Genomic DNA, 57,118 nt, shown 5'->3' on the forward strand with positions numbered 1-57,118 from the left:
AGGGACGGTGGACGGTGGACGAGGCGGTCCGGCTGGCCGTGCCGCTGAACGTCATCACCGCCTCGCTGTTCGCCCGGTTCGCCTCTCGTCAGGAGGACTCGCCCGCGATGAAGGCGGTGGCCGCGCTGCGTCAGCAGTTCGGCGGGCACGCCGTCCACAAGCGCTGAGCGGTTTCCACAACCTGTGTACGTCCGCCGGCTGGAACTGGTCGACTTCCGCTCGTACGAGCGGATCGGCGTGGACCTGGAGCCGGGGGCGAACGTCCTGATCGGCGCCAACGGCGTCGGTAAGACGAACCTGATCGAGGCGCTCGGCTACGTGGCGACCCTGGACAGCCACCGGGTCGCCACGGACGCGCCGCTGGTACGGATGGGCGCCGGTTCGGCGGTGATCCGGTGCGCGATCGTGCACGACGAGCGGGAGCTGCTGGTCGAGCTGGAGATCGTTCCGGGTAAGGCGAACCGGGCACGGCTGGGCCGTTCCCCGGCTCGTCGGGCGCGGGACGTCCTCGGCGCGCTGCGGCTGGTGCTCTTTGCTCCGGAGGACCTCGAACTCGTCCGGGGTGATCCGGCCGAGCGCCGCCGTTACCTGGACGACCTGCTGGTCAGCCGGCAGCCACGGTTCGCCGGGGTGCGGGCCGACTACGAGCGGGTGGTCAAGCAGCGCAACGCCCTGCTGCGCACCGCGTACCTGGCCCGCAAGACGGGCGGGTCGCGGGGCGGCGACCTGTCCACCCTCGCCGTCTGGGACACGCACCTGGCCCGCCACGGGTCGGAACTGCTCGCCGGCCGGTTGGAGCTGGTCGCGGCGCTGACCCCACACGTGGCGAAGGCGTACGACGCGGTCGCCGCGGGGCGCGGGGCCGCCGGCATCGCGTACCGGCCGTCGGTGGAGCTGGCCGAGCCGACCCTGGACCGGGCAGCGCTCGCCGAGGCGCTGACGGCCGCGCTGGCCGAGTCGCGGTCGGCGGAGATCGAGCGGGGGACCACGCTGGTCGGTCCGCATCGGGACGAGCTGGCGCTCACCCTCGGTCCGCTGCCCGCGAAGGGGTACGCGAGCCACGGCGAGTCATGGTCGTTCGCGCTGGCGCTGCGCCTGGCCGGGTACGACCTGCTGCGCGCCGACGGGATCGAGCCGGTGCTGGTGCTCGACGACGTCTTCGCCGAGCTGGACGCCGGGCGTCGGGAGCGGCTGGCCGAGCTGGTCGGCGGGGCTAGCCAGCTGCTGGTGACCTGTGCGGTCGACGACGACGTGCCCGCCGCGCTGCGGGGCGCTCGATACGCGGTGGGCGACGGGACGGTGAGCCGTGTCGGATGATCCGGAGGGCACCGGGGACGGTGGCACGGGCACGAATGGACCGAGTCGCGCCGTGCCGGCCGGGCGCCGCGGTGCGCGTACCCCTGGCGACGGCGGAACCGACCAGCGTGACCGGGCCGCCGCCCGGGGCGCGACCGGCTCGGACGCCGCGGCCGGCGACGGCGGGCTCCGGGCGGACGGCCCCGACCCGATCGGTGCCGTCGGTGGCACCGACCCGGACGGACCGTCGGGGCCGCAGTTGGCGCGTGCGGTGCTCGATGCGGCGAAGGCGCGACGGGATGCGAAGCCCACGACCCGCCGGCGGGGCTCGACCGGCGGTGGTGGTGGCGCCGGCGAGCGGCGGATGCGCGGCTACTCGGGTCCCGGGCCGGATCCGCGTGACCCGCAGCCGCTCGGTGCCGTGCTGGACCGGCTGGTGAAGGCCCGGGGCTGGCAGCAGCCGGCGGCGGAGGCGACGGTGTTCGGCGCGTGGGAGCGGGTGGTCGGGCCGGAGGTGGCGCAGCACAGCCGCCCGGTGAAGCTGGAGAACGGGGAACTGACCGTCGAGGCGCGCAGTACCGCCTGGGCGACCCAGCTGCGTCTGCTCGCCGGTTCACTGTTGAAGCAGATCGCTCGCGAGGTCGGCCACAACGTGGTGCGCAAGCTGCACATCCACGGTCCGGCCGCGCCGTCGTGGTCCCGTGGGCCGCGCCGGGTCCGTGGTCGCGGCCCGCGGGACACGTACGGCTGATCGCGGTTTCGCGGCGGCTCAGTTGCCGTTGCGGGCCTCGCGGGCGGCGCGCTTGCGTTCCCGCTGCTCCCGGCTGTAGCGCTTGCGGTTCTCCAGGTCCTGCTTCCACATTTCCCGGGCCACCGCCGAGCCGCCCTGGACGGCACCCTGGACCTCGGCCGGACCGGCCAGGTGCTTGTACGCCCACCTCATGAGCCGGCCGCCCTCACCCGGCTTCTGGACCGGCTTCTCCTCGCCCATCGCCACCCCACCTCCCTGATGGTTGGACTACCAACAATTGGTGTACCAATAGTTGGGGCACCAATTGCCGGTACGATAGCACCGGTCTACGAGGGGGGCGAGTAGTGCGCGACGAGATGGCCGACCGGGATCCGCTGGCCCTGGAGGAACAGGTCTGCTTCGCGCTCTCGGTCGCCGCGCGCAGCGTCGTCGCGGTCTACCGCCCGCTGCTTGAGCCGATGGGACTGACTCATCCCCAGTACCTGGTGATGCTGGCGCTCTGGCAGTACGCCCCGCTCTCCGTGCGCGAGCTCAGCCGGCTGCTGCAACTGGACCCGGGCACCCTTTCCCCGCTGCTGAAGCGGCTGGAGGCGACCGGCTACGTCCATCGCGAGCGGGCCGCCGCCGACGAGCGCAGCCTCGCCGTCACGCTGACCGCCGCCGGAGAGGCACTGCGGGCGCAGGCGGAGCAGATCCCGGCGGCGATCGTGGAGCGGCTCGGACTGCCGGTGGCGGAGCTGCGCCAGCTGCACGCCGCGCTCACCACCGTCATCGCCGCCGCGAACCGCGCCGAGGCCGTGCCGCTCTCCTGACGGAAAAGCGTTGCTCCGCCGGGCGCGGCCGGGGGTGGGCCCGGCAGCGGTCCGCCCGTCAGGAGTGCGTCGCCCGGCGCGGGGCGGCCGACTCGGCGTAGACGGCGAAGCCGCGGTCGGCACAGCGCCGGTAGAAGGCGGCCAGGACCCCCAGTTCGGCGCAGGTGAAGTTCCACTGCGGCGGCTCACCGCTCTCGTCGCGCAGGCCGTCGAGCCGCCCGTCCAACCAGCGCAGCTGCTGCTCGGCCAGGCGTCCGTCACCGAGCAGTTCGCGCAGTACCGCGCTCACCGACTCGAACGTCACCGTCTCGCCGTGCTGTCGGTGCCCGGCGACGAACCGCTCGATGCCGTCGGCGATCCAACCGCAGCCGTCCGGGTCGATCACCGGATCCTCGTCCTCCGCCGCGGCGTCTGTGGCGTAGAGCACACCCTCCAGACCGAGCAGCAGGTCGACCAGTTCCGTGTACGCGGTCGCCCGGACCGTGCCGGTCTTCGCGATCAATTCGGCCAGCGCGGCTGTCGGCGCGGAGATCCTCGGCAGATCGACGATCTCGCCGAAGTCGACGAACTCGGCCGGTGCGACCGGGTCGTAGAAGCGGCCGGTACGCGGCCAGTGGACCGCGACGTTGTCCAGCCCCATCTGGGGTCACCTCTTAACAGCACGTGTGGGGTTGATCGGGTCGATCGTCCGGTTCCAGCCGAGAAAGATCAAGTCCGGTTCGGGACCGCCGCCAACGTACGGCACCACCGGCGGCTCCGCGACCCCTCGACCCACCCGACCCCGGGTGCACTCGCGAGCGGCACGGCCCGTCGATCTTGGCCTGGCGCGTGGGGGGAGTCGTGGACGCGGCGATTCGGCCCGCTACGGAGTTCTCAGCCCTTCTGCGAGGGTGCCGAGTGGCGGTTCTACCCCCAACGCACAGTAAGATTGGCGTAGAGACGAAGACCCGGTGCGGAGCGAGGAGACACGGGCCCCGAAAGGGCCCGCGATCATTGTCCACGGCGGGTCGAGCCGATCGCGATCCGCGGGCAACCGCGGCGACCGGCGCGTACCGACCCGTGACCGGACTCCTCCGGTGCCGGTCCGCGCCGACGTCGCGTCCTGTCCGCCGAACCCGCGCCCGAAGCGCCCATCCCGGTGCTCACGGCGCGAGAAAGTGGCCGAGGGTGGCAGCGCAGGACAACCAGCAGTACGGCGCAGAATCGATCACCGTTCTCGAAGGACTTGAGGCGGTCCGCAAGCGGCCCGGCATGTACATCGGGTCGACCGGCGAGCGGGGTCTGCACCACCTCGTCTGGGAGGTCGTGGACAACGCGGTCGACGAGGCCCTGGCCGGCTACTGCGACACCATCGACGTGGTGCTGCTCGCCGACGGTGGCGTCCGGGTGACCGACAACGGCCGCGGCTTCCCCGTCGACCTGCACCCCAAACTGAAGAAGCCGGGTGTCGAGGTGGCGCTGACGGTGCTGCACGCCGGTGGCAAGTTCGACGGCAAGGCGTACGCCGTCTCCGGTGGTCTGCACGGCGTCGGCGTCTCGGTGGTGAATGCCCTCTCCACCAGGATGGCCGTCGAGATCCAGAAGGACGGCTTCTTCTGGCGGCAGCAGTACACCAACTCGAAGCCCAGCCCGTTGGAGAAGGGCGAGCCGACCGAGAACACCGGCTCGGCGGTGTCGTTCTGGCCGGACCCGGCGGTCTTCGAGACGGTGGAGTTCGACTTCCAGACCATCTACCGGCGCCTGCAGGAGATGGCCTTCCTCACCCGGGGCCTCACCATCCACCTGCTCGACGAGCGGGTACCGGAGGACGAGGACGGCAAGACCCGCGAGGTCACCTTCCACTACGAGGGTGGCATCGCCGACTTCGTCCGGCACCTCAACGCCTCGAAGAACCCGATCCACAAGACGGTGGTCGAGTTCGGCGCCGAGGAGGCCGGCATGTCGGTCGAGATCGCCATGCAGTGGAACGAGTCGTACGGCGAGTCGGTCTACACCTTCGCCAACAACATCAACACCCACGAGGGCGGCACCCACGAGGAGGGCTTCCGAGCCGCGCTGACCAGCGTCGTCAACCGCTACGGCACGGAGCGGAAGCTGCTCAAGGGCGACGAGCGGCTCTCCGGCGAGGACATCCGCGAGGGGCTGGCCGCGATCATCTCGGTCAAGCTCACCGACCCGCAGTTCGAGGGACAGACCAAGACCAAGCTGGGCAACACCCCGGTCAAGGGCTTCGTGCAGCGGGTCTGCAACGAGTCGCTCGTCGACTGGTTCGACCGCAACCCGGCCGAGGCGAAGATCATCATCCAGAAGGCCTCCCAGGCGGCCCGGGCCCGCATCGCCGCCCAGCAGGCGCGCAAGCTGGCGCGGCGCAAGTCGCTGCTGGAGTCCGGCTCGATGCCCGGCAAGCTGGCCGACTGCCAGTCCACCGACCCGCGCGAGTCCGAGGTCTTCATCGTCGAGGGTGACTCGGCGGGCGGCTCGGCGAAGCAGGGCCGCGACCCGCGGACCCAGGCGATCCTGCCGATCCGCGGCAAGATCCTCAACGTGGAGAAGGCCCGCATCGACCGGGTGCTGAAGAACAACGAGGTCCAGGCGCTCATCACCGCGCTGGGCACCGGCATCCACGACGACTTCGACATCGAGAAGCTGCGCTACCACAAGATCGTTCTGATGGCCGACGCGGACGTCGACGGCCAGCACATCCAGACGCTCCTGCTCACCCTGCTCTTCCGCTTCATGCGGCCGCTGGTCGAGCTGGGTCACGTCTACCTGGCGGCCCCGCCGCTCTACAAGATCAAGTGGAACAGGAAGGGCGACGACGCGCAGTACGCGTACTCCGACCGGGAGCGCGACGGCCTGATCGCGCTGCGCCAGCAGCAGAAGCCCAACGCGAAGCCGGACGACATCCAGCGGTTCAAGGGTCTCGGCGAGATGAACTACCCCGAGCTGTGGGAGACGACGATGAACCCGGCGACCCGCACCCTGCGTCAGGTCACGCTCGACGACGCGGCAACCGCCGACGAGTTGTTCAGCGTTCTGATGGGTGAGGACGTCGAGGCGCGTCGGTCGTTCATCCAGCGCAATGCCAAGGACGTCCGGTTCCTGGACATCTGACGGTCATCGGCGGGCCGGCCGGTCATCCACCGGCCGGCCCTCCGATCCACAGAGTTATCCACAGCCGGGCCGGTATCCACAGCGGTTATCCACAGCACGAAAACGACTCTCAGTCTGATAAGGGTAAACAGTGACCGATTCCCCCGAGTCCACACCGAACGAGCCCGAGGCCGCCGAGGCCGCCGGCGCAGTGGTCGCGCACGACCGGATCGAACCGGTCGGGCTCGAGGTGGAGATGCAGCGCTCCTACCTCGACTACGCCATGAGCGTCATCGTCGGGCGTGCGCTGCCGGATGTCCGGGACGGGCTCAAGCCGGTCCACCGCAAGATCCTCTACGCGATGTTCGACTCCGGATACCGGCCGGACCGCGGCTACGTGAAGTGCTCCCGCGTCGTCGGCGACGTGATGGGTCAGTTCCACCCGCACGGCGACTCGGCGATCTACGACGCGCTGGTCCGGATGGCCCAGCCGTGGTCGCTGCGCTACCCGCTCGTCGACGGCAACGGCAACTTCGGCTCGCCGGGTAACGACCCGGCCGCGGCCATGCGATACACCGAGTGCAAGCTCGATCCGCTGGCCATGGAGATGCTGCGCGACATCGACGAGGACACCGTCGACCTCCAGGACAACTACGACGGCCGGGCCAAGGAGCCCACCATCCTGCCGTCCCGGATCCCGAACCTGCTGATCAACGGCTCCGAAGGCATCGCGGTCGGCATGGCCACCAAGATCCCGCCGCACAACCTGCGTGAAATCGGCGCGGCGGTGCAGTGGTGCCTGGAGAACCCGGACGCGGACGAGGCGACGACCCTCGAGGCGTTGCTGGAGATCGTCAAGGGTCCCGACTTCCCGACCCACGGCCTGATCGTCGGTCAGGCGGGCATCCAGGACGCGTACCGGACCGGCCGCGGTTCGATCCGGATGCGGGCCGTGGTGGAGGTCGAGGAGGACAAGCGCGGCCGGCCCGCGCTGGTCGTCAGCGAGCTGCCCTACCAGGTCAACCCGGACAACCTCGCCGAGCGGATCGCCGAGCTGATCAAGGAAGGCAAGCTCGGCGGCATCGCCGACATCCGGGACGAGTCCTCCGGGCGTACCGGCATGCGGATCGTGCTCGTGCTCAAGCGCGACGCGGTGGCCAAGGTCGTGCTCAACAACCTCTACAAGCACACCCAGCTCCAGGAGACCTTCGGCGCCAACATGCTGGCGCTGGTCGACGGGGTGCCGCGCACGCTCAACCTCGCCCAGTTCATCCGGTACTACGTCGAGCACCAGATCGAGGTCATCCGCCGGCGCACGGCGTTCCGGCTCCGCAAGGCGGAGGAGCGGGCGCACATCCTGCGCGGTCTGTCCAAGGCGCTCGACGCCCTCGACGAGGTGATCGCTCTGATCCGGCGTTCGCCCACGGTCGAGGACGCCCGGCAGGGCCTGGTCCGGCTGCTGGAGATCGACGAGATCCAGGCGACCGCGATCCTGGACATGCAGCTGCGCCGCCTGGCCGCCCTGGAGCGGCAGCGGATCCTCGACGACCTGGCCAAGCTCGAACTCGAGATCGCCGACCTCAAGGACATCCTGGCCAAGCCCGAGCGGCAGCGGAGGATCGTCTCCGAGGAACTGGGCGAGATCGTCGCCAAGTGGGGTGACGACCGGCGGACGAAGATCATCCCGTTCGAGGGCGAGGTCTCGATGGAGGACCTCATCGCCCGCGAGGACGTGGTGGTCACGATCACCCGCACCGGGTACGCCAAGCGCACCCGGGTCGACCAATACCGCTCCCAGCGTCGTGGAGGCAAGGGCGTCAGCGGCGCAAGCCTCCGCCAGGACGACATCGTCAGCCACTTCTTCGTCTGCTCGACGCACGACTGGATCCTGTTCTTCACCAACAAGGGCAGGGTGTACCGGGCGAAGGCGTACGAGCTTCCGGAAGCCAGTAGGGTGGCCAAGGGTCAGCACGTGGCCAATCTGCTCGCCTTCCAACCGGACGAGCAGATCGCACAGATCATCGAGATTCCGAACTACCAGGTGGCTCCCTACCTGGTACTGGCCACGAAGAACGGCCTGGTGAAGAAGACGCGGCTCGAGGAGTTCGACTCCAACCGTTCCGGCGGCATCATCGCGATCAACCTGCGCGATGAGGACGAGCTGGTCGGTGCTGCGCTGGCGGGGCCGGAGGACGACCTGCTGCTGGTCTCCAAGAACGCGCAGGCGATCCGGTTCAACGCCACCGACGAGGCGCTGCGGCCGATGGGCCGGGCCACCTCGGGCGTGATCGGGATGCGCTTCGCCGAGGACGACGTGCTGCTGGCCATGGAGGTCGTCCGGCCGGGCCTGGACGTGCTCGTGGCGACGAACGGTGGATACGCGAAACGTACCCCCATCGAGGAATACCCGGTCCAGGGCCGGGGAGGTAAAGGCGTGCTGACTGCGAAGATCACAGAGCGCCGGGGTGGTCTGGTCGGCGCGGTGGTGATCGACCCGGACGACGAGCTGTTCGCGATCACCAGCAACGGTGGTGTCATCCGGACTCCGGTGAAGCCTGTACGCCGTACGCGTGACCGGAACACAATGGGGGTCAAGCTGATGGACCTTCCGGACGGCGTGACTATCGTGGCGATTGCTCGCAATGCCGACGAGCCTGACGAACAGGACTAGTTGAATGACGGAGACACAGGCGAAGTCGGGGAACGCGGGGTCCTCGGCCAACCCGGTCGACGAGGAGGCCGCAGGAGGCGGCGCATCGGCGACCGGCCGAGCGGCCGTGGGCCGCGCGACGGTCCCCGCCGACGCGCCTGCCCCGAAATTCACCCGGGCCCCCGGGATGACACCCCCTCCGGACAAGCCGACCGAAGACGACGGAGCCAGCGAGAAGACACAGGCGGTGCCGGCCGACGCCGCGGCGAAGGCAGCCGGCGCCGCCCGGTCTTCGAGCAGCACCCAGCAGATCCCGGTCCGCGCAGGCGTGTCGGCCACCGGCACGCAGCCTCGGGTCAGCGGTGCGGCGACGCCGGACGCCTCCCGGTCGGGGGCCGGCCGGGCACCCAACGGCGGTGGCCTCCCGGCAGGGCTCGGCAACCCGTCCGCTGTCGGGGCCGCTCGGGTCGGTGACGCCGTGCGCGCCGCGCGTTCGTCCGTGAGCTCGGCCGCGTCGCGCGGGCCGCGCCGAGCCCGGCTGAACCTGAAGCGGATCGACCCCTGGTCCGTGATGAAGTTCGCATTCGCCGTGTCGGTGGTGCTCTTCATCGTGGTCGTGGTGGCCACCTCGGTGCTGTACCTCGCGCTGGACGCCATGGGTGTCTTCCAGAGCGTCAACGACAGCCTGACCGACCTGGTGAACGCCGGCGGCCAGAGCGCCGACGGCTTCCAGATCACCGCCAAGGGCGTGATCCTCAGCTCGGCGCTGATCGGCCTGGTCAACGTCGTGCTCTTCACGGCGCTGGCCACCCTCGGAGCGTTCGTCTACAACGTCTGCGCCGACCTGGTCGGCGGGGTCGAGCTGACGCTCGCCGAGCGGGACTGAGAACCACCGGACGCCGGGGCGCCGCAGAAAGCGGTCGTCCCGGCGTTCCGTACTCCGGTAGGTTCGACGGCGACGAGCGGCGCGCAGAGCCACCCCCCGATTTGGGGCGGCGCGCGCTGATGGGTTAACCTTGCTCGTCGCTACGCGGGGCTATAGCTCAGTCGGTTAGAGCGCAGAGCTGATAACTCTGAGGTCGCTGGTTCGATTCCAGCTAGCCCCACCGCACGTCCTCCGACGGCAGCCGAGCGCAAGGGGTCGCCCCAATGGTCAAGAAGCTTCTGATTCTGGTCGGCGTTGTCGGCGTGGCCGCCGTTGTGGCCCGCAAGATCAAGGCGTCCAACGACGAGCGGGCCCTCTGGCACGAGGCGACCACGGCGCCCGACCTGCGCTGAGAACGCCGTCAGCCACAACTGACCAGCGGATCCGTCCGCTCTCGGGGCCCTAGCTCAACTGGCAGAGCACTGCCTTTGCAAGGCAGGGGTTAGGGGTTCAAGTCCCCTGGGCTCCACCAGCACTTTCCTTGGTTGATCTCGGTTCCGAGTACAGCCATCCGTACAGCGAAGCGGTCACGCCGTCCCCTCCTCGCCCAGCACCCGATCGATGGCCGAGGCAGCCTGACGAGCCCGCGCCGGCGGACATGGCCGTAGGTGTCGGCCGTCATCCGGATCGTGGAGTGTCCAAGCGGCTCCATGACGGTCCGCAGCGGCCAGGACTCGGTCGGCCAGGGTGGCCGCCAGGTCAGGACGATCTCGAAGAACGCAGGCGAGCTGCCAGCGCTTGCCATTCCTCCGGTGGTAGCGACGGAACGGTGCGTTACTCGCGAGCCTCGGCGGCAGTTCGGGCTCTACCCAGTCTGAGTTCAGCTCAGCCAGGAGGTCATCAAGCTGCCGCTCGAACTCGCCAGCCAGGTCGCCGTCTACCCATGCGTCCATGCAGACATCATCTCCGCCTACCCACTCCGTCATCGACTGGCCGAACAGATCTTGTAAAGGATGTGGTGGGACGCGAGTGTCAAGCATGTCCCGTGACCGGACAGGCCGCGTTGTGGCGTGTGATCCGACAGCTGATGAGCGACGTAGCTCCGTCAGGTGACCTGCGACAGATCCAGCAAGCTAGGGGCGACAGAATGTTCGTCGTGGCGGGGACTAGGGGCCGGGTGTTCAGCTCCAGGTGGGCTCGTTCCGTAGCTGCCCGTGGAGCTGACCGGCGGCAGTGAGCACCGCGACGAAGCCAAACACCTCAATTCGATCGACGTCGAAACTTCCCGTGATGATCGGCGGCGGCGCGTAAGCGTAGATCTGGCCGGCGTCCAGTTGAAGCCCACGCCGGTGGTATGCGCCCATGGCGAGGGGGCCTAGAAGATACCTGTCCTGGCCACCCTCAGTGCCCAGCTCGGCAGTCAGATCGGCATGGGAGTTCCACCCCCGTACGAGCTGCCCTTCGAAGGTGTCGAGGAACCACCACGCCCCGTCGGCAGACTCAAGGAACACATCGCCGAACAGCGAGGTAAACCGCGGAGCCTTGCCGTCGAGATCCAGCCAGGCCCATGACTCCAGCGCCGCAGCGTATTCCCGCTCACTGAACTGCTTGGTGAGTTCCACCGCGCCATTGGATCACGTACCTGCTCAGGTGTTGTCCCCACCGGTGGCGGCAGCCGACGCATCTGGCCAGCTCGGCGCGGCAACCGCTTCTGGCCGCGTTCAGCGCGCCGAGGTGTCGCAGATCAGTTGGCGGACGCGTGTCGCGCATCAGCCGACGGAAGACAGGTGGCACCGTGATGTGGTTGCCGAATTGCCCTCTATCAGATCAAGGCGGCCCGCAAGCGGGCCGCGCCGGCCCGGCCCCGGCCTGCTGGCGACCTCCGGCCGGCATCGGCCGGGCCGGCCGGCCACGCTGGCGGAGCACCAAGGGCATAGAGGCTGAGGCGGGACGATCGCCGTCGGGGTTGCTCACCGTCCACGGCGGGGCGATCGCTGCCGCGCAGCAGAGCTGCTTGCCCCCGAGCCGCGTTGGCGCTGTCCGCGGTTCGATGACGACGAGGACCAGGGCGTGACCCATCCCCCGGGTGCCCGATCCTCTACGCCACCTGACCGGCGTCAAGGGCGCTGCGCGTCGGCACGCCGATGGCCTGCGGCCACCCTTGACCCCGGCCGGGCGTCGCAGTCCTTGGCACCTATCCGGGGGATGGGGGCAGCGTGGCGGTCGGGCTCGGATAATGCTTTGCCGAGCTCGGGCGGGTTGCGTACGTTCGCCGGATGGTGGAGATCGAGACTGAGCGGCTTATCCTGCGGGACTGGCGGGACTCCGACCTGTCGCCGTGGGCGGCCATGAACGCCGACCCGGAGGTCCGAGAGCATCTCGGGCCGCTACTCACTCCGGAGCAGGCCGCAGGCTCGATGCGCAGCTTCCAGGAAGATTTAGACCGGAATGGGTTCGGCTTCTGGGCTGTGGAGGTCCGCGACACAGGGCAATTCGTCGGGTTCGCTGGCTTGGACGTGGTGGACGAGGGCATGCCGTTTACCGGCGTGGAGGCTGGCTGGCGACTGTCCCGGTCGGCTTGGGGGCACGGGTACGCCACGGAGGCGGCGCTGGCAGTGTTGCGATACGGCTTTGACAAGGTCGGGTTGACCGAAATTTTGGCGGTGACCACAAAGGCGAACCTGCGTTCGCAGGCGGTGATGCGCCGGATTGGCATGACCACGGACCCGGGTGAGGACTTTGACGACCCCGACGTGGACGAGGGTCCCTTGCGCCGTTGCGTGCTGTACCGCAAGCGTGCGGATGTGGTCTCCCAGACGTAGGCGAGGTCCCTCCTGACAGCAGCCATGTGCCATCAGCGTGCCAACGCCTTCTGGCTGGCTGTACAGCCATTCGTACAGCCAGGCCAGCCAACAGGAGCGGGTAACGACCGGCGGCAACCGACAGGACGAGCAGGTCAGCGGCAGTAGCCGACGCTGGCCGACAAGAGCCCTGATCTTTGCAAGGCAGGGGTTAGGGGTTCAAGTCCCCTGGGCTCCACCAGCACTTTCGATCTGCCAGGGCCGGTCACCCTTCCGGCCGATGATGCGGGTCGGACTGCGCCGACGCCACCTCACGGATTCTCCGCAACGCCTCCGGCCGGTCGATCCCGGTCGCCTGAAGGACGTCGCTGGCGGCGGTACGGACCTGCCCCACGATCACCGTGCCGGAGAGCTGGGTTCCGGCAATCTCGGCCTGCGTCGCCTCGGCCACCGCCCGCAGTGCGTGCCGTCGGGTGGCCTCGGGGCCCCAGCCGGAGAGCACCTCGTTCTGCATGGCGTGCACGGCCGCCCCGAGTTCATCGACGGCGTTCGGCAGGCCCTCCGGGATCGGCTCCTCGTCCTCGATCAGCACGACCACCCGCCGGGCCAGGACTCTCGTGTTCCAGACGGTCTGATCCACCTCCGGGGCACCCAGTTGGTAGTGCCGGACGGCACGCCGCCAGGGCCACCGGGTCGGCGCGAAGTTGACCGTCTCCTTCGCGCTTCCGAAGGCGTCCCAGAACCGTCCCAGCTCGGCGCCGATGCCCTGCGACCGGGACAACGCCCGGTTGGCCAGTTCGTGATCGCGGCTGCGCAGCGCGGACGCCGTCTGCTTGAGCTGCTCGGCGAGCTCCCGCAGGGTCGGCGCGGCCACCCGTCGCATGATCCGGAGCGGGTTGATCGGCAACAGCAGCAAGCTCACCGCCAGCCCGACCCCGCCACCGATGACCGCGTCGATGAAGCGGGGGAACTCGAGGGTGTGCCGCGACGACGAGAGGGCACCCAGGAGCACCGCCGTACCGCTGGCGTTGCCGACCACGCCACCGCGCGGACTGAGCGCAAGCGCCACCAGGATGGCCGCCGCCACGATCACGCCGGTCTGCCACACACCCACGCCGGTGACCTCGATCAGCAGGTCCGAGACGAAGATGCCCAGCGTCACCCCGGCGAGCAGTTCGATGGTGTTGGCCAGACGCTGCCCGAGGGAAGACGTGATCACGGCTACCGCAGCGGCCGGGGCGAAGATCGGACTCGGCATGTCGGTGAGCCAGCGCGCGGCCGCCCACGCCAGCGCGGCCGCCAGACCGGCTTGGATGGCGAGCAGGAACTTCATCTGAAGCTGCTGGATCCTGGTTCGGCCCGCGCTGCGGCCACGCTCGTTCACGCGCTCCAGGGCCTCGTCGAACCGCTCTTCGTCGAGGCCCGCGCGCTGCCTCGAACCGCGTCGGCCACCCCTTCCCTGCCGCCCTTCGCTCACCGGCGGCGGCTACCCCGAAACACCGCCAGCAATCGCGGTGAGCGAACTGGTACAGCGTTGCTCGTGACAGTGCGGGTCGTGTAGGCGGCGGCGCTACGGACCCGGCCGGCGGGCCGGCGCTCAGGTGGGCGGACTGAGCGGGACCGTCTCACCGCGCTCGATGGTGCGTACCTGCCGGACGATGCCGCGCCGCCGGGCCTCCGCGACGAAGTGCGACAGCGGCGAACGGAAGACCGGGTAGTCGTCGTAGTGGATCGGCACGGTCAGCTTCGGCCTGATCAACTCGACCAGGTCGGCGCCCTGGCGGGCGTCCATGGTGAGCAGGATGCCGGCGACCTTCGTGCCGCCGAGGTGGATGAGCATCGCGTCGATGTCCGGATACCGCTCCGGGATCCGGGCGAGCTGCGGACGGTTGAGGGTGTCTCCGGTGACGTAGAGGCGGAACGCCCGGGTGCCGCCGCGTACCAGGTCGATCATGGTGCCCATCACGTCGGGGAGCAGCCGGTCGAGCAGGCCGGGCCCGTGCTGGCCGGGTAGCGAGGTCAGCCGCAGGAACTCGCCGTCGCCGTGCAGCTCGCGGGACTGCCAGGTGGGCAGCCCCTCGGCCGCGCGGAAGCCCCGGCGGCGAAGTTTCCGTTCCGCCGCAGGCGTGGTCAGGATCGGCAGCTCCCGGTCGAGCTCCCGCCGGGCCACCCGGTCGAAGTGGTCCCCGTGCAGGTGGGAGAGGAGCACCGCGTCCAGCGACGGCAACTGGGCGATCCGCAGTGCCGGGTCGGTGCGCCGGCGCGACCACAGACCCTTGCCCAGGTACGCCCGCTGCCCTCGGTGCAGGAAGTTCGGATCGGTGAGCAGGGTGAACCCACCGATCCGGAGCACTGTGGTGGCCGTACCGATGAATGTGACCTCCGGCTGCTCAGCCAACGCGCCCACCTCCACGATTTCGGTACCCGGGAAGGGCCGAGGAATGCGGGCTGCTCACCCCTTCGGTGCGTCTGCGGGACGACCCGCCTGCGAACCAGCGCCGGACTGCTCCGGCTCGGGGCGCTCGGCATCGTCGGGGCCCTTGACCTGGGGCAGGCGCTCCACCAGCCGGCTCAGCGCGCCGTTGGCGAAGGTGGCGCCGAACGCCGAACCCGCCGCGATGCTCCAGGCGACCGGTCCGAGGGGCGTGCAGCCGAAGAACTGGCTGAGTCCGGGCGTCTGCACCACGGCGACGAGGGTGCCGAGGGACACCGCCGTGGAGGCGAGTACCGCCGGACTCGTACCGCCGGCCAGCACGGTCTGCCCGAGCTGCGTACCGACCAGGGAGACCAGAGCGACGGTGCCGGACCGCGCGGGTCCTCCTGGGGTGTAGCGGGCCAGCGTCCACCCGGCCGTGGCACCGAGGGTGGTCGCGGCGGCGCGCAGGCCGATCTCCCGGTTCAACGTCTCGCCCAGGGAGGTGTCCGGGCCCTCCCGCAGCAGGCTGTCGGTGCGGTCCGCGGCGGGTGGGCGGACGGCGATGGCCAGTGCGGGCGCCAGATCGGTGAGTAGGTTGACCAGCAGCAGCTGCCGTCCGTTGATCGCGGACTGGCCGGTCGCCGCCGCGCTCAGCACGCTGAACGCGATCTCACCGAGGTTGCCGCCCACCAGGATGCTCAGCGCGTGCCGGACCGAGGACCACATGGCACGTCCCTCGACCAGCGTGGCGATGATGGTCTCCAGCCGGTCGTCGGTGACCACCAGGTCCGCCGCCGCGCGGGCGGCCGGAGTGCCCCGCTGGCCCAGCGCGATGCCTACGTCCGCCAGCCGGATCGCAGGCGCGTCGTTGGCACCGTCCCCGGTCATCGCCACGGTACGGCCGCACTTCTGCAACGCCTGGATGATCCGTACCTTGTGGGCGGGCGTGCAGCGGGCCACGACGTCGGTGTGTGCCAGCCGGTCGGCGAGGCCCTCGTCGTCCAGCTGGTCCAGCTCGGTGGCCGTCACCACGCGCTGCTCGTCGTGCTCGGTGATGGTGGCCGCGATCGCCTCTGCCGTCGCCGGGTGGTCGCCAGTGATCATGATGGTGTGCACGCCGGCCTGCCGGATCCGGCGTACGGCGGGCGCGGCGCTCTTGCGCACCCCGTCGGCGAGGGCCAGGAAGCCGACGAAGCTGAGGTCGCGTACCTGCTCGTCGGTGACCGTCCGGTCGGTCACCGGGCACTCGGCGACCGCCAGGATCCGGTGCCCGGCACCGGCCCGGTCGGCGAGCAGCCGGTGCAGCTCGGCCCGCCCGGCGTCGTCCAACGGCTCCTCCCGCCCGTCGATCCGGCGGGACGCGCAGCGGGGCAGCACCGACTCCGGGGCGCCCTTGACGCTGAGCAGCAGCCCGTGGTCACTGTCGCCGATGGTCGCGTGGTAACCCCGGGACGGTTCGAACGGCAGGCCACCGACCGCACGCCAGCCGTTCGCCCCGGTCTGCTCGACGACGCCTCCGGCCTCGGCGCCGTGCCGGACCGCGCGGTCGGTCTGGTGGGTCAGCTCCTCCGGGTCGTCCGCACCGGGGGTGGCGCGCAATGCCGCGCCCAGCGTGAGTCGCAGCCGGTCGTCGAGCCGGTCGAGCGGCGCGTACCGGCCGGCGTTGCCGTCACCGATGCCGGCCAGCATCAGCTGGCCCTCGGTGAGGGTGCCGGTCTTGTCGAAGCAGAGCACGTCGACCCGGCCGAGCGCCTCGATGGTGCGGGGATTGCGGACCAGCGCGCCGTGCTCGGCCAACCGGCGGGCCGCCGCCAGCTGAGCGGCACTGACGAGGAACGGCAGTCCTTCCGGCACGGACGCCACGGCCAGGTTCGCGGCGGTCGCCGCGGTCTGCGCCAGCGGTACGCCCCGGAGCAGGCCGGCGCCGGCCACCGCGACCGCCGAGCCGGCCGCGAGCGGGATCGCCGCCCGGGTCAGCCGGCCGAGCCGGGCCTCCACCCCGCCGGACGGGGGCGCCTGCCGGGCCAACGCCAGGCTGCGGCCGGCCTCGGTGTCGGCACCGGTGGCGACCACCACGGCGGTGCCGTGCCCGGCGGCGATCGTCGTGCCCTCGTACACCATGGAATGCCGGTCGGCGACGGCGGCAGCCACGACCGGTTGCGGGCTCTTGGCGACCGGTAGCGACTCCCCGGTCAGGGAGGACTCGTCCGTCTCCAGGCCCACCGCCTCGATCACCCGGCAGTCGGCGGGCACCGCGTCCCCGGGTTCCAGCCGGATCACGTCGCCGGGCACGAGCGCGTCGGCCGCCACCACGTGGTCCGTGCCGTCGCGCCGCACCCGGCCCGTGACGGCCGAGCGGGACAGCAACTCCGCGAGAGACCGTTCGGTGTTGCGCTGGTGCACCGCGCCGATCAACGCCGACCCGCCGACCACCCCGCCCACCAGCGCGGCGTCCACCAGCGAACCGAACGACGCGGAAAGCACCGCACCGGCGGCCAGCACCGGGGTGAGCGGGTTGGACAGTTCGTCGACGAAGGCTCGGAGCAGCCCGCCCGTCCCCGGCGCGTCGCCGCCACCCCCGCCGCCGCGCCGCTGCTCCGCCTCCGCGGTGGTCAACCCGTCGGGGGTGGTCCCGAGCCGGTCGAGGACCGTACCCACCGGCATGAGGTGCCAGGCGGGAGCCGTCGGCGTCGGCGAGTCGTCCGGCAGGCGCAGCCGGCCGGCCCGCCACATGCCGTTGCCGAAGGCCAACGCCGCAGCTCCGTTCACCGCGAGCAGGCTCCGGCTGGGCAGTTGCTGGGGTGGGGCGGTGAACGCGTTCAAGGCGGCGAGGCCGGTACCGGCCATGGCCAGCCGGATGTTCTGCCGGGTCATCCGGCGTGCCATCCCGGCCGCCTCGATGAGCAGCGCCGCCACCCGCAGATCGGTGCCGACCAGCAGGTGAGCGCCCCACGGCGGCAGGTCGTCCGGGCCGTACATGCCGAGCCCGCAGTCGGCGGCGCCGAGCGCCGTCCGGTCCCCGGAGACCAGCATCACCGTGGCACCGTCGCGCTGGAGCGAGCGAATCGACTCGGCCAGCCGGTCGCCCCCGGGCAGGACGGCGTCGGCGAAGCTGTACCGGTGCTCGTCGTCGCCCGCCACCACGAGCCGCAACCCCGCGTGGCGGGCAGCGGTGGGCAGCCCGTCGACGTCCGGCGCGGGTTCGGTGTCCACCCGGAGCACGGCGGCGAGGGTGCCCCCCGAGGCGAGGCCGAGCAGCCGGCCGCCTGCGGAGCGGAGCCGGGCGCTCTCCTCGGTGTCACCCGGGTCCTCGGCGTCGAGCCGGTCCAGCGGACCGAACTGCCAGCCGTCGGCCTCGTGCCGCCGCCCCGGATCAGCCGGGTCGAAGAGCGCGAACGCCCGCTCGGCCACCTGTTCGGTGTCCGCGCCGGGCAGCGGGGCCAGGTCGGCCAGGACGCCGCGGTCGGAGCCGAGCACCGTCGAGTCCAGCACGAGAGTGTCGATCCGGTCGAGTTCCCGCAGCACACTCCGGTCCATCGCGATCACACCCCGACGGGCCAGGATCCGGCCCAGCTGGGCGCCGTACCCCTCACGACCGCTCCCGGGCGCCTTCGGCAGCGCGGAGAGCCCGAGCGCCGTAGCCCGCTTCCGGCCGACGACCGGGGCAGCGGCCAAGGCTGCCGTCGCGCCAGCCGTCAGCATCCGGATGGCGTACCGCTCCAGCGGGCTGTCCGGCTTCGGCCGAGGTCGTTCGGCGACCGGCCACCGGGCGACGGCTCGTTCCGGATCGCCGGTCAGTCGAGGTTCGGCCTTCTCCCAGACGCTCAGTTGGGCGCGGTCCTCACCCCACTGCGCGATCCGCTGAGCGCCGTCGAGCACTATTCCGGCCCAGCCGCCGGTGAGGCCCTGCACCACCGCCTCGGCGAGCGGGAAGATCAGGTCCGCCCGGGGATCGGCGCGCAGGCCACGGCCGGCCAGAGCGTGCAGTCGCGGATGCAGGTCCACCGCGCCGAGTAGACCGGCCACCTCGCCCGGCACCGGCGTGAACGGCAGGATACGGGTGGCCGCGGAGATGGTCAGGCCCAGCGCGTCGGAGGCGAGCGCGCCGAGCGTACGCGGAGTGCGTGGTCCCTCCTCGGGCGGATGCGGCGGCGGCACTTCCGCGTCCGGCTCGTACGGACAGGCGCGTTCCGCTCGGGCGATCGTGGCGATCAGGTCGCGCAGCTTCGGTTCGGGCGACTCGACGGCCACCACCACCCGCCCGGACGGCGCGTTCACCCTGGCCCAGGCCACTCCGGGCATCCGTTCCAGCGCCGACTCGACCTGTCGGGCGAGGGCATCACCGCCGTCCTGGCAGACGCCGTGCACCTCGATGTGGTGTCGGCCCGGCCGGGACCACACCCGCCTGCTGCTCAGGCCGACCATCCGGGCCAACCGCGAGGCCGCGGAACCTACGGTCCGCGACGCCTCGCCGACGAGCTTCGGCACAGCGGCCGGCGCTAAGAGGCGTGCGGCGGCGTGGCCTGGCGGCTTCATCGAGGCGTACGGCCGGACTGGTGCCGGCGTGACTCCCCTGCGCAGCTGTCCCTGCCGTACGACATCTCGCCTCCCACGCGTCGCTTCCGGCGGCCTGGCTTCCCGGCGTGCCGTCCGTTATGCCCCCTGAGCGGGGGTATTTTCCGCTGGCGACGGTGCATGGAAGGCATCGCCGGTGGAAAACAGACGGCGGCAGGAGTCAACGGGGAGGCCGGAATGAGCACACTGACCCGACATCTGAACGGGGCCTGCGAGACGGTGCAGAGCTACAAGCGGCGGGTGCAGGTGCCGCTGCTGGGTGAGGTGGCGGTCCCGCCCGCCGACAAGATCGCCTACTACGGGGGGCTCGGTGTGCTGGCCGTGCTCCAGATCATCGAGTGGCCGGTGGCCCTGGTGATCACAGCCGGCCACCTCCTGGCCGACCAGCATCTATCGGGACTGGTGAAGGGAATCGGCGAAGCCTTGGAGACCGCCTGACCCGCGACCGGTCACCCGTGGGTTGACCTCAATCCGGGTTGAGGTCGCAGGCTGAGCGCATGTCGATCGAAGCGCTCGGGCTCGACCCTGCGGGGCGGAAGTGACCGCCACCCTCGCGCCGGCACCGGGACTGTTCGCCCCCCGGCTGCGCGCGATGACGGTGGGCAGCGTCGCGCTCATCTCGCTGCTCGCGTTCGAGGCGTTGGCGGTCGGCACGGCGATGCCGACGGTCGCCCGCAACCTGGACGGGCTCGCCCTGTACGGGTTGGCCTTCGGCGGCCCGTTCGCCACGGGCGTGCTCGCCATGGTGCTCTCCGGCATCTGGTGCGACACGCGCGGACCGGGCTCACCGATGTGGCACGGGCTGCTCTGGTTCGGGGCGGGGCTGGTGGTCGCCGGCACCGCGTCGACGATGGAAGTGCTGGTCGTCGGTCGGGTGGTGCAGGGGTTCGGCTCCGGGTTGCTCTCGGTGGCGCTGTACGTGATCGTGGGCCAGGCGTACCCGGATGAGCTGCACCGGCGGATCTTCGCGGCGTTCGCCGCCGCGTGGGTCGTGCCGTCGCTGGTCGGGCCGGCGGTGGCGGGGCTGGTCGTGGAGCATCTGCACTGGCGCTTCGTCTTCCTTGCGGTGCCGGCGGTGGCCGTGCCGGCGGCGTTGCTCATGCGCCCCGGTCTGCGGTCGGTCGCGGCGACGGCGGTGACCCGCCCTTCGGTGGGCGCGGTGGCCCGGATCGGCTGGGCGTGTGGGGCGGGGGTGAGCGCCGCACTGTTGCACATCGGGGGCCAGCAGCACGGCGCGTCCGCTCTGGCGCTCTCGGCGGTCGCGACCGGTGGCCTGCTGTTCTGCGCGCCGCGCCTACTGCCGCCGGGGTCGCTGCGGGCCGCCCGGGGACTGCCCGCCGTGATCGGGCTGCGCGGGCTCGCCTCGGCGGCGTTCGTCGGCGCCGAGGTGGTCATCCCGCTGATGCTCTCCCGGGAACGTGGCCTTTCGCCGACGGCGGCGGGGCTGGTGCTGACGACTGGTGCGTTGTTCTGGTCCGCGGGCTCCTGGATACAGGGGCGCATGCGGGTACCGGCCTCCCGGGCCAGCCTTCCCCGGGCCGGGCTGGCCTGCGTGACCGCCGGCATCGGCACGGTGGCGCTCACGCTCCTGCCCGGCACGCCGGTCGCCGTGGCCGTCCTCGGCTGGGCCGTCGCCGGGCTGGGCATGGGACTGCTCTACCCGTCGCTGTCCGCTCTCACCCTGGAGCTCTCCGCGCCCGGAGAGCAGGGCCGCAGCAGCTCGTCGCTGCAACTGTGCGACTCGCTCGGCGCGGCGACCGTGCTGGCGCTGACCGGTGCCGTGCTCGCCAGTGGCTCGGCCCCCGCTTCGGGCAGCTTCCTGGTCGCCCTCGCGATCTCGACCGCCCTGGCCCTGAGCGGCACCCTCCTCGCCACCCGGGTGACCCCCACCCCCAGCTCGCCCCGTTGACCAGAGAGTTGTCGCCGACCTGCCGGACCGCGCACCGCGACAACCTCATGATCGAGGCTCGGGGTGCAGCGATCCGGGCCCGATGCGTGGTCGGGGCCGCCAGGATGGGTGGAGGATGAATTTCCTGACCGTCCTGCCGCTGGCCGTGGTGATGGTCGCCGGGACGCAGTTCGTCGCGGCGGTGCTGCTTCCCTCGGCCGATCGCCCGCGCGCCGCGCTACTCGGATACCTGGCTGGTGTGGGCGCTGTGGTCACCGCCGGGGTGACGGTGAGTTGGCTGGTCACCAGGGCGGTGCGCGGATTCGCCGATCGGGCGGAGACCGACGTCGGCCACCTGGAGCGCACCGCCCATCGGATCGACTGGGCGGTGCTGGTGCTGCTGGCCGTGCTCGCGGTGGTCGTCTACCTGCGCCGCCACCGGACCGGCACGCCACGCTGGTTGACCATCCTCCAAGAGGCCGGGCCGGGCAGGGCCGCCCGGCTCGGCGCGGTCTTCGTCGCCACCTCGCCGTCGGACGACCTGACCATGGCGGCCGTCGGCGCGAGCGTCGCCCGGCACGACCTGTCGTGGTGGCACCTGCTCCCGTTCGTCGCGCTGACGGTCGGGCAGCTGGCCCTGCCGCTGCTGGCCCTGCTGCTGGCCGGTCGGCGGGCCGCCACGGCGTTGCCCCGCATCCGCGTCTGGTCCGACCGGAACTCCTGGGTGATCAGCGAGATCGTGATCGTGTTCTACGTGCTGGTGACGGTGCTCGACCTGTTGAGCTGAGACTGCCCGGTGAGAACGGGACGAGGAACGAGGAGGACCAGGTGAGGGTGCTGGTCACCGGGGCGGCAGGCCGCCTCGGATCGATGGTGCTGCCGCGGCTGCTCGACGACGGCTTCACCGTACGGGCGACGAACCGGAGACCCCGCATCGATTCCAGGCTGGAGTGGGCGGTGGCCGACCTGGCGACCGGGGCCGGGCTGACGGAGGCGGTGTCCGGGGTGGACGCCGTGCTGCACCTGGCCACCATGCCCAACCCGGCACGGCGCACCTACCAGGTCGACGTGCTCGGCACCCGCGAGTTGGTGGTCGCTGCCGGACGGGCCGGGGTCCGCCACCTGGTGTACGTCTCCATCGTCGGCGTGGACCGGGTGCCCATCCCGTACTACCGGCACAAGCTCGCCGCCGAGCAGGTGGTCGCGGCGGGCCCGGTGCCCTGGTCGTTGCTGCGGGCCACGCAGTTCCCCGGGTTCCTCGACGAACTGCTCCAGGCCGCCAGCCGGTTCGGCCCGACGATCGGTGATCCGGCCGTCCTCGCCCAACCGGTGGACCCGGGCGAGGTCGCCGCCCGGCTCGCGGCCCGGCTCACCGCAGGGCCGCTCGGAGGCATCGAGGAGTACGGCGGGCCCGAGGTGCTCCGCTTCGACGAAGCGGTACACGCCTGGCGGGCTGCCCGGCGCTCGCGCCGGCCGCTGCTGCCGGTACGCGTACCGGGGCGGACCGGTCGAGCGATACGTGACGGCGGGCTCGTCACCGCGGCCCTGCCCCGGGGCACCCGGACGTGGAGCGATTACCTCGCGGACACGTACGGGGGAACGGGGCGGAGATGAGAAGGTGTCTGGTTCACGTTCGACCTAGCGTGACCACATGTTCGCTGTCTTGGTCGCTGTCATCCTTTACTGCTTCGGTTTCGTCTTCCTCTACGGTGTGATCCGGCTCGCCGTACGCCAGGCGTTGGAAGACCTCGAGGTCCGCCGTGCCCAGGCGCTGCGGGCGGAGGAGCTCGCGGCCCACCGGGACCGCACGTTCCTCAAGGAGAACGCCTTCCTCGCCGGCGGCTGAGTGGCACCGCGGCGGGCAGTAGCCGGCGACCGGCTGGCCGCCTCGGTCCGGTGGTGGAAGGATCACACCCGTGATGGGGACGCTGAAGACCGAACCGGCCCGGACCCGCCCCGACCTGCTTGCCCCGCCGGTCGCCGCGGCGCTCGCGGAGTGGCCTGCCGACGCGCCGGTGGACGTTGACGAGGTGCTGGTCGCGCCGATCGACGCCGAACTCGCCGACACCGCCGCGTTCTGTGCGGCGTACGACGTGGGGCTGGACGTCTCGGCCAACTGCGTGGTGGTGGCCGGTAAACGGGAGGGCGTGGTCCGCTACGCGGCCTGCATCATCCTCGCCACCACTCGGGCGGACGTGAACGGGGTTGCCCGGCGCGCTCTCGACGTGCGCAAGGCGAGCTTCGCGTCGATGGCGGACGCGGTCGAGTTGACCGGCATGGAGTACGGCGGGATCACCCCGATCGGCCTGCCGGCCGCGTGGCCGATCCTCGTCGACTCCCGGGTGATCGCCACGCCGCACGTCATCATCGGCTCCGGCGTACGGCACAGCAAGATCGCGCTGCCTGGTCCGGCGCTCGGCGCGCTGCCCAACGCACGAGTGGTCGAGGATCTGGCGCGGCCCGCCTGACCGGCACCCGCTCCGGTTCGCCCGCCCGGCTGGTCGGCCGGCCGGGCGGACCGCCCGGCATCCGGCCCGGCTGGTCGGCGTTCGAACCGTGGGCTCATCGACGTCGATGCCGTTGCACGTGAAACATCAAGGGTGTCGATGCCTGCCGGTGGCGCGAGCCGGCTTCTCTGGCCGCGGGTGGCGTAGGCTCAGTCCTTGCCCGACTCGAGGCGTTCGACCTCGGCCAGCGCGGCGAGCAGCGTCTGCGGCTCCTGAGCGCCGCTGATCCCGTACTTGCCGGCGAGCACGAACGTCGGCACGCTGCTGATGCCGAGATCCCGAGCCTTGGCCAGCTCGGCAGCGACCGCCTTGGTGCCCTCGTCCGAGTCGAGGTACCGGCGCGCGTCGGCGCCGTCCAGCCCGACCTGCACGGCGAGGTCGGTGAGCGCGTCCCGCGAGCCGATGTCGATCCCGCGGACGAAGTGCGCCTGGTAGAGCGCCTCCACCATCTCGGCGGCGCGGCCGCGCTCGGTGGCGTACGCGACGAGCCGGTGGGCGTCGAAGGTGTTCGCGGCGATCGCCCGGTCGTAGTCGAGCCGCAGCCCGGCCCCGGCCGCCGCCTCGGTGACCCGCGCGACCATCTGCCGGGCGTTGGCCGTGCCGCCGAACTTGGCGCCGAGCGCCTCGACCACGGGCACCGGCTCGGGTACCGGCGACGGATCCAGCTGGAACGGCCGGTAGCGCACGGTCACCTCGCCGTCGTACGACGCGAGGGCCTGCTCCAGCCGGTGCTTGCCGATGTAGCACCAGGGGCACACCACATCGGCGTAGATCTCGATCTCCATGATCGGTGGCAACTCCCAGGTCAGCCCAGTTGTTCCCGCACCTGGCGCTTGAGCCGCGCCAGGATCGCCGTGCCGCCGCGCACCCGCAGCGGGCTGATCGCCTGGGCCAGGCCCATCCGCTGGTAGAGGTCGTCCGGGACGGCGAGAACCTCGTCCGCTGTCGCCCCGGTCAGCCCTTCGGCGAGGATGCCGGCGAAGGCGCGGGTGGTGGGTGCCTCGGGCGGGCAGTCGAAGATCGTCTCCACCGTCTTCTCCGGTGTCACCCGGGCACGCAGGAAGAACGCGGTCTGACACTCCGGTACCTGCTCCATGCCCTCCCGCTCCGGCGCGTCCGGCGGGAGCTGTGGAATGACATCGGCGTACTCGAGCAGCATCTCCAGCACCACGTCGCGGGGTGCGGCGGCGAACTCGTCGACGATCTCGGCCAACCTGGCCGGCATGGCGGACATGCGGTCGAGGCTACCCCGGTGGAGAGGGGCCCTCCGCTGTGAAGGGGGCCCTCCTCACACCGTGGGCGACTGCTCGCTGATCTCGCTGAGGGCGGACTGCGGGTCGAGCTGCATCGCCAGGTCGCCGAGGGAGACGATGCCGACCAGCTTGCGATCGCTGTCACAGACCAGCACTCGCCGGATCCCGCGCTCGCGCATCAGCGCCGCCGCCTCCCCGGCCGTCGCGTGCTGCTCGATCATCACGACCTCCCGCGTGGTGATCGAGCCGATCGTGGTGCTGGACGGGTTCGCGCGTTCGGCCACCGCGCGGACCACGATGTCCCGATCGGTGAGCATCCCGGCGAGGCTGGCGCCGTCGGTGACGACGACGTCTCCGATGTCGGCCTCCCTCATCACCGTTGCCGCTTCGTCCAGGGTGGTCTCCGCCGGCAGGTAGACGACCCGCCTGGTCATCACATCGCTGACCCGGTAACCGGTCATGGGAGTCCTCCACAAACGCGTACGCCGATCCGGATTCCGTACCCCGTCACAGTTTGGTTATACCCGGTGTGCGGGGTGTACCGAGTCCACGAGCCGCTCCACCAACCCGTCGAGCGGCAGCTCGGCCCGCTCACCGGTGGCCCGGTCGCGCAGTTCGACGTACCCGTCGGCGAGCCGGCGGCCGACCACGACGGCGCGCGGGACGCCGATCAGCTCGGCGTCGGTGAACTTCACGCCCGCGGAGACACCGGACCGGTCGTCGACCAGCACCCGCAGGCCGGCCGCGGAGAGCCGCGCACCGAGGTCGAGCGCCGCCTCCAGCTGCGGCCCCTTACCGGCGGCCACGAGGTGTACGTCACACGGTGCGATAGCCGCCGGCCAGACCAGCCCGCGATCGTCGTGGTGCTGTTCGGCGACGGCGGCGACCGCCCGGGACACACCGATCCCGTAGCAGCCCATGGTCGGCCGGACAGGCTTGCCCTCCGGGCCGAGCACGTCGACCGCGAACGCGTCGGTGAACCTGCGGCCGAGCTGGAAGATGTGCCCCACCTCGATGCCCCGCCGGATGGTCAGCGCACCGGCTTCGCACGACGGGCAGGGGTCGCCGGGGCGCACCTCGGCCGCCTCGATCGTGCCGTCCGGGGTGAAGTCCCGGCCGTTGGCGACTCCGGTGGCGTGCCGGCCCGGTTCGTTGGCCCCGGTCAGCCAGGCGGTGCCGGGCGCGATCCGCGGATCGACCAGGTAACGCAGGTTGAGCTTGTCGAGGATCTGCGGGCCGAGGTAGCCGCGGACGAGTTCGGGGTGCTCCGCCCAGTCGTCGAAGACGGTCACCGTGGCCGGGTGCAGCGCGGCAGCGACCCGCTTCAGGTCGACCTCCCGGTCGCCCGGTACGCCGATCACCAACAGTTCGGCCTCGTCCACGCCCGGCCGTCGTACGGTCAGCACGATGTTCTTCAGCGTGTCGGCTGCGGTCCAGTCGTCGCGGCCGCCGAGCCGTCGGGTGTTGGCCATCTCGACCAGGCCGGCGATGGTGGGCGTCTCCGGGGTGTCGTGCACCTCGACCGGCGGGTGGGCGTGCGGGTCACCGGACGCCGGGGCGCGCGTGGTGACGGCCTCGGTGTTCGCCGCGTAGTCGCAGGACGTGCAGCCCACGAAGGTGTCCTCACCTACCGGCGTGACGGCGAGGAACTCCTCCGACGCCGAGCCGCCCATCGCACCGGACATCGCGTGCACCACCGTGTAGTCCAGGCCGAGCCGGTCGAAGATCCGCCGGTACGCCGCCCGCTGCCGCTCGTACGCGGCCTGGAGGCCCGCCTCGTCCAGGTCGAACGAGTAGGCGTCCTTCATCAGGAACTCGCGTCCGCGCAGCAGTCCGGCCCGGGGACGGGCCTCGTCCCGGAACTTCGTCTGGATCTGGAAGAGCGTCACCGGGAAGTCCCGGTACGACGTGAAGAGGTCCTTGACCAGCAGCGCCGCCATCTCCTCGTGGGTCGGGGCGAGCAGATGCCCGGCACCCTTCCGGTCGGCGAAGGTGAAGATGTCGTCCCCGTACTCCGTCCACCGGCCGCTCGCCCGGTACGGCTCCGCCGGCAGCAGCGCCGGGAAGTGCACCTCCTGGCCGTCGATCGCCGCCATCTCCGACCGGACCAGCTCGCTGATCCGGTCCAGCACCAGCTTGCCCAGCGGCAGCCACGTGTAGCCGCCCGGTGCGGCGCGGCGGATGTAGCCGGCACGCAGCAGCAGCCGGTGGCTCGGCACCTCCGCGTCCGCCGGGTCCTCGCGCAGGGTCCGGAGCAGCAGGGTCGACATGCGCAGCAGCATTGGCGCAGCGTACGTCCGGTGCCGCCGACCGGGCGACGGGTTTCGGATCTGGCAGGCATCAACCGACATCGCTCCGTTGCGAGCCCCGGCGTGCCCTTGCCCAGCCACCCGACCGCAGGGACGTCTGCCACGTTCACCCCTGGGGGCAACGCCGCCGCGGGGCACGGTGCAAAACTGGTCGCCGCAGGCAACGAGAAGCGTGAGGGGGCGGCAGTGCGCTGGCGCAGCTTCGTGGCGGTGGGCGACAGCTTCACCGAGGGGATGGACGACCCGTACCCGGACGGCACCTTCCGTGGCTGGGCCGATCTGGTGGCCACCCGGTTGGCCGCCGAGGCCGGGCCGGATTTCCGCTACGCGAACCTCGCCATCCGCGGCCGGCTCTTCCCGAACATCGTGGCGAACCAGGTGCCCGAGGCGCTCGCCATGAAGCCGGACCTGGTCAGCTTCGCCGCCGGCGGCAACGACGTGCTGCGCCGCACCTTCGACGGGGAGCGGCTCGTCGCCCACTTCGACGAGATCGTGGGGCAGTTCCGGGCGATCGGGGCGGACGTGCTGATCTTCCGGTTCGCCGACGTGATGGCCCGGCTGCCCGGGCAGCGCCTGGTCAAGCCCCGGGTGGAACTGCTCAACCAGGCGGTCGGCGAGACCGCCGAACGGCACGGTGCGATCATGGTCGACCTCTACGCCGACGACACGTACCTGCACCCGATGCTGTGGGGCACCGACCGGCTGCACCTCTCCTCGGCGGGGCACCGGCGGGTCGCCGGCCAGGTGCTCGACGCGCTCGGGGTGGGCTGCGACGAGGAGTGGCTCCTGGTCCCGCCGCACCCGGAGCCGACACCGTGGCTGGCCGCCCGTACGGCCGACCTGCGCTGGGCCGGTCAGCACCTGGCGCCGTGGATCAAGCGCCGGCTCACCGGCCGCTCGTCCGGCGACACGGTCGTCGCGAAACGCCCGACACTCGGCCCGGTCGGCGACTGACCGTGCGCTGGCGCTGGTCAGCCGGCATCGAGGAGCACCGGTAGGAGTATTGAAATGCCTGACGTCCGACCACCCGGATAACATCCGCTTCCCGCGTCAACGGGTGCGGGGAATTCGGGGAAAGGCGGACGTGGGGGATGGTCCAGTCCATACAGGACGATATCCGGAAGGCTGCGGCGGAAAGTACTCGCCGCAGCGCTATCCGTTGTGGCGGCGGCAGGGCTGGTGGCGGTCAGCGACGCACCCGCTCTGGCGTACGACGTCCGGTACGAAACGAATGCCTCGTGGGCGTACACCGATCTGCATCGGCCCACCAAGGTCTACATCGACCAAACCGGCGACGTGCCGGTCGGGTCCTGGAGCGACGATCGGGGTCGCAAGCACACCTCTCGGGCGTACTTCACCTTCGACATCACCCGCTACCGAAGTGCGGTGATCGAGTTGGCGAAGTTCTCGGCCGAGGAGACGTCGGTCGTCGACTGCACCAAGCGGCCGCCGGTCGAACTGTGGCGGACCGGGCCGTACACGGCTGGGTCGAGCTGGGCGAAGCCACCGGTCGACCTGGCCAAGCTGGCCACGGTGACGCTGCCCGACATCGCCGGCTGCCCGGCGCCCTACGTCGGGTGGGATGCCACGGAGGGGCTGCGACAGGCGCTCGCCGAGGGAGCCTCGACGCTCACCCTGTCGCTGCGACTGCCCACCGGCCTGGAGTCGGACCCGGCCCTGGCCCACCGGTACGCCAGCACGGTCGGCCTCTCCATCGACCACAACTATCCGCCGGGAGTGCCGACCGACCTCGAAACGACCTCGGGTAAGGCCTGCACCACGGCCGAGCCGTACCAGCTCGTGGCGCGGCGCGACCCGGGTCCCTCCGCGCTCGTGCACGACGCGGATCGCAACGTCTCCGGCGGCATGGACATGCTGACCGGCACATTCGCCCTCTGGCCGGTCGACGAGCCGGACGCTCGGACCGAACGGACGGACTATGCCCGGGACGGCGAGCGCGTGGTCGGCCAGTTCTCTTCCGACCAGTTCGAGCACGACCGGGTGTACGCCTGGCAGGTGCGGGCGGCAGACAGCCGGGCGACCAGTGACTGGAGCGGTGTCTGCTATTTCCGTACCGACTTTCAGGGCCCGACTTCGGCACCAGCCGTCTCTTCAGATGACTTCCCCTCGGGAGGCGAGAACTCGCCGGGTCTGCCGGGCGAGGTCACCTTTGACGCCGAGGGCGATACGGACGCGGTCGGGTTCGGCTACCGGCTGAACTCCGTGGGCGAGAAGACGGTGGCGGCGGACCGGCCGGGAGGGTCGGCGACGGTCACCATCACGCCTCGGCGAGGCGTCAACTTTCTGGAGGTATGGAGCCGAGACGTGTCCGGGAACCGTTCCGGCACGACTCGGTACGACTTCGTCACCTATGACGTCGGGCCGATCGTCGACGGTGAACTCAGCGAGATCGGCGTACCCACCACCTTCACGGTTCGTCCGCAGATGGAGGGCGTGGTCAGCTACCGGTTCCATCTCGACGATGACCCGGAGCAGACCGTGGACGCCGGGGCCGACGGAACGGCCACGTTGACCGTCACCGCGACCCGCGGGGGCTACCGGACGCTCACCGTCACCAGCGTGACCGTCGACGGCGTGTCCGCCACCTCGGAACTCGACTTCCGACTGCTCAGCGAACCGAAGATTGCCGCGACGGTGTACGAGGAGTACGGCATCGGCGGCGGCCAGGGCGTGCCCGGCGTCTTCACGTTCACTCCGCGCCTACCGGACGTGGTGGGTTACCGCTACACCTTCTCCGGGGAAGAGCCGAAGACGGTGGATGCGGAGGCGGACGGCACCGCCTCCGTGACCTGGACCCCCGAGGTCGCGGGAGTCACGAACCTTGCCGTGTGGAGCGTCAGCCGGGACGGCACCGAGTCGGACCCGGCTACCTGGTACTTCAACGTCCGGGACCTGTTGCCGAGCGTCTACGGCGGCCTGTACGGCCCGTACTACCCTGGCGGCGGGCCGGGCCAGCCAGGCGTTTTTTACTTCAGCTCCGAGGTGCCGGAGACGGTCGAGTACCGCTTCCGGTTCGACGATGGCCCCGAGCAGGGTGTCGGAGCCGACGACGTTGGCGCTGCCGAGGTCACGTGGACGCCAGACCAGGGGGGAGAACACACCCTCACGGTCCGCGGCGTCACCTCGGACGGGACGGTGTCCCCGGAGCGGACGTACACCTTCCGGGTGCACGACGCCCCGCTGGTCGAGTCGGTCGACTACCCGAAGGACACCTCCGCCGGGCTGCCCGGTACGCCCGGTGTCTTCACCTTCCGCCCGCAGCGGCCGGATGTGACGAGCTACCGGTACGTCTTCTACGACGAGGAGGAGAAGACGGTCGACGCCGATGCGGACGGGACGGCGGCGATCACCTGGACCCCGCAGCGGTCCGGCTGGACCATGGTGACCGTCCGGGGCGTGACCAGCGACGGCACCGTCACCGAGCCGCGCGAGTACGCCTTCACGGTGCGCGACCCGAAGCCCACGATCGTGTCGTATCTCTACACGGAGTGGGATCCCATGGGTGGGATCGGGGTGCCGGGTGCCTTCCGGTTCAGCTCGGAACTGCCGGGCACGGTGGAATTCGTCTACCAGCTCAACGACGGGCCGGAGCAGACCGTCGCCGTGACCGAGGGCACGGCCGCCGACCTGATGGTCACCCCGGACCGGGGCTCGCGAAACACCCTCACGGTTCGTAGCCGCTCGACTTCGGGTGAGCTGTCACCAGCGGCGACGTTCACCTTCGCGGTCAGCACGGCTCCGACGATTACCTCGACGACCTACCCGTCCGGCGAGCCGGCGGGTGGCGTGGGTGTACCCGGCGTCTTCACCTTCGCGCCGCGTATGCCCGGCGTGAAGAATTACGTCTACCAGTTCGACAACGGACCGGAGGTGAGCGTGGCGGCAGGTGCCGATGGCACCGCCTCGGTCACCCTCACGCCCACCGAGGCGCGCTGGTATCCGATCTCCGTGTACGCCGTCGACGCGGACGGCAACCGGTCGGACTACGCGTACCACTGGTTCGTCGTACAGGGCTGACACCTGAGTGATCCGGCCCACCATCCGAACGGGTGGTGGGCCGGTCACGTTTACCGGTCGGTGCCGGGGCATCCGGCGTACCTTGGGGATCATGTCTGTGCCGAGCGATCCTGATCCCCGACTCCAGGCGTATGCGGACCCGCAGCGCCTGGTCACCACCGCCTGGCTGGCCGAGCACCTCGGCGACGAGGGGCTCGTCGTGATCGAGTCCGACGAGGACGTCCTGCTCTACGACACCGGCCACATCCCGGGTGCGGTCAAGGTGGACTGGCACCTGGAACTGAACGACCAGGTGACCCGGGACTACCTGGACGCCAAGAGCTTCGCCGAGTTGTGCGCCGCCAAGGGCATCGGCCGCAACGATACGGTCGTCTTCTACGGCGACAACTTCAACTGGTGGGCCGCGTACGCCCTCTGGGTCTTCTCGCTCTTCGGGCACCAGGACGTACGGCTGCTCGACGGCGGCCGGCAGAAGTGGATCGCCGAGGGGCGGGAGCTGAGCCGCGAGAAGGTGACCCGGCCGCGGGCCGAGTACCCGGTGCCGCAGCGGGACGACGCCCCGATCCGGGCGTACCGCGAGCAGGTGATGGCGCACGTGGCTGCCGGCCGTCCGCTGGTCGACGTCCGTTCGCCCGGCGAGTACACCGGCGAGATGCTGCACATGCCGGACTACCCGCAGGAGGGCGCGCTGCGCGGCGGGCACATTCCGGGTGCGGTGAACAAGCCGTGGAAGCAGGCGGCCAACGACGACGGGACGTTCAAGTCCGCGGACGAGCTGCGCGCGATCTACGCCGACCAGCTCGGGCTGAGCCCGGACGACGACATCGTCGCCTACTGCCGGATCGGTGAGCGGTCCAGCCACACCTGGTTCGTGCTGCGGCACCTGCTCGGCTACCCGCAGGTGCGCAACTACGACGGATCGTGGACCGAGTGGGGCAACCTGGTGCGCGCCCCTGTCGTGCAGGGCGACCAGCCCGGTGGCCTGAACCCCTGACCCGGCGAGTTGCCTGAAGGGTCCCTGCACACCGGAACCGGTGTGCAGGGACCCTTTCCACAGCGGCCGGTCGGCGACAGATCAACCGGCGGCGAGCGAGATCTCGCCCTTCAGGTCCCGGGCCACTCCGGTGACCTCGCCGGTCGCCGGCCGCCAGCGCAGCAGTCCACCCGGGTCGTGGCGGAGCAGCACGGCGTCGCCGTCCCAGCCCAGGACCCCGCAGCAGCCCTTCGAGCGGTCGCGGCCCAGGTCGAGCAGGCGGGTCACCACGCCGGTCGTGGCGTCCACCACCGCGACCCCCTCCAACCCGTCCATGCCGCCGGTGCTGATCCAACCCGCCTGGGCGATCTGGTCGCCGCGTTGCCAGCCCCGTCCGTAGAACTCGTTCACCCGGTCGCCGGTCGGTAGCGCGCGGAAGTCGAGCGGCCGGCTGCCTCGATCGGTGCGGTCGGCGCTCCGCGTCCAACGGCTCAGGGTCAGGCCGTCCCGGAGGCCACCCAACGCCAGCAGGCTGTCGGTTCGGCCGGCCGGGTCGGGGACGACCATCTCCCAGGGAGAGAGCGGCATCGTCCGGCTGGCACCCGTCCGCCGGTCCAGTTCGTACGTCGTGTCGTCGTCGCCGACGAAGAGCCGGTCGCCGGCCCAGAGGACGTGCTCCAGGTAGCCGTTGAGCGGGTAGCGGCGGACCTGGGCGGTGGTCAGGTCGACCACGATCACCTCGTCGGTCTGGGCGAACGCGGCCAGCCGCCCGTCCGCGGAGAGGCTGCCGGACTTCAGGGCGAAGGCCTCGTTGCCGCTGGCGTCGCGGGTTCGGGCCGGGGTGACCACGTCGAGTTCCCGCACCAGGCCGTCATCGCCGAGCACCCGGATCCGTCCCTCCGTGCCGGTCTCCGGGTCGACCGGCTGATAGAGCGCCAGCGCCTGGCGGACCGGGCGGCTGGAGAGCGACGCGGTCACCGGGTCGCCGAGACGATTGAGCGGGCTCGCGGGATAGGTGAGCTGTTCCGGTGGCTGCTGCACCGGCGCGTTCGGGACCGGCATCGCGGTCGTGGTGGCGGTCGCGGTGGCGGCCGTGGTCGGTGCCGGCGGGTCGGCGGGGCGCAGGGCCAGCACCGCACCGCCGGTGAGCAGGACGACCGCCGTGGCGGCGGCGCCGGCGACGCGGCGGGCGCGCCGGACGCGGCGAGCCCGCTCCCAGCCGGCCGCTGCCGGGTGGCTCGGGCGTACGTCCTCCGCGGCGAGGGTCAGCAGCCGGGTCAGGTCCTCGTCCCTCACCGGTTCACCTCCGTTCCGTGGGCAGGCCGTCGTCGCGGCCCAGCTCGGGGGCGAGCTCCCGCAGTCGGCGCAGCGCGGCATGGCACTGGCTCTTGACCGTGCCCACTGTCACGCCGAGCACCTCGGCGGTGGCCGCCTCGCTCAGGTCCTCGTAGTAGCGCAGCACCAGTACCGCTCGTTGCCGTGGCGGGAGTTGGCCGACGGCGTCGCGCAGCGCGAGCCGGAGCGTGCCGTCCCGGTCGGCGCTCACCCGCTCGGGCGGTTGGGCGCTCAGCCATTCCCGCCGGCGGCGTCGCCACCAGGAGACCGTGTCCCGATAGAGGATCGACCGCACGTACGCGGCCGGGTCGCCCTCGCGCACGCTGGACCAGCGCAGCGCCAGCTTGAGCAGCGCGTCCTGGAGGAGGTCCTCGGCCTGGTGCCGGTTGCCGCAGACCAGGTACGCGGCGCGCAGCAGCCGGTGCTGGTGGTTCTCCACGAAGGCGACGTAGCCGTCCCGCCCGTCGTTCGCCGCCGGTCCCATCCGCCCGCCTCTCCCGGCCATCGCGTTCCGCGTCACCTGGCAGACGCGCGGGAAGGCGGAAAAGGTTGGGTCAGTTCTCCGGCAGCCCGGTCAGGTAACGCTGGAGGGTCGGCGCCACCCAGGCGATCAGTTCCTCCGGCGTCATCGTCACCATCGGTGGCAGCTGGACGATGTAGCGGGTGAAGGCGAGGCCGAGGGTCTGGGCGGCGACCAGGCCGGCTCGCCGGGCGGCCGTCGCCGGGTCGGTGCCGAAGGCGGCCACGGCCGCGGTGATCTGGTCGGCGAAGATGGTCCGCATCCGGTCGGCCGCGCCCGGATTCGTGCTGGCTGCGCGGAGCAGCGCGGCCAGCGTCTCGTCGCCCTCCCACCGGTCGAGGAAGTGGCGGATGAGCACCTCACCGAGCTGTCCGGGTGGCACAGCGGTCAGGTCGGGCAGGCGCAGGTCGAACTCGGCCGCCGCCGCGAAGAGCCCCTCCTTGTTGCCGTAGTACCGCATCACCATCGAGGGGTCGATGCGGGCGTCGGCCGCGATCGCCCGGATCGTCGCCCGCTCGTAGCCTTCGGCGGCGAACCGGTCCCGGGCAGCCTGGAGGATCGCCGCGCGGGTCGCGTCCGACCGGCGCGGACGGGCCGGCTCGGTTGCTGCTGTCATGCCAACGACCGTAGGCCAACGCCCGTTGACATTCCAGTCCGCTCTCCGTCAAGCTTGCCAACAAGTGTTGGCCAACGCTTGTTGGTTATGTTGCTCCGGAGGTGGTCATGCTGCCCACGAGTACAGATGTCCTGGTGGTCGGGGCCGGCCCGACGGGCCTCGCCACCGCACTCACGCTCGCCCGGCGAGGGGTCGACGTGACAGTCCTCGACCAGTTGGACCGGCCACCGACGACCTCCCGGGCGGCCGTCGTGCACGCGTACACCCTGGAGGTGCTGGACCGGATCGGCGCCGCGGTGCCGCTGGTGGCCCAGGGCGTGCGGGCACCGCGCTTCACCGTGCGCGACCACGACCGGGTGCTGATGGCGGTGCCGTTCCACCGGCTGCCCACCCGGTTTCCCTACGCGCTGCTGGTCTCCCAGTCGGTCACCGAGGCGGTGCTCACCGAGCAGTTGAGTGGGCTGGGCGTCACGGTGCGCCGGCCGTGCCGGCTGACCGACCTCAGAACGACCGACGACGGAGTGATCGCGCGGATCGGCGACCACCCTCTGCGCGCACGTTTCGTGGTCGGCGCGGACGGCATGCGCAGCATGGTCCGCCAGATCGCAGGCATCGGATTCGCCGGGCAGACCAGTGCGGAGTCCTTCGTGCTCGCCGACGTCCGCGTGCACAGCCACCTGCCGCGCGACGAGGCGGCCCTCTTCCTCGCCCGGTCCGGACCGCTGATCTGGGCACCGCTGCCGGACGGGGTGGTACGGCTGGTGGCGGCCGTACCGCAGGCGGCCACCGAGCCCGGGCAGGCCTACCTCCAGGCCCTGCTCGACGAGCGAGGACCGGTGCGACGGCCGGATCGCCTGACCGAGGTGCTGTGGGCCTCCCGCTTCCGGGTGCACCACCGTGTCGCCGACACCTACCGCGCCGGGCCGATCCTGCTCGCCGGGGACGCCGCACACGTGCACAGCCCGGCCGGCGGACAGGGCATGAACCTCGGCATCTGCGACGCCGCCGCCCTCGGTGCCGCCCTCGCCGACGTGCTCGCCGGCGGCCCCGAGAGCGGGCTCGACGACTACACCGCCCGGCAGCGGCCGATGGCAGAGGACGTCCTGCGTTTCGCGGCCGGGCTCACCCGGCTGGCGACCCATCCCCCGGCCGGGCGGCCGGTGCGGGACGTGCTGCTGCGGCTCGCCGGAGCGGTGCCGCCCCTTCGCCGGCGGATCGCCCTGCGCCTCTCCGGGCTTGCCCACCGAAGCTCGAACGGCGACTAGGGATTCGGCCGGGCGTCCTCGGTGGACGACGTGTTGCTCAACGCGACGCGGGCGGTCCCGGCCGGACTGCCGTCCCGGCGGTGGTGGGCCGGTGGGCGGCCGGCGCCGGTGCAACCGGTCGCAGCACCCGCCACGCCGCGACGGTGACCAGAGCGAACGTCCCCGTGGCCGCGACCGTGACCGGCACCGTCCCGTACGCCCCGGCGACCAGGCCGGCGAGCGCGGCGCCGACCGGCGCGCTGAGCAGCCCGAGCATCCGCTGAGCGGCGCCCACCCGACCGAGCAGGGCGGTTGGCACCTGCTGCTGCCCGTACGACGTCCAGAGGCTGTTCCACACGGACGTGCCGGCGGCGAAGACCGCCAGTGCGAGACCCGCCCACACCGGGTGCCGGGAGAGCGCGAACCCGGCCAGCGCGACGGTCTGCGCGGCGAGCACGGCACGCAGTGCGGGCAGCGTGCCGACCCGGGCGGCGATCCGGCCGGCGGTCAGCGCCCCGACCACCCCGCCGACGATCGCGGTAGCGGTGAAGAGCCCGTACCCGGCCGGCGGCACGCGGAGCACCTCCAGCGCATGGAGCACCAGGACGGCCAGCAGTCCGCTGATCGCCAGGTTGCTCGCCGCCGTGAGCAGGGCGACCCGCCACAGTGTCCGGTTGCCGCGTAGCCAGCGCAGACCGATCGTCATCTCCGCCCAGAGCGAGCCGCGCCGACCGTCCGTACCGCCGCCCGGGGCGTCCTCGCCGGCGTGACCCCTGGCCGCGGCGCGACGGTGACGGACGGGCGCCCCGGGGACCACCCGCTCGTGTCCGGCGGCGGGCGGAAGCGGCGAGAGCGCCAGGACGAGGAGCGCGGCCAGGGCGAAGGTGACCGCGTCGAGAGCGAAGGGGAGAGCGGGGGCCACGGCGAACGCCGCGCCGGCCGCGGGCGCTCCGATGAGTCCGCCGGCCACGGCCGTACCGGCCTGGAGGCGACCGTTGGCCCGGGGCAGGGCGGCCGGCGACACGACGGACGGCAGCAGCGCGAAGGAGGCGGCGTCGAAGAGTGCGGCCAGGGCGGCGAGCAGGAACGCCGCGAGCAGCAGCGTCACGATGCCGGCCCGGTCGACGGCGATCGCCACGGCGAGCGCGGCCACCAGGGCGGCACGTACGCCGTCCACCAGCGCCATCGTGCGCCGCCGGTCCCAGCGATCGGCGTAGACACCACCGAGCAGGCCGAACAGCAGTGGCGGTAGCTGCCCGGCCACGGTGATCGCGGCGATCAGCCGGGGATCGCGGGTCAGGGTGGCGGCGAGCAGGGCGAGCGCCGGCGTACGCAGGGCGTCGCCGAAGCGTGAGGAGACGGCGGCTGACCACAGTAGGTGGAAATCACGGCCGAGACGGGTTGCGGGCATGACGGGAGGCTGCGGGTTCGACCCGGTCGAGGGTCAAGCCGCCAGGTGAAAGGAGGACGCGCCTGTCGGTGATCATCGGTACGGTGGGCGCCGGCATCGGACCGGGGAGCGCAAGGCGTGGACCACACTTTCCAGGTCGACCTTCGTGGCGTCGTCGACCTGCTCAGTCATCACCTCTACGGCAGCCCGCGGGTGTACGTCCGCGAGCTCTTACAGAACGCTGTGGATGCGATCACCGCGCGACGGGCGGCCGACCCCGACGCGCCCGCGTTGATCCGCATCGAGCCGCCCGAGCTGACCGGCGACGGGACGCTCCGGGTGCACGACACCGGCATCGGTCTCACCGAGGTGCAGGTGCACGAGTTGCTGGCCACTATCGGTCGCAGCTCCAAGCGGGACGAGCTGGGCTTCTCCCGGCACGACTTCCTCGGCCAGTTCGGCATCGGGCTGCTCTCCTGCTTCCTGGTCGCCGACGAGATCCGGGTGTTCACGCGGCACGCCGACCAGCCCTCCGTGTGCTGGACGGGCTACTCCGACGGCCGCTACACGGTCCAGCTCGCGCCGGCGGACGCCGGGCGGAGCGAGCCGGGCACCAGCGTCACGCTCGTCCCACGGCGGTCCGCCGAGCAGTGGTTCGCCACCCCGACCGTCCTCGACCTGGCCCGGCTCTTCGGCTCGCTGCTGCCGTTCACCGTCCGGGTCGGCGACGTGACCACGACCGCCGGGCCGCCGCCCTGGCCGGCGGAACCCGGCACGCCCGTCGACCGTCCGGCCCTGATCCGGTACGCCCGGGAGACGCTCGGCTTCGAACCGTTCGACGTGCTGCCACTATCCGTGCCCGAGGCCGGGCTGACGGGCGCGGCGTTCATCCTCTCCGAGCCGGTGAATCCGGCGGCCCGGGCCGGTCACCGGGTCTACCTGAAGCGGATGCTGCTCACCGAGCACGCCGACGGGCTGCTGCCCGACTGGGCGTTCTTCGCGCACTGCGTGGTGGATGCCAGCGAACTGCGGCCGACCGCGAGCCGCGAGGCGCTCTACGAGGACTCGCTGCTCACCGCGACCCGGGAGGCGCTCGGCGACCAGGTGCGCGGCTGGCTGGTGCGGCTCGCCAAGCACCACCCACGCCGGCTCGGGGAGTTCCTCCAGGTCCACCACCTCGGTGTCAAGGCGCTGGCGTTGCACGACGACGAGATGCTCCGGCTGGTCGACCAGTGGTGGCCCATGGACACCAACGTCGGCACGCTCACGCTGGCCGAGTTCCGGCAGCGGCACGGCCTGATCCGGTACGCGGCGAGCCTGGACGAGTTCCGGCAGCTCGCCGCGGTCGCCGCGGCCCAGGACCTGGCCGTGGTGAACGGCGGCTACACGTACGACACCGAGCTGATCGAGCGGCTGCCCGCCGTCGACCGGTCGGTGCTCATCGAGCGGCTGGAACCGAGCGACCTGACCACCCGCTTCGACAGTCTCGACCCACAGGTCGAGCTGGCCCTGCGGCCGTTCCTCGTCGCCGCCCAGCGGGCGCTGGAGCGGACGGGCTGCGAGGTGGTGATCCGGGCCTACGACCCGGTCTCGCTACCCGCGCTCTACCTGGTGAGCCGCTCGGCGGCTTTCAACGACCAGCTCGCGGCCAGCCGCGACAAGGCCGACGAGCTGTGGGGTGGGGTGCTCGACGCGCTCGCCGCGTCCGCCCCACCGGATCGGCCGCAGTTGGTGCTCAACCACCGCAACCCGCTGGTCCGCCGGGTCGGCACGCTCACCGATCCGGAGCTGGTCGGGCTCGCGGTCGAGGCGCTCTACGGACAGGCGTTGCTGCTCGGGCACCATCCCATCCGCGCGGGGGACGCCGCGCTGCTGAACAGTTCGTTCCTCGGCCTGCTCGGCCGGGCCGTACCCGGACAGGAGTGACCGGTGGACACGATCGAGGACCTCTGGCGGGTGTTCCGGCAGGTCTGCAACATGCCGTTCGGGCCGGGACAGATCGCCGCGCTGGAGCAACTGCTCCGGCGGGTCGACGCGGCCGAGGATCGTGAGCTGGCCTTCGTCACCCGGTTGCAGGGCACCAACGCGTACACGTACGGCGGCGAGCCGGCGAAGTCCTTCGTCACCTTCTCCTGGTGCCTCGCCGAGTTCGACCGGGATCCGCAGCCCTACCATGCCCGCTACGCGGGGCAGCTGCTCTGGCACTTCAAGTACATGGTCAACCTCATGCTGAAGTTCCCCGAGGTGCCGCTCGACCGGACGTACGCGGTCATCGACGACATGGAGCAGCGTTACCGGGCCGGCGGGCACAGCCTCCAGGCCGTCTACAAGCACCGGTTCCGGGTGGCCGAGCACGTCGGCGACGGCGACGCGGCCGCACACTGGTACCGGCTCTGGCAGACCACGCCGCGTGACAACCTCTCCGACTGCGCCGGCTGCGACCCGACCACCGAGGTGCAGTACCTCGCCGACACCGGCCGGTACGCCGAGGCGGCGGCCCTCGCCGAGCCGGTGCTCGCCGGCCGGCTCACCTGCAGTGAGCAGCCGCAGGCCATCCTGACCGCGCTGCTCGTGCCGTACCTGCGGTCGGGACGGCACGAGGACGCGCGCAACGCGCACCGGACGGCGTACCGCCGGATGCGCGGCAACATCTCCGACCTGTGGGACATCGGCGACCACATCGAGTTCTGCACGGTGACCGGTAACGAGGCGCGGGCCCTGGAACTGGTCGAGCGGCACCTGGACTGGCTGGATCGGTCGCCGTCCCCGGCCGCGACCATGCACTTCGCGGCGACCGCCTCCGCGGCGCTCAAGCAGGTGGACGGTGAGCTGACCGTGTACCGGCGGGCCGCGGGGGACCGGCCGGCCGCCGACGTCCCGGCGGCACGGCTCGCTGCGGAACTGGCCCGGACCGCCACCGAGTTGGCGGCCCGGTTCGATGCCCGTAACGGCACCTCCCGCCAGTCCGAGCTGGCCGCCGCCCGCCTCGCGATGCAGCCGACCGGTGAGCATCTGCCGCTCTCGGCGAGCGTGCGCCGTCGTGTGCCCCGCTCGGATTCCCCGGCGGCGGACCGCAGGCCGCTCAACGTCGAGGGTGCCGTCGTTCCGAATTCGGTGCCACCGGAGATCCCGGCGGAGGCCGGCGCCGACCAGCTGCTCGACCTCGCCGAGTCGAGCTGGCACCGGCACGACCGCACTGGCTTCCGGGCCGCCCTGGCGGCGTACGACGAGCGGTTCGGCGCGGCGGAAGAGTCCCCTTCGGCGAGGGCTCGCCGGCTGGAGCTTCGGGCGGCCGAGCTGAGCGACGGCGAGCAGGTCGCGGAGGCGATCGAAACCGCTCGGGCGGCAACGGCCGCCCACCGCGAACTGGGTGACGAGGTCCGGGCACAGGTGGTCGCCAGCCGGCTCGGTGTGCTGCTCGCCATGGCCGAGGAGAGCAGGCAGGAAGGGCTGGCGCTGGTCGAGGCGGCCGCCGGAGCCCTGGACCGGCTCGGGGACGACCGGCAGCGGGCCGCCGCCTCCGACCGGGTGGCGCTCGCGCTGATGCACGGCGAGCGCTGGGACGAGGCGCTGGCCGTGCTGGAGCGGATTCCGGCGGGGGCGGTCGACGACCCGTACCTGGAACTGCGGGTCGCGCTGCACCGCGCCCACGCACTCGAGGAGTTGGAGAAGGCAGACGAGTTCCGCGCGGCGGCCGAGCGAGCCCGTACCCTCGCCCGGGAGCTGGGCGTCGCCGAGTTGCTGATGAGCGCCTGCCTGGCGTACGCGCGGGCGGCGGACGATCCGGCGGAGGCGGTGACCGCCTGCGACGAGGCACTGCGCGTGGCACCCCGAGCCGCCCTGATCGCGGTCCGGGTCACCCGGGCCCGTGCGCTGATGGCGGCCGGGCGCGCCGACGACGCGGTGGACGACTTCGCCGAAGCGGTCACGCTCTGCGTGGAGCAGAGTGCCCCGGGAGACGCCCTGCTGCGCTGGGAACTGGCCAACGCGTACCGGGTCGCCGGCCGGTTGCACGAGGCGGCCGAGGTCGCCGAGGAGGCCGTGATCGGGCTCGACAAGCTCGGGGCCCAGGTGCAGGCGGACCGGTGCCGTTACCTGTTGGCCGGCATCTACCAGGGGCTCGGCGAGATCGACCCGGCGCTCGCACTGCTGGAGCAGCTCGCGGAGAACCTGGACGGCCCGGACAACCTGCCGCACCGGGCGGAGATGCTGGAAGAGGCCGGTGGACTGCTCTACGACGCGGACCGGGACGCCGCGGCAGCCGGGCGGTTCGCGGCGGCGGCGAGCGCGTACGAGCTGGCCGGGCACCCGGTGGACGAACTGCGGGCCCGCCGGCGCGAGGCGTACGCCTGGATGTGGGCCGGTGACGGCGCTGCGGCTCTTCGCGTCCTGGAGGTGATGGACCGACTCGCGGCGGCGCTCGCCGAGGACTCGGAGCCACCGGCGACGTACGAGCGGGCGATGGCGGCCGAGGTGGCGGCACGGGTGCTGGCCGGCGACGGCCGGGAGAACGAGGCGCTGGACCGGCTGGACGGGGTGCCCGACCGTCTCCGCACGATCGAGGCGTTCGGCGAGGCGGCGCAGGTCGAGATCTTCACCGGGGAGCTGCTGCTGCGGTTGGACCGGCCGGCCGAGGCGGAGCGGTTGCTGCGCGTGGTGCTTGGTGGGCTGCCGGTGGGCTCCCGGCCGGTCCAGCAGGCCGCGTGGCTGCTGGCCCAGGCGCTGGACCGGCTGGGCCGCCCGGACGAGGCGGCGAAGCTACGTACCGAGCACGATCTCGACCACGATCACGACGACTGACCATGATCCGGGCCGGCCGCTGCGCCGGTCGGCCCGGGCCACCGGCCGAGCGATCGAGCGTCCCGTAACCGTGCCTGCTCCTCGCGCCGAGCGCGGGTCTACGCTTGCCCCGTGACGGTGGAGCAGCAGGCGCGGGGCGCGGCCGGCGCGAGCCGGCGCCGTTCCCGTAAGGACGAGATCCTCGAGATCGCGGTCGGCCTCTTTGCCACCCGTGGCTACCACGGGGTCTCGATGGACGACATCGGTGCGGCGGCCGGGGTCACCGGGCCGGCCCTCTACCATCACTTCGCCGGCAAGGAGGCCATGCTGGTCGCCGCGCTCATCCCGGTGAGCGAGGGGCTGCTGGCCGGCGGCCGCGAACGTGCGACCGCGCACCCGGACGATCCCCGGGCCGCGCTGGAGTCGCTCATCGACTTCCACGTCGAATTCGCGCTGGCGAACCCGGCGGTGATCGCCCTGCACCTGCATGAGCTGGACCGTCTTCCCGACGAGCCGCGTCGCCGGATCCGTCGCCTCCAGCGGCTCTACGTCGAGGAGTGGGTGACGGTGCTCACCGCCCTGCACCCGGGCATGCCCGACGGCGAGGCCCGGGTGCTGGCGCACGCGGCGTTCGGCCTGATGAACTCCACCCCGTTCCTCGGCGGTGAGGTGGACCGCCGCCGCCGTGCGGAACTGCTCCGCGGCGCCACCCTGGCCGCCCTCCTGGCCTAACCGCGCCCCCACCCCCCCCGGATGACCGGGGGGATGACCGGGTTGATCAAGAGGTTTGCGTCAACCTCCGCCCGGAGAATGACGCAAACCTCTTGATCACCGCGCGCACTGCGGTGTCGCGGGGCGGGGCTCGTGCGCGACGGGGGTGGCGTGGTTCGCTGTGGGCGTCCCAACCCTTGGACGCTGGAGGAAACATGATCGAGTCGCTGCTGGTCGCCAACCGGGGCGAGATCGCCCGCCGGATCATCCGTACCGCCAAGCGGCTCGGCGTCCGGGCGATCGCGGTGCACTCGGAGGCCGACGCCGACCTGCCGTTCGTCGCCGAGGCCGACGAGGCGGTGTGTGTGGGGCCGGCCAACCCGGCGCAGAGCTACCGCAACGTCGAGGCGATCCTCGACGCCGCCAGATCCACCGGGGCGCAGGCCATCCACCCCGGGTACGGGTTCCTGTCGGAGAACGCCGGCTTCGCCCGTACCGTCGAGTCGAGCGGGCTGGTCTGGGTCGGGCCCGGCGCCGACGCGATCGCCGCGATGGGCGACAAGATCAATGCCCGGAATCTCATGGCGGCGGCCGGCGTCCCGGTCGCCCCCGGCACCACCGAGCCCGCCGCCGACCTCGCGGCGGCGGTCGCCGCGGCGGCCGAGATCGGCTACCCGGTGATGGTGAAGGCCGCGGCCGGCGGTGGCGGCATGGGCATGGGTGTCGCCACCGATGAGACGGCGCTGCGCACCGAGTACGACAAGGTGCGCTCGTTCGCCGAGCGGATGTTCGGCGACGGCTCGGTGCTGATCGAGCGCTACTTCCCGCGGGTCCGCCACGTCGAGGTGCAGATCCTCGGCCTCGCCGACGGTCGCGTGGTCGCGCTCGGCGAGCGCGAGTGTTCGGTGCAGCGACGCAACCAGAAGCTGGTCGAGGAGTCTCCGTCACCGGCGGTCGGCCCCGAGCTGCGGGAGCGCTTCCTGGCGGCGGCGGTACGCGCCGGCGAGGCGGTCGGCTACCGCAACGCGGGCACGGTCGAGTGCCTGTTCGATCCGGGCACGAACGAGTTCTTCTTCCTGGAGATGAACACCAGGCTGCAGGTGGAGCACCCGGTGACCGAGCTGGTCTACGGCCTGGACCTAGTGGAGGAGCAGCTGCGGGTGGCGTCGGGTCTCGCCCCGACGTTCGACCCGGACGCCCTCACCCCGCGCGGTCACGCCATCGAACTGCGCGTGAACGCCGAGGACCCGAAGCGCTTCCTGCCCGGACCAGGTGTGATCAGCGTGTGGACCGAGCCGGTCGGCGAGGGCGTACGGGTCGACTCCGGCTACGCCGCCGGCAACACGGTCACCCCGTTCTACGACAGCCTCATGGCGAAGCTGATCGTCAGCGGGGCGGACCGGGCGGAGGCGATCGAGCGCGCGAAGGTAGCCGTTGCCGGGTTCGAGATCGCCGGCCCCAAGTGCAACCTCCCCTTCTTCGCCGAACTGCTGGAGCACCCCGAGTTCCTCTCCGGCGACTACGACACCCGCATCGTCACCCACCTCCGCTGACCCCACCCCACCCCACCCCCACCCCCTACCCAGCCTTGTCGATCAAGAGGTTTGCGTCAGATCGAGCCGGAATCCTGACGCAGACCTCTTGATCAACATCGTGGACGGCCTGGGGTGACATGCTGGGGGGATCAGGACCAGCACTGCGTCACAGTGAGGTGACCCCTTATGACGAGCCTGCCGAACTCCGTGTCGATCCGGGAGGTCGGACCCCGCGACGGGTTGCAGAACGAGGACCCGATCCCGACCGACGCCAAGGTGCGCCTGCTCGACGCGCTCTCCCGCACCGGCGTCAAGCGGATCGAGGCGGTGTCCTTCGTGCACCCGAAGGCGATCCCGCAGATGGCCGACGCCGACGAGGTGTGGCAACGCGCCGACCGGGTCGACGGGGTGCGCTACTCGGCGCTGGTGCCGAACACCCGCGGCGCGCAGCGCGCGCTGGCCGCCGGGTTCACCGAGATCGAGGTGGTGGTCTCGGCCAGCGACACGCACAACCGGCGCAACGTCAACCGCTCGACGGAGGAGTCGCTGGACGACATCGCCGAGTTGATCGACCTGCTGCACGGTGCGGGCGCGCGCGCCGAGGTGATCGTCGCGACCAGCTTCGGCTGCCCGTACGAGGGGGACATCGACCCGCAGCGGGTCGCCGGCATCGTGGACCGGGTCGTCCGTGACGGGGCCGACCGGGTCGCGTTCGGTGACACCACGGGGATGGGCACGCCGCGCCGGGTGCGGGAACTGCTGACGGCGGTACGCGACCGCAACGCGCACATCCCGGTGCTGCTGCACTTCCACAACACCCGTGGCACGGCCCTGGCGAACCTGCTCACGGCCCTGGAGCTGGGGGTCACCGAGTTCGACGCCAGCGTCGGTGGTCTCGGCGGCTGCCCGTACGCCCCGGGGGCGAGCGGCAACCTCGCCACCGAGGAAGCGGTGCACATGCTGCACGACATGGGCATCGACACCGGCATCGACCTGGACGCCCTCATCGGGGTGGCCGAGCTGGCCGAGGAACTGGTCGGTAGGCAACTGCCCTCGGGCGTCCTCCGCGCCGGCCCCCGCACCCGCCTGGCCGGCTGACCGCCGGCCCCCGTACCCGCCTGGCTGGCTGACCGCCGGCCCCGGCACCCGCCTGGCCGCCGGCCGCTCCGCGCCAGCTGGGTCGTTCGACGGGAGGGGCCGGCGTATTGCCGGCCCCTTCGTCGTCAGCGTGATCTGTCGGTCAGCCCACGGTCGCGGGGACGGCCGGCCAGCTGTCGCGGAAGATCTGGGTTCCGGCGCTGTCCGTGGCGCGTTCGGTGGCGATGCGGGTGCCGGCGAAGAGGTTGCTGACCCGGTTCGCCTCGGTCGTGCTCGGGTACGGGTTCGTGCAGCTGGTGCCGGCGCTGCCGCCGGACATCAGGATCGCGCAGTTTCCGTTGTAATTGTCCGGCAGGCCGAGGATGTGCCCGATCTCGTGGGTCATGATCCGCAGCGGGCTGTACTGCTGGGCCTGCTGGGTGTCGATGTAGACCCGGCCGTTGCCGAGGCTGGTCCGGATGGCGTACGAGCCACCGCCGGTGATCTGGTAGATCCGCAGGTTCGAGCCGCAGTTCGCCGAGAGGGTCAGGTTCGTCGTGGCGTTGTTCCAGATCGAGGCGGCCTGGTTGGCGACGCTGGCGAAGCTCCCGGCCTGGCTGGTGTTGTAGCAGATGGTCATGGCGGCGGACGCCGGTGCCGGGTTTGCCACCGTGACGCCGAGGGTGGCAAGCGCCGTCGCGACGGAGGCGGCCGCGAGCCGGCCGATTCGTGAGGTCATGACGCACTCCAATCCGGAAGGTGCTGGGGTGCCAGGAGCCTAGCCAGAGAGATAGGCCGATATCAATATGCAGCGGGGTGGTCGTCGGCCGAGTGGTCCGCCGTGACCGGGATGCGCTAACCTAACGATCGTTCAGGTCGGTACGGCGAGGGGGTCGGCGTGACGCTCGACGGTGAGGCACTGGAGCAGCTGCGTAAGCGGGCCAAGGCCGGCGGGGCGGACAAGTACCACGCGGCGAACGCCGCCAAGGGCAAGCTCTTCGCCCGGGAGCGGGTCGGGCTCCTGGTCGACGAGGGCAGCTTCGTCGAGGACGGCCTCTACGCCAACGCGCTGGCCGAGGGGCTCCCCGCCGACGGTGTGGTGACCGGCACCGCGACCATCGACGGCCGGCCGGTCTGCCTGATGGCGAACGACTCCACGGTCAAGGCCGGCAGCTGGGGCGCGCGGACGGTCGAGAAGATCATTCGGATCATCGAGCGGGCGTACGACACCGGCGTGCCCATGGTCTATCTGGTCGACTCGGCCGGCGCCCGGATCACCGACCAGGTCGAGCTCTTCCCCGGTCGGCGCGGCGCCGGAAAGATCTTCTGGAACCAGGTTCGAGCCTCAGGCTCGATCCCGCAGGTCTGCGCGCTCTTCGGACCGAGCGCCGCCGGCGGGGCGTACATCCCGGCCTTCTGTGACGTGGTGGCCATGGTCGAGGGCAACGCCAGCATGTACCTCGGCTCGGACCGGATGGTCGAGATGGTCACCGGCGAGAAGACCACGCTGGAGGCGATGGGCGGGGCGAAGGTGCACTGCGCCGAGTCCGGCGTCGGGCACTTCCTCTGCAAGACCGACGCCGAGGCGCTCGACGTGGTGAAGCGCTACCTGTCGTACCTGCCGGCGAACTGGACCCAGACCCCGCCGGTCGGCGAGGCCGTGCCGGCGCCCGAGAAGGCCGACCTGGCCGCGCTGGTGCCGGCGAGCGAGCGGCAGGCGTTCGACATGCGACGGTACGTCAAGGGCCTGCTCGACGAGGGTTCCTTCTTCGAGATCCAGGCGCTCTGGGCCAAGGAGTTGACCATCGGCTTCGGCCGGCTGAACGGCGAGGTCGTCGGCGTGGTCGGCAACAACTCGATGTTCAAGGGTGGCGTCCTCTTCGTCGACTCGGCCGACAAGGCCACCCGGTTCGTGCAGCTCTGCGACGCGTTCAACGTGCCGCTTCTCTTCCTCTCCGACGTACCCGGCTTCATGGTCGGCAGCGCGGTGGAGAAGCAGGGCATCATCCGCCACGGCGCCAAGATGATCACCGCGATCTCGGAGGCGACCGTGCCGAAGATCTGCGTCGTGGTCCGCAAGGCGTACGGCGCCGGTCTCTACGCGATGGCCGGACCCGGCTTCGAGCCGGACGCCACGATCGCGCTCCCCACCGCGAAGATCGCCGTGATGGGCGCCGAAGCGGCGGTGAACGCCGTCTACGCCAACAAGATCGCCGCGATCGCCGACGAGGCGGAGCGCGCCGCGTTCGTCGCCGCCAAGCGCGAGGAGTACGAGCACGACATCGACATCGTCCGCCTCGCCAGCGAGCTGGTGGTGGACACGATCGTTGAGCCGTACGAGCTGCGGGCCGAACTGATCCGCCGCTTCGCTGCAGCGCGCGGCAAGGATCGCAGCTTCTCCCGGCGCCGGCACGGCGTCACTCCGGTCTGACCGACCATTCCCGCGTCTGCCGCCGGCGTCACGAGCGCTCGGTCGGCCTGTCCGTACAGGAGGAACCATGGACTTCCGGCTCACCGAGGAGCAAGAGGCGCTGCGGGAGAGCGTGCGGGACTTCGCGCGCGAGGTGGTCGCGCCGGTCATCGCCGAGCACTACGAGAAGCACACCTTCCCGTACGAGGTGATCCGGCAGATGGGCAAGATGGGCCTCTTCGGGCTGCCCTTCTCCGAGGAGTACGGCGGCATGGGCGGCAACTACTTCACGCTCTGCCTCGCGCTGGAGGAACTGGCCCGGGTGGACTCCAGCGTGGCCATCACGCTGGAGGCCGCGATCTCCCTCGGCGCGATGCCGATCTACCGGTTCGGCACCGAGGAGCAGAAGGCCCAGTGGCTGCCGAAGCTGATCAGCGGCGAGGCCCTGGCCGGCTTCGGGCTCACCGAGCCGGGCGTCGGCTCGGACGCGGGTGGCACCCAGACCCGTGCCGTGCTCGACGGGGACGAGTGGGTGATCAACGGCTCGAAGGCGTTCATCACCAACTCCGGCACGGACATCACCACGCTGGTCACGGTGACCGCGGTCACCGGCACCCGGCCGGACGGCTCGAAGGAGCTCTCCACGATCATCGTGCCCTCGGGCACCCCGGGTTTCACCGTCGCGCCGGCGTACTCGAAGGTGGGTTGGAACGCCTCTGACACCCACGAGCTGACCTTCGACGACTGCCGGGTGCCGGCGGGCAACCTGCTCGGTGAGCGCGGCCGGGGCTTCGCCCAGTTCCTGCGCATCCTTGACGAGGGACGGATCGCCATCGCCGCGCTCGCCGTCGGCCTCGCCCAGGGCTGCGTCGACGAGTCGCTGAAGTACGCCTGGGAGCGGCACGCCTTCGGCCAGCCGATCGGGAACTACCAGGCCATCCAGTTCAAGATTGCCGACATGGAGATGCGGGCACACACGGCCCGGTTGGCGTACTACGACGCGGCCGCGCGGATGCTCGCGGGCGAGCCGTTCAAACGGCAGGCCGCCATCGCGAAGCTGCACGCCAGCACCATCGCCGTGGACAACGCCCGGGAGGCCACCCAGATCCACGGCGGCTACGGCTTCATGAACGAGTACCCGGTGGCCCGGTTCTGGCGGGACTCGAAGATCCTCGAGATCGGTGAGGGCACCAGCGAGGTGCAGCGGATGATCATTGCCCGCGACCTCGGCCTCTGAGGACGCCGACCATCGGGATGGCGGGCGGCGACGGCTGTCGGATTTCAGCCGAGGAACGTCGGCAGCCCGACGCTGAGCTGCCGGCCCTCGTACCTGATCCGTAGTCTTCCACTCCGTGACTCCGGCTCGTGATCGCTCGTCCGACCCGGCCGACGGCTTCGGCCTGCCGGAACTCCTCCGTGGGCACCGGCTCGCCGCCGGCCTCACCCAGGCCGAGCTGGCGAACCGCGCCGGGGTGGGCGTACGGACGGTGCGCGACCTGGAACGCGGCCGCTCCTCCCGGCCCCAGCGGACCACCGTCGAGCTGCTGGCCGGGGCGCTCGAGCTCAGCGGCGCCGCCCGCGCGGCGTTCCTCACCGTGGCTCGCGGGCCGGTCGGAGTCGAACCGGCCGGCCCGACGTCGGGCTCGGCGGCGGTCACCCGGTTCGGGACCGGGGAACCCGGGCTCGCGATGACGTTGCCGCCGCCGGTCGAGTTGATCGGGCGCGACCGGGACGTCAGCGAACTGGTGGCCATGCTGACCGACGAGCTCGGCCCCCGACTGGTGAGCCTTGTCGGCCTGGCGGGAGTCGGCAAGTCCGCGCTGGCCCTGACCGTCGGTCACGCGGTGGCGGGCAGTCACCCCGGCGGCGTCGCCGGGGTGCTGATCGGGGAGGGATCGGACCCGCACGACGTGCTCGCCATCTCGGTGGCCGTGTTCGGTGCGGCCCGCGCGCCGGAACTCGCCGCCCGCCTTGCCGGCCGTCCGGCGCTGCTCGTGGTGGACGCCGTCGAGCGCGCCCCCGGGCCGGTGGCCGAGGTGCTGCACCGGCTGATCGCCGCCGTGCCGTCGCTTCGGGTGCTGGTCACCGGGCGGCATCCGGTTGGCCTGTCCGGGGAACGGGTGTGGCCGGTGACGCCACTCGAGGTGCCGCCCCCGGAGGCGGAGCTGTCCGGGCCCGCGGCGCTGACCGGGTGGCCGGCGACCGAACTCTTCATCGCTCGTCTCGGCCAGGTGCGCCGCGAGCCGACCGCTCCCGGCGAGCTGCCGGCCATCGCGGCGCTCGTCCGCCGGCTCGGTGGTCTGCCGCTCGCCATCGAACTGGTGGCCGCGCGCGGACGGGTTCTCGACCCGGCCGAGCTGCTCGATCGGTACGGCGACCGCGTTCTCGACCTCGCCACCCCCGACACGTACGCGCAGAGTCGAGGCTGGGGGCGGTGCTTGGCGCAGCCCGATGCGCCCTCGATGGCGGTCACGCTCCGGGACGCCGTGGCGGCCAGCTACCGGCTGCTCGCCCCGGATGAGCGGGTCGCGCTGTGCCGGCTCGCCGCGTTCGGCCACCGCTGGTCCGTCGAACTGGCCGAGGAGATGCTCGCCTGCGACGCGGACGCGGACGGCACGGTGGCGATCGATCCCGTTCCGGTGCTGGACCGGCTCGCCGAGCTCGGCCTGCTGAGCGTCTTCGGCACCGGGCCGTTGCGGTTCCGTCTGCTGGACGCGGTCCGCGAATTCGCCATCGAGCAGGCCGCGGGGGCCGGAAAGCTGACGTACATCCGCCGTCGGCACGCCAGAGTGATCGCCGCGCTGGTTGCCCGCACCGTGCCCGACCTGGTCGGCGCCCGCCTCACCGGTGCGGTGCGTCGGCTCGACGAGATGAACGGCGACATCAGCTCCGCACTGGCGCACGCGGCCACCGACGATCCGCTGACCGCACTGCGGCTCGCGTCGGGACTGTCGCGCTGGTGGCGGTTCCGGGGGCGCGACGTGGCTGGACGGCAGTGGCTGCGCAGGCTGCTGGCCGATCCGCGTACCGCTGACGCCGACCCGGCCCTGCGGGCGCGGGCGGAGCTGGGGGCGGCCCGGCTCGCCGCCGAGCACGGGTCCGCCGACGAGGAACTGCCTGCGGCGTGGGCGGCCCTGGACACGTTCCGGCGCACCGGCGACGTGCCGGGGCAGCTCGCGGCGCGTACCGTGCTCGGCAGCCTGCTGATCCGCACCGGCTGCCCGGTGGAGGCCCGGGAGCAGGCCGAGGCGGTGCTGCGGTTGGCCACGCGGCACGGGCGGATCCGGGACGTGGCGGTGGCACAGAACAATCTGGCCTGGCACGAGGTCCGCCTCGCCGACCTGGCCGCGGCTCGGCGTCGGCTCGCTGCGGTGGACCGCATCGCGGCCGAGTGTGGGGAGCAGCGGCTGCGGGTCCTGGCGCGGGCGAACCTCGCCGAGGTGGCCCGGCTGGAGGGCCGGCACGGCGACGCCGTCGACCAGGGCCGTCGGGTGGTGGCGATGCTCGCGGAGCTGGGCGATCCGGGGCATCGCCGCCGGATGCTCGGCCGGGTGGGGCTGGCGCTGGCCCAGGACGGCCGGGTGGATGAAGCCGCCGAGGTGCTGGCCGAGCTTCGGGCCTGTGCCCCGGTGCGAGTGCGGCTGCGTCCCCGGTGGGAACACCCCGTGCCCCGGCAGCGTCCGGCCGCCGCGCCGGGCGGCCTGGCCACCGACCACGTCGGCTGGCGGTGGCCGCATCCGGAGGCGGGAATCTGCGCGCTGATCGAGGGCAACCTCGCGCTGCACCAGGGCGACCGGGAGTTGTCGGCCGAGTGGTTCAGCGCGGCGGTGGAGGCGGGTGCGGACGGTTACGACCGCCGCGACACGGTGGAGGCGCTGGTCGGCCTCGCCGCCGGCACCGGCGATCCGACCGTGCTGGACCGGCTGGAGCGGGTGTGCCAGGAGTCCGCGATCCGGCTGTTGCCGCAGGAGGAGGAGTTGCTCTACGCGCTGGTCGCCGTCCGGGAAGGGCGGGCGTCCCGGTAGAACGAGCGGACCGCGGCGAAGCATCGGCCCGTGTCAGCGCCGGCTCACCGGTCCGGGTCGAACCTCTGTCCCGGGTTGGGGTGGCGCGGGCGAAGAGCCCCCTTGTTGCTAACCCCTCGCTGTCCGCCCGCGCCGGCACCCCCCGGTGATCCCCTGCTGAGGCGAAGACTAGCCAGCGGGTGCCTGCCGGTTGGTCCGATTTCGCAATCGGTGTCCGGTGGTCCGGCAGTTCTGCCGGTCTTTCTGCCGGTACGTCTGCCTGCCGTCAGGCGGCCGGCCCCTCGGCCTCCCCGCACTGGCTGCCGCTCCCGGCGGTGGCGCAGGGATGTACGGCGTCGCGGACCCGCCGGAGCGCGTCGAGCAGCGCATCCAGCGACTTCGGGTCGAGCTGGCCGAGGAACCACTCCTCGATGATGCGCAGGTGCCCCGGGAGCACCTCGTTCAGGCGCTGGAGCCCGGCATCGGTCACGACCGCGAACGAGCTGCGCCGGTCGGAGGGGCAGGCGCGGCGGGTGAGCAGGCCGTCGCGTTCCATCCGGTCGACCACCCGGGTCACACCGCTGGTGGAGAGGGTGGTCTGAGCGGCGAGATCGGTCATCCGGAGCTGGTTGTTGGGCGAGCGGGCCAGTCGGGTGAGCACCTCGAACTCGACCGGGGAGAGATCATGTTCTTCGAACTGGGCGGCGAACCGGGCCGACAGCGCGGCGTGCACCTCGTACAGGAGGCCAACGGCGGTGATCCCGGGGGCGTCGAACACGTTCATCACCCCAACATTCTATCAGTTGTTGACACGGGGAATATTGAGCCGGTTATAGTTGCTACGTCAGCCGTTGGGCTACTAAACAAACCCGGAGGAGCATCATGACCAGCAGCACCGAGGCTGTGACCCGCGAGTGGGAGGGTCTCACCATTCCCACCCCCGGCACGTATGCGCTGGATGCCGCGCACAAGCGCGTCGGCTTCGTTGCGCGCCACATGATGGTGTCCAAGGTGCGTGGCGAGTTCACCGAGGCCGCCGCCACGATCACCGTAGCCGAGGACCCCATGCAGTCCTCCGTCACCGCGACCATCCAGGCCGCCAGCGTCCACACCGGCGCGGCTGACCGCGACGGCCACCTGCGCAGCGGCGACTTCCTCGACGTCGAGAAGTTCCAGACCCTGGAGTTCCGCAGCACCGGGGTGAAGTCCCGCCACCGCAACGAGTTCGTTCTCCTCGGTGAGCTGACCATCAGGGACGTGACCCGCCCGGTCGAGCTGCATGTCGAGTTCGAGGGCGTCGGCCGCAGCCCCTTCGGCCAGGACATCTTCGGCTTCTCGGCGAAGACGGAGATCGATCGCGAGGAATTCGGCCTGACCTGGAACGTCGCGATCGAGAGCGGCGGCGTGCTGGTCGGCAAGAAGGTCAAGATCGAGATCGAGGGCGAGGCCATCCGGCAGGCCTGACCCCGGTCGTACGCACGGGCCCGCGCCAGACATCGGCGCGGGCCCGGCGTCGTCTTCATGTGCGGATCGTCACCGCTCGGGCACAGAGTTGACGCGATCACGGGGTGCGTCAGCTGGGTAGAGATGCCCTGGGAGCTCATCTCGTGGCCGGCCCGGCGGTCCGGTCGTACGGATCGACGGCTGTCCGCCTCTGGTCCTGGCGAGGTGAGCGCTCTTAACGTTATGGGCTGACAACGCGCGTCGGGACGGTACGGCTCGGTCGCGCCTTATGCCGGGAGGGGCACATGGGCAGGGACGTCGCGCAGGGCGCCTTCTCCCGGGAGGACCGCGTCCGCTACCGGCAGAAGGTCCGGCGGTGCCTGGACGTCTTCGCCCTGATGCTGGACGACTTCGGCTTCGACGCCGACCGGCCGATGACCGGGCTGGAGATCGAGCTCAACCTGATCGACTCGACCGCCGAGCCGGCGATGCGCAACGAGGAGATCCTCGCCCACATCGCCGACCCGCTCTTCCAGACCGAGCTGGGGCAGTTCAACCTCGAACTGAACGCGCTGCCCCGGCTCATCGAGGGCACCGGCTTCGCCGACTACGAGCACGACCTGCGCGGCAGTCTCGCCCGGGCGGACGAGCGCGCCGCCAAGTCGGACGCGAAGATCCTGCTCGTCGGCATCCTGCCCACGCTCACCGAACAGCACCTGATCGCGGACAACCTCTCCACGAACGAGCGCTACCGGGCGCTCAACGACCAGATCGTCGGTGCCCGCGGCGAGGACATCGAACTCGACATCCGTGGCGTCGAGCGGCTGCGTACGCACACCGACTCGATCGCGCCGGAGGCGGCGTGCACCAGCCTCCAGTTCCACCTCCAGGTCGCGCCGGACAGCTTCGCCGACTACTGGAACGCATCGCAGGCCATCGCCGCCGTGCAGGTGGCGGTCGGCGCGAACTCCCCGTACCTCTACGGTCGGCAGCTCTGGGCCGAAACCCGGATCGCCCTGTTCGAGCAGGCCACCGACACCCGCCCGGACGAACTGAAGGCGCAGGGCGTACGACCTCGGGTGTGGTTCGGCGAACGGTGGATCACCTCGATCTTCGACCTGTTCGAAGAGAACGTCCGGTACTTCCCACCGCTACTGCCCATCTGCGAGGACGAGGACCCGGTGGAGGTCCTGCACGCCGGCGGAGTGCCCAGGCTCGGTGAACTACGTCTGCACAACGGCACGGTGTACCGGTGGAACCGGCCGGTCTACGACATCATGGACGGCCGCCCGCACCTGCGGGTGGAGAACCGGGTGCTGCCGGCCGGGCCGACGGTGGTGGACATGCTGGCCAACGCCGCATTCTACTTCGGCCTGGTCCGCGCGCTCGCCGAGGCGGATCGCCCGATCTGGAGTCAGTTGACGTTCAGCTCCGCCGAGGAGAATTTCCACGCCGCCGCCCGACGCGGCATGGGTGCCGTGCTGCACTGGCCGAGGCTCGGCGACGTACCGGTGACGGAGCTCGTGCTGGACCATCTGTTGCCCAAGGCCGCCGCCGGCCTGGACGGTTTCGGCGTCGCCCCGGCCCAGCGGGATCGCCTGCTCGGCGTGATCGAACAGCGCTGCCGTACCGGTCGCAACGGAGCGGCCTGGCAGACCGAGGCCGTCTGGGCGGCCGAACGGCACCGGGGCATGGACCGTGACGCGGCCCTGCACCACATGGCGCAGCGATACGCCGAGCTTCAGCGCAGCAACGAGCCCGTGCACACCTGGCCGGTCGACTGATCCCGTCGACCGGAACTCCGGGCGCGCCCGCGCCGGCGACTATCCGCGCCGGACTTGTCGACCGCGCCGCCGGTAGACGCCGCATCATGGGATCGCGGCGCGACCACTGTCACGACCGGGCCGAGGCCGAGGACGGACCGGCGCGTTCGTTCGACCGACCGCCGGTGCGCCATGCCGTCAGCCGGCCCGGCGCGGCGGCCGGGCGCGACGGCCGGGCCGGACCGCCGGCTCGACCGGCTCTGCCGCGGCGCCCTCCGGCTCGATCGGGTCGAGCCGATCGGCTTCCCCGGTACGCGGTGCGGGCACGTAGGGGACGGCAGGAACGCCGGGTGGCGTGACGTCACCGCCACCGCCTGCGGGCCGGGCGCCGGTCGGGACCGTCGCCTCGGTCACCTGCTCCGCCGTCTCGACCGTCCGCTCGGATCCGCTCGCCGTGCCGGTCGAGGGCGCGGCGGCACGCGACGCCGCCCGTCGGGCACGGCCCTGCGCGAGCGCCGCCACCAGCACCGAACCGCCGATCCCGACGATCACCGCGTACGGCGCGATCAGGTGCGCCGACACCTGCTCCGGGCTGATCGCGGACAGGCGCGGTACGGCCAGCAGGTACGCCACCGCTACGAACAGCGGCCCGGCCGCGCCGGAGACCGCCGCACCGATCCGGTGCTCGGCCGAGCGGGCGGGGCGCCGGGCGGCCAGCACGCCGACCACCAGCGCGGAACCGAGAGACAGCGCCGCTCCCGGCCAGTAGAGGTAGTCGCGGATCCAGAACTCCGGCCGGTCCGAACTGATCTGCCAGATGCCGAGCTGGGCGCTGGCCAGACCGCGTCCGGCGAGTACCCCGTCGACCACCGCGACCACGGCGAGCAGCCAGAGCCAGGCCACCGTGGCGATCACGTTGCCGGCGGCGGCCCGCGACCGCAGCGCCCAGAGCGCGGTCAACACCCCCATCAGCACGCCGATCGTCGCGTACCCGGCGGCGAGCCGCTGCGGGGTGCCGGTGTCCGGGGCCACCGCGACCCGGGCGGGAACCGCGACCAGCAGCACGGTGACGAGGCCGCCCAGCCCGGCCGCGACGGCGAGGGTGGCTCGCCGAAGACTTCCGGTGCCGTCGCCCGTTCGCCGGTCGGTCGGCGCCTGGCCGTCGAACTGCGCGGCGCCGGACCGTGCCGACTCAGACGATCCGTCGGGCCGCGGAGTGGCGGTGTCGGAACCGGCTCCGAACTCGGTCGGGTCCGGTTCGCGGGTCGTCACCGTCCCGGCGGTGAGCGCGCGCTCGTGCAGCCGGTACGCGCAGATCGCGCCGAGGATGGTCGAGGTGCCGGCGATCCAGGTGGCCCAGACCAGGCTGGCGACCCACGCCCCCCGGGCCGCACCGGCGTCAGCCGGTGCCCAGTTGATGATGCCCAACCCATAGCCGAAGCCCAGTTGGGCCGCGCCGGTGCCAGCGGCAACACCGACGGCGGTCGCGATCGATCCTCCCCAGCCACGTCTGGCCATGCCGGGCAGCGTAACGTCCCGTCGTCGGCGCGGCGAGTCGTCGACAACCGTCCCGCCTGGACGGTGGCGGCGGCGACTTGGCGGGAATCGTTACGGTCGCCGGTGACTGAGGCGGTGTCGGTATGACGGACGGGAACACGAACGGGACCCTCAGCGAGAGAGGCGAGGGCGGCCCGGGGCGGCTCACCGTGGTGCTCGGCGGCGGCCTGGCCGCCATACTGCTCGCCGCGATCGGTGCGACAGGCGGTTGGCTGTTGGCGGCCGAGGACGTACCCCCGGAGAAGCCGGTGGCGGCGCCGAGCGTGACCGGTGCTCCGAGCGATTCTCCCACCGAGCGGCCGACGCCCACGCGGACGACGCCGTCAGTGCCACGCAGTTCGGCGTCGACCCCCTCCGGGTTGACCGTTCCTCCGGTGATCGGCGCCGACTTCATCGAGGCGCGCGACGAGTTGCGCGACCGCCGGTTGGGCTGGCGACTGGTGTTCGGTGACGGCGTGGGCAGTACGGTCGAACGCACCGACCCCGAGGTCGGCCGTGAGATACGCC

47 protein-coding genes and 2 tRNA genes (2 of these 49 cut by a window edge) are annotated in these 57,118 nt (G+C 71.6%); 32 read left to right on the forward strand and 17 right to left on the reverse strand.

Going from position 1 to position 57,118, the window contains the following annotated elements; genetic code table 11:
* From gnd to BXA10_RS06220, 3 genes are all read left to right on the forward strand, one after another.
* Positions 1-167, forward strand: the final stretch of a protein-coding gene (gene gnd, locus BXA10_RS06210; protein ID WP_076468508.1) for a phosphogluconate dehydrogenase (NAD(+)-dependent, decarboxylating). It extends 706 nt beyond the left edge of the window; only the last 167 of its 873 coding nucleotides appear in the window; the start codon falls outside the window, past its left edge; the stop codon is at positions 165-167.
* A 16-nt stretch (positions 168-183) separates the two neighbouring features.
* On the forward strand, positions 184-1,317 hold the full coding sequence (gene recF / locus BXA10_RS06215; RefSeq protein ID WP_076468510.1) for a DNA replication/repair protein RecF: 1,134 nt from the start codon (positions 184-186) through the stop codon (positions 1,315-1,317).
* Between the two features lie 190 nt (positions 1,318-1,507).
* Positions 1,508-2,047, forward strand: a complete 540-nt coding sequence (locus BXA10_RS06220; protein WP_076469219.1) for a DciA family protein — start codon at positions 1,508-1,510, stop codon at positions 2,045-2,047.
* Between the two features lie 18 nt (positions 2,048-2,065).
* Here BXA10_RS06220 and BXA10_RS06225 read toward each other — a convergent pair whose 3' ends face one another.
* The gene (locus tag BXA10_RS06225) at positions 2,066-2,287 is read right to left on the reverse strand and encodes a hypothetical protein (protein WP_076468512.1); all 222 of its coding nucleotides are present in this window, start codon (positions 2,285-2,287) and stop codon (positions 2,066-2,068) included.
* A gap of 116 nt (positions 2,288-2,403) precedes the next feature.
* On the opposite strand from BXA10_RS06225, the gene BXA10_RS06230 reads away from it, so the two are divergent.
* Positions 2,404-2,859, forward strand: a complete 456-nt coding sequence (locus tag BXA10_RS06230; RefSeq protein WP_076469221.1) for a MarR family winged helix-turn-helix transcriptional regulator — start codon at positions 2,404-2,406, stop codon at positions 2,857-2,859.
* Between the two features lie 58 nt (positions 2,860-2,917).
* Here BXA10_RS06230 and BXA10_RS06235 read toward each other — a convergent pair whose 3' ends face one another.
* Complete coding sequence (locus BXA10_RS06235; protein WP_076468515.1) at positions 2,918-3,499, reverse strand: hypothetical protein; 582 nt, start codon at positions 3,497-3,499, stop codon at positions 2,918-2,920.
* Positions 3,500-4,026: 527 nt separating this feature from the next.
* Between BXA10_RS06235 and gyrB the strand changes: the two genes are divergently transcribed.
* From gyrB to BXA10_RS06260, 6 genes are all read left to right on the forward strand, one after another.
* On the forward strand, positions 4,027-5,973 hold the full coding sequence (gene gyrB, locus BXA10_RS06240; RefSeq protein WP_076468518.1) for a DNA topoisomerase (ATP-hydrolyzing) subunit B: 1,947 nt from the start codon (positions 4,027-4,029) through the stop codon (positions 5,971-5,973).
* A 130-nt stretch (positions 5,974-6,103) separates the two neighbouring features.
* The gene (gyrA, locus tag BXA10_RS06245) at positions 6,104-8,623 is read left to right on the forward strand and encodes a DNA gyrase subunit A (protein WP_076468520.1); all 2,520 of its coding nucleotides are present in this window, start codon (positions 6,104-6,106) and stop codon (positions 8,621-8,623) included.
* A gap of 4 nt (positions 8,624-8,627) precedes the next feature.
* Entirely contained in the window at positions 8,628-9,488 is an 861-nt protein-coding gene (locus tag BXA10_RS06250; protein WP_076468521.1) for a DUF3566 domain-containing protein, read from the forward strand.
* A 146-nt stretch (positions 9,489-9,634) separates the two neighbouring features.
* Positions 9,635-9,708 (forward strand) — tRNA-Ile (locus tag BXA10_RS06255).
* Positions 9,709-9,751: 43 nt separating this feature from the next.
* The gene (locus BXA10_RS31840) at positions 9,752-9,880 is read left to right on the forward strand and encodes a DLW-39 family protein (protein ID WP_217696734.1); all 129 of its coding nucleotides are present in this window, start codon (positions 9,752-9,754) and stop codon (positions 9,878-9,880) included.
* Positions 9,881-9,923: 43 nt separating this feature from the next.
* Positions 9,924-9,999: transfer RNA gene (locus tag BXA10_RS06260), tRNA-Ala, on the forward strand.
* A gap of 649 nt (positions 10,000-10,648) precedes the next feature.
* Here BXA10_RS06260 and BXA10_RS06270 read toward each other — a convergent pair.
* The gene (locus BXA10_RS06270) at positions 10,649-11,089 is read right to left on the reverse strand and encodes a hypothetical protein (protein WP_076468523.1); all 441 of its coding nucleotides are present in this window, start codon (positions 11,087-11,089) and stop codon (positions 10,649-10,651) included.
* Positions 11,090-11,743: 654 nt separating this feature from the next.
* On the opposite strand from BXA10_RS06270, the gene BXA10_RS06275 reads away from it, so the two are divergent.
* Positions 11,744-12,289, forward strand: a complete 546-nt coding sequence (locus tag BXA10_RS06275; protein ID WP_076468524.1) for a GNAT family N-acetyltransferase — start codon at positions 11,744-11,746, stop codon at positions 12,287-12,289.
* Positions 12,290-12,533: 244 nt separating this feature from the next.
* On the opposite strand, the gene BXA10_RS06285 is transcribed toward BXA10_RS06275, so the two are convergent.
* The 3 genes from BXA10_RS06285 to BXA10_RS06295 all read right to left on the reverse strand — a co-directional run bounded on the left by BXA10_RS06285 (position 12,534) and on the right by BXA10_RS06295 (position 19,220).
* The gene (locus tag BXA10_RS06285; protein WP_076468526.1) at positions 12,534-13,601 is read right to left on the reverse strand and encodes an FUSC family protein; all 1,068 of its coding nucleotides are present in this window, start codon (positions 13,599-13,601) and stop codon (positions 12,534-12,536) included.
* Positions 13,602-13,865: 264 nt separating this feature from the next.
* Positions 13,866-14,666, reverse strand: coding sequence for an MBL fold metallo-hydrolase (locus BXA10_RS06290; protein ID WP_076469224.1), 801 nt, complete (start codon positions 14,664-14,666; stop codon positions 13,866-13,868).
* A 54-nt stretch (positions 14,667-14,720) separates the two neighbouring features.
* Complete coding sequence (locus tag BXA10_RS06295; RefSeq protein ID WP_076468529.1) at positions 14,721-19,220, reverse strand: cation-translocating P-type ATPase; 4,500 nt, start codon at positions 19,218-19,220, stop codon at positions 14,721-14,723.
* 159 nt (positions 19,221-19,379) lie between these two features.
* Between BXA10_RS06295 and BXA10_RS06300 the strand changes: the two genes are divergently transcribed.
* The 6 genes from BXA10_RS06300 (at position 19,380) to BXA10_RS06325 (ending at position 23,615) form a co-directional block, all read left to right on the forward strand.
* Positions 19,380-19,697, forward strand: a complete 318-nt coding sequence (locus tag BXA10_RS06300) for a hypothetical protein (protein ID WP_076468531.1) — start codon at positions 19,380-19,382, stop codon at positions 19,695-19,697.
* A gap of 100 nt (positions 19,698-19,797) precedes the next feature.
* Positions 19,798-21,168, forward strand: a complete 1,371-nt coding sequence (locus BXA10_RS06305) for an MFS transporter (protein WP_076468532.1) — start codon at positions 19,798-19,800, stop codon at positions 21,166-21,168.
* Between the two features lie 115 nt (positions 21,169-21,283).
* Positions 21,284-21,934, forward strand: coding sequence for a GAP family protein (locus tag BXA10_RS06310; RefSeq protein WP_076468533.1), 651 nt, complete (start codon positions 21,284-21,286; stop codon positions 21,932-21,934).
* A gap of 41 nt (positions 21,935-21,975) precedes the next feature.
* Positions 21,976-22,761 (forward strand): SDR family oxidoreductase, encoded by a 786-nt coding sequence (locus tag BXA10_RS06315; protein ID WP_076468535.1) that lies wholly within the window; start codon positions 21,976-21,978, stop codon positions 22,759-22,761.
* Positions 22,762-22,798: 37 nt separating this feature from the next.
* Entirely contained in the window at positions 22,799-22,993 is a 195-nt protein-coding gene (locus tag BXA10_RS32040; RefSeq protein ID WP_076468536.1) for a hypothetical protein, read from the forward strand.
* Positions 22,994-23,066: 73 nt separating this feature from the next.
* Entirely contained in the window at positions 23,067-23,615 is a 549-nt protein-coding gene (locus BXA10_RS06325) for a YbaK/EbsC family protein (RefSeq protein WP_076468538.1), read from the forward strand.
* A gap of 188 nt (positions 23,616-23,803) precedes the next feature.
* On the opposite strand, the gene BXA10_RS06330 is transcribed toward BXA10_RS06325, so the two are convergent.
* The 4 genes from BXA10_RS06330 to BXA10_RS06345 are packed head-to-tail and all read right to left on the reverse strand — an operon-like array spanning position 23,804 to position 27,189.
* Positions 23,804-24,439: a DsbA family oxidoreductase gene (locus BXA10_RS06330; protein WP_076468539.1), complete on the reverse strand. Its 636-nt coding sequence runs from the start codon at positions 24,437-24,439 to the stop codon at positions 23,804-23,806.
* 20 nt (positions 24,440-24,459) lie between these two features.
* Positions 24,460-24,888, reverse strand: coding sequence for a SufE family protein (locus BXA10_RS06335; RefSeq protein ID WP_076468541.1), 429 nt, complete (start codon positions 24,886-24,888; stop codon positions 24,460-24,462).
* Between the two features lie 54 nt (positions 24,889-24,942).
* On the reverse strand, positions 24,943-25,368 hold the full coding sequence (locus BXA10_RS06340; protein ID WP_076468546.1) for a CBS domain-containing protein: 426 nt from the start codon (positions 25,366-25,368) through the stop codon (positions 24,943-24,945).
* A gap of 57 nt (positions 25,369-25,425) precedes the next feature.
* On the reverse strand, positions 25,426-27,189 hold the full coding sequence (locus BXA10_RS06345) for a proline--tRNA ligase (protein WP_076468550.1): 1,764 nt from the start codon (positions 27,187-27,189) through the stop codon (positions 25,426-25,428).
* 213 nt (positions 27,190-27,402) lie between these two features.
* On the opposite strand from BXA10_RS06345, the gene BXA10_RS06350 reads away from it, so the two are divergent.
* The 3 genes from BXA10_RS06350 to BXA10_RS06360 all read left to right on the forward strand — a co-directional run bounded on the left by BXA10_RS06350 (position 27,403) and on the right by BXA10_RS06360 (position 32,248).
* Complete coding sequence (locus BXA10_RS06350) at positions 27,403-28,170, forward strand: SGNH/GDSL hydrolase family protein (protein WP_076468553.1); 768 nt, start codon at positions 27,403-27,405, stop codon at positions 28,168-28,170.
* Between the two features lie 225 nt (positions 28,171-28,395).
* The gene (locus BXA10_RS06355) at positions 28,396-31,254 is read left to right on the forward strand and encodes a hypothetical protein (protein ID WP_139337900.1); all 2,859 of its coding nucleotides are present in this window, start codon (positions 28,396-28,398) and stop codon (positions 31,252-31,254) included.
* A gap of 91 nt (positions 31,255-31,345) precedes the next feature.
* A complete protein-coding gene (locus BXA10_RS06360; RefSeq protein WP_076468557.1) occupies positions 31,346-32,248 on the forward strand; it encodes a sulfurtransferase in 903 nt (300 codons plus the stop codon).
* 81 nt (positions 32,249-32,329) lie between these two features.
* Here the strand turns inward: BXA10_RS06360 and BXA10_RS06365 are convergent, their stop codons facing one another.
* From BXA10_RS06365 to BXA10_RS06375, 3 genes are all read right to left on the reverse strand, one after another.
* The gene (locus tag BXA10_RS06365; protein ID WP_076468559.1) at positions 32,330-33,523 is read right to left on the reverse strand and encodes a hypothetical protein; all 1,194 of its coding nucleotides are present in this window, start codon (positions 33,521-33,523) and stop codon (positions 32,330-32,332) included.
* A 4-nt stretch (positions 33,524-33,527) separates the two neighbouring features.
* Positions 33,528-34,046: a SigE family RNA polymerase sigma factor gene (locus BXA10_RS06370; protein ID WP_076468561.1), complete on the reverse strand. Its 519-nt coding sequence runs from the start codon at positions 34,044-34,046 to the stop codon at positions 33,528-33,530.
* A 70-nt stretch (positions 34,047-34,116) separates the two neighbouring features.
* A complete protein-coding gene (locus tag BXA10_RS06375; protein ID WP_139337901.1) occupies positions 34,117-34,698 on the reverse strand; it encodes a TetR/AcrR family transcriptional regulator in 582 nt (193 codons plus the stop codon).
* 107 nt (positions 34,699-34,805) lie between these two features.
* Between BXA10_RS06375 and BXA10_RS06380 the strand changes: the two genes are divergently transcribed.
* Positions 34,806-35,963 carry an FAD-dependent oxidoreductase gene (locus tag BXA10_RS06380; protein WP_076468563.1) on the forward strand — a complete coding sequence of 386 codons (1,158 nt, stop codon included), beginning with the start codon at positions 34,806-34,808 and terminating at the stop codon, positions 35,961-35,963.
* A gap of 37 nt (positions 35,964-36,000) precedes the next feature.
* Here the strand turns inward: BXA10_RS06380 and BXA10_RS06385 are convergent, their stop codons facing one another.
* Complete coding sequence (locus BXA10_RS06385) at positions 36,001-37,353, reverse strand: MFS transporter (protein ID WP_076468565.1); 1,353 nt, start codon at positions 37,351-37,353, stop codon at positions 36,001-36,003.
* 117 nt (positions 37,354-37,470) lie between these two features.
* On the opposite strand from BXA10_RS06385, the gene BXA10_RS06390 reads away from it, so the two are divergent.
* The 5 genes from BXA10_RS06390 (at position 37,471) to BXA10_RS06410 (ending at position 45,455) form a co-directional block, all read left to right on the forward strand.
* Positions 37,471-39,258, forward strand: a complete 1,788-nt coding sequence (locus BXA10_RS06390) for an HSP90 family protein (RefSeq protein WP_076468568.1) — start codon at positions 37,471-37,473, stop codon at positions 39,256-39,258.
* A gap of 3 nt (positions 39,259-39,261) precedes the next feature.
* Positions 39,262-42,132 carry a hypothetical protein gene (locus tag BXA10_RS06395; RefSeq protein WP_245828151.1) on the forward strand — a complete coding sequence of 957 codons (2,871 nt, stop codon included), beginning with the start codon at positions 39,262-39,264 and terminating at the stop codon, positions 42,130-42,132.
* A gap of 111 nt (positions 42,133-42,243) precedes the next feature.
* Positions 42,244-42,843, forward strand: coding sequence for a TetR/AcrR family transcriptional regulator (locus BXA10_RS06400; RefSeq protein WP_076468570.1), 600 nt, complete (start codon positions 42,244-42,246; stop codon positions 42,841-42,843).
* Positions 42,844-43,037: 194 nt separating this feature from the next.
* Positions 43,038-44,375, forward strand: coding sequence for an acetyl-CoA carboxylase biotin carboxylase subunit (locus tag BXA10_RS06405; RefSeq protein WP_076468572.1), 1,338 nt, complete (start codon positions 43,038-43,040; stop codon positions 44,373-44,375).
* Between the two features lie 168 nt (positions 44,376-44,543).
* Complete coding sequence (locus BXA10_RS06410) at positions 44,544-45,455, forward strand: hydroxymethylglutaryl-CoA lyase (protein WP_076468573.1); 912 nt, start codon at positions 44,544-44,546, stop codon at positions 45,453-45,455.
* 142 nt (positions 45,456-45,597) lie between these two features.
* Here the strand turns inward: BXA10_RS06410 and BXA10_RS06415 are convergent, their stop codons facing one another.
* The gene (locus tag BXA10_RS06415) at positions 45,598-46,173 is read right to left on the reverse strand and encodes a snapalysin family zinc-dependent metalloprotease (protein WP_076468574.1); all 576 of its coding nucleotides are present in this window, start codon (positions 46,171-46,173) and stop codon (positions 45,598-45,600) included.
* 159 nt (positions 46,174-46,332) lie between these two features.
* Between BXA10_RS06415 and BXA10_RS06420 the strand changes: the two genes are divergently transcribed.
* From BXA10_RS06420 to BXA10_RS06430, 3 genes are all read left to right on the forward strand, one after another.
* Complete coding sequence (locus tag BXA10_RS06420) at positions 46,333-47,865, forward strand: acyl-CoA carboxylase subunit beta (protein ID WP_076468576.1); 1,533 nt, start codon at positions 46,333-46,335, stop codon at positions 47,863-47,865.
* Between the two features lie 67 nt (positions 47,866-47,932).
* Positions 47,933-49,081 (forward strand): acyl-CoA dehydrogenase family protein, encoded by a 1,149-nt coding sequence (locus tag BXA10_RS06425; RefSeq protein WP_076468579.1) that lies wholly within the window; start codon positions 47,933-47,935, stop codon positions 49,079-49,081.
* A gap of 115 nt (positions 49,082-49,196) precedes the next feature.
* On the forward strand, positions 49,197-51,869 hold the full coding sequence (locus BXA10_RS06430) for an ATP-binding protein (RefSeq protein WP_076468581.1): 2,673 nt from the start codon (positions 49,197-49,199) through the stop codon (positions 51,867-51,869).
* A gap of 265 nt (positions 51,870-52,134) precedes the next feature.
* Here BXA10_RS06430 and BXA10_RS06435 read toward each other — a convergent pair whose 3' ends face one another.
* The gene (locus BXA10_RS06435; RefSeq protein ID WP_076468584.1) at positions 52,135-52,632 is read right to left on the reverse strand and encodes a MarR family winged helix-turn-helix transcriptional regulator; all 498 of its coding nucleotides are present in this window, start codon (positions 52,630-52,632) and stop codon (positions 52,135-52,137) included.
* Positions 52,633-52,730: 98 nt separating this feature from the next.
* Between BXA10_RS06435 and BXA10_RS06440 the strand changes: the two genes are divergently transcribed.
* On the forward strand, positions 52,731-53,312 hold the full coding sequence (locus tag BXA10_RS06440) for a YceI family protein (protein ID WP_076468586.1): 582 nt from the start codon (positions 52,731-52,733) through the stop codon (positions 53,310-53,312).
* 284 nt (positions 53,313-53,596) lie between these two features.
* Complete coding sequence (locus tag BXA10_RS06445; protein ID WP_076468589.1) at positions 53,597-55,075, forward strand: glutamate-cysteine ligase family protein; 1,479 nt, start codon at positions 53,597-53,599, stop codon at positions 55,073-55,075.
* Positions 55,076-55,252: 177 nt separating this feature from the next.
* On the opposite strand, the gene BXA10_RS32045 is transcribed toward BXA10_RS06445, so the two are convergent.
* Positions 55,253-56,572 carry a hypothetical protein gene (locus BXA10_RS32045; RefSeq protein WP_076468591.1) on the reverse strand — a complete coding sequence of 440 codons (1,320 nt, stop codon included), beginning with the start codon at positions 56,570-56,572 and terminating at the stop codon, positions 55,253-55,255.
* Positions 56,573-56,694: 122 nt separating this feature from the next.
* Between BXA10_RS32045 and BXA10_RS06455 the strand changes: the two genes are divergently transcribed.
* Positions 56,695-57,118, forward strand: partial view of a PASTA domain-containing protein gene (locus tag BXA10_RS06455; RefSeq protein WP_076468593.1) — the 5' portion only. The gene runs 257 nt beyond the window's last position; only the first 424 of its 681 coding nucleotides appear in the window; its start codon is at positions 56,695-56,697; its stop codon lies beyond the right edge, outside the window.

The organism is Micromonospora avicenniae, from assembly GCF_900156065.1.
GTDB lineage: Bacteria > Actinomycetota > Actinomycetes > Mycobacteriales > Micromonosporaceae > Micromonospora > Micromonospora avicenniae.

What these genes read in the sequence shown, in the direction of transcription:
- BXA10_RS06230 (WP_076469221.1), top strand. Translation starts at nt 2,404, where the DNA reads ATGGCCGACCGGGATCCGCTGGCCCTGGAGGAACAGGTCTGCTTCGCG.
- BXA10_RS06300 (WP_076468531.1), top strand. Translation starts at nt 19,380, where the DNA reads ATGGAAGGCATCGCCGGTGGAAAACAGACGGCGGCAGGAGTCAACGGG.
- BXA10_RS31840 (WP_217696734.1), top strand. Translation starts at nt 9,752, where the DNA reads ATGGTCAAGAAGCTTCTGATTCTGGTCGGCGTTGTCGGCGTGGCCGCC.
- BXA10_RS06310 (WP_076468533.1), top strand. Translation starts at nt 21,284, where the DNA reads ATGAATTTCCTGACCGTCCTGCCGCTGGCCGTGGTGATGGTCGCCGGG.
- BXA10_RS32040 (WP_076468536.1), top strand. Translation starts at nt 22,799, where the DNA reads ATGTTCGCTGTCTTGGTCGCTGTCATCCTTTACTGCTTCGGTTTCGTC.
- BXA10_RS06235 (WP_076468515.1), bottom strand. Translation starts at nt 3,499, where the DNA reads ATGGGGCTGGACAACGTCGCGGTCCACTGGCCGCGTACCGGCCGCTTC.
- BXA10_RS06325 (WP_076468538.1), top strand. Translation starts at nt 23,067, where the DNA reads ATGGGGACGCTGAAGACCGAACCGGCCCGGACCCGCCCCGACCTGCTT.
- BXA10_RS06445 (WP_076468589.1), top strand. Translation starts at nt 53,597, where the DNA reads ATGGGCAGGGACGTCGCGCAGGGCGCCTTCTCCCGGGAGGACCGCGTC.
- BXA10_RS06345 (WP_076468550.1), bottom strand. Translation starts at nt 27,189, where the DNA reads ATGCTGCTGCGCATGTCGACCCTGCTGCTCCGGACCCTGCGCGAGGAC.
- BXA10_RS06425 (WP_076468579.1), top strand. Translation starts at nt 47,933, where the DNA reads ATGGACTTCCGGCTCACCGAGGAGCAAGAGGCGCTGCGGGAGAGCGTG.
- BXA10_RS06360 (WP_076468557.1), top strand. Translation starts at nt 31,346, where the DNA reads ATGTCTGTGCCGAGCGATCCTGATCCCCGACTCCAGGCGTATGCGGAC.
- BXA10_RS06370 (WP_076468561.1), bottom strand. Translation starts at nt 34,046, where the DNA reads ATGGGACCGGCGGCGAACGACGGGCGGGACGGCTACGTCGCCTTCGTG.
- BXA10_RS06295 (WP_076468529.1), bottom strand. Translation starts at nt 19,220, where the DNA reads ATGAAGCCGCCAGGCCACGCCGCCGCACGCCTCTTAGCGCCGGCCGCT.
- BXA10_RS06380 (WP_076468563.1), top strand. Translation starts at nt 34,806, where the DNA reads ATGCTGCCCACGAGTACAGATGTCCTGGTGGTCGGGGCCGGCCCGACG.
- BXA10_RS06285 (WP_076468526.1), bottom strand. Translation starts at nt 13,601, where the DNA reads ATGAAGTTCCTGCTCGCCATCCAAGCCGGTCTGGCGGCCGCGCTGGCG.
- BXA10_RS06405 (WP_076468572.1), top strand. Translation starts at nt 43,038, where the DNA reads ATGATCGAGTCGCTGCTGGTCGCCAACCGGGGCGAGATCGCCCGCCGG.
- BXA10_RS06335 (WP_076468541.1), bottom strand. Translation starts at nt 24,888, where the DNA reads ATGTCCGCCATGCCGGCCAGGTTGGCCGAGATCGTCGACGAGTTCGCC.
- BXA10_RS06250 (WP_076468521.1), top strand. Translation starts at nt 8,628, where the DNA reads ATGACGGAGACACAGGCGAAGTCGGGGAACGCGGGGTCCTCGGCCAAC.
- BXA10_RS06225 (WP_076468512.1), bottom strand. Translation starts at nt 2,287, where the DNA reads ATGGGCGAGGAGAAGCCGGTCCAGAAGCCGGGTGAGGGCGGCCGGCTC.
- BXA10_RS06375 (WP_139337901.1), bottom strand. Translation starts at nt 34,698, where the DNA reads ATGACAGCAGCAACCGAGCCGGCCCGTCCGCGCCGGTCGGACGCGACC.
- BXA10_RS06410 (WP_076468573.1), top strand. Translation starts at nt 44,544, where the DNA reads ATGACGAGCCTGCCGAACTCCGTGTCGATCCGGGAGGTCGGACCCCGC.
- BXA10_RS06275 (WP_076468524.1), top strand. Translation starts at nt 11,744, where the DNA reads ATGGTGGAGATCGAGACTGAGCGGCTTATCCTGCGGGACTGGCGGGAC.
- BXA10_RS32045 (WP_076468591.1), bottom strand. Translation starts at nt 56,572, where the DNA reads ATGGCCAGACGTGGCTGGGGAGGATCGATCGCGACCGCCGTCGGTGTT.
- BXA10_RS06340 (WP_076468546.1), bottom strand. Translation starts at nt 25,368, where the DNA reads ATGACCGGTTACCGGGTCAGCGATGTGATGACCAGGCGGGTCGTCTAC.
- BXA10_RS06435 (WP_076468584.1), bottom strand. Translation starts at nt 52,632, where the DNA reads ATGAACGTGTTCGACGCCCCCGGGATCACCGCCGTTGGCCTCCTGTAC.
- BXA10_RS06330 (WP_076468539.1), bottom strand. Translation starts at nt 24,439, where the DNA reads ATGGAGATCGAGATCTACGCCGATGTGGTGTGCCCCTGGTGCTACATC.
- BXA10_RS06440 (WP_076468586.1), top strand. Translation starts at nt 52,731, where the DNA reads ATGACCAGCAGCACCGAGGCTGTGACCCGCGAGTGGGAGGGTCTCACC.
- BXA10_RS06385 (WP_076468565.1), bottom strand. Translation starts at nt 37,353, where the DNA reads ATGCCCGCAACCCGTCTCGGCCGTGATTTCCACCTACTGTGGTCAGCC.
- BXA10_RS06415 (WP_076468574.1), bottom strand. Translation starts at nt 46,173, where the DNA reads ATGACCTCACGAATCGGCCGGCTCGCGGCCGCCTCCGTCGCGACGGCG.